The following is a 57671-nucleotide window of genomic DNA, read 5'->3' as shown; positions in this document are numbered from 1 at the left end:
ATCGACCATGGTGCCCTCGTCAACGTAAGCACCAATGTTGACGTAAGAAGGCATAAGCACCACGTTTTTACCAACAAAGCTGCCTTTGCGCGCCACAGCGTTAGGGACTACGCGCATGCCGCCTTGTTGGAATTGCTCTGGCGTATAGTCGCTAAATTTTAGTGGTACTTTATCGTAGAATTGATTAACACCATCGTTCATTGGTTGGTTATCACGAATACGGAATGACAGCAGTACTGCTTTTTTCAACCATTGATGAACAACCCACTCACCACTGATTTTTTCAGCAACACGAGCCGCGCCGCTATCAAGCAGTTCAAGCGCATCAATAATGGCCTGTTTTACTTCGCTTGATACTGTGCTTGGGCTGATACTATCGCGGTTTTCCCAGGCGTTTTCGATCATGGTTTTTAAATCTGACATAAGATCCTCTTATTCGGTTTCTGCGTTGAGTTTTTTACGCAATGCTTGATGAATTTTTGCTTGTTCTTCGTCTGTTAATGCTTGGTATTCATTATTCGATACCACGAAGAAATCTTCTGCGCGTTCGCCCACTGTGGTGATCCGTGCAGCATGAATATGCAGTAAATATGCTTGGAATACTTCGGCTATTTTGGTGAGTAAGCCCGGAATATCCACTGCTTGAATTTCAATTAGACTGCGGTCTTTTCGTGCATGCGGTCTAAGCACAATTTTTGGTTTAATATTAAAGTCTTTAAAGCGCTGCGAACGATTCTTTTTAAAGCGAATTTTCTTTTTAGGATCATTAATCGCGAGATCCAATGCACGCTTAATCGACTGTGCACGACCACTGGCGATAGGATCGCCATTCACTTCTAAAATAACAAAGCTAAACAGCACATAACCGTCTTTGGTCGTTAATACTTGCGCATGTTGGATCTGTGCTTTTTTAGAGCCTATAACACTCACAAGGCGTGCAAATAAGCCACCAGAATAGGGGCTGTAAGCAAATACCTGTGTGCCACCATGCATTGCTGTGTCAGACACCATGACACTGGGTTGGCTTAAGTCTGCACTGTTTAACAGATGCTCTGTGTGCCATGAAATCTGCTGCTCGCTAAAAGCGGTAAAATAATTAGCTTTAAAGCGACTCCAAATTAAATCAATCTGATCCTCGTTACAGCCAAGATTAAGCAAGCGCTGTTTTGCTTGGCGTTTTTTGTCTCGAATTTGATCTCGTTGGTCCATTGGATTTTCAAGCCCTAAGCGCAGTGCGCGCTGGGTGTGTAAATACAGCTCTCGCAGTAGGGTGTTTTTCCAATCATTCCACAAGTTATCATTTGTAGCACGGATATCAGCCAGTGTTAAACAATATAAATAATCGAGCTGGCGTTCATTTTTCACCTTGCTGGCAAAGTCTTTAATTACATCAGGGTCGTTAATGTCTTTGCGTTGCGCGGTGACCGACATAAGTAAGTGATTGCCAACCAACCACGCAATAAGTTTACCATCTGATGCAGGAAAACGGTGCAGTTTGGCAAACGCTAAGGCATCGACCGAGCCAAGCTCTGAGTGATCGCCACCTCGTCCTTTGGCAATATCGTGAAAAATACCGGCTAAATATAACAGTTCAGGTTTATCCATGCGGGTGACGATTTCACTGCACAGAGGAAACTCACTGACTCGAGACTTATCAAAATATTTGTAAATATTATTAATAAGCTTATGCGTGTGCTCATCCACAGTGTAGGCGTGGAATAAGTCAAATTGCATTTGTCCGAATATATTTCGCCACTGCGGTAAGTAAGCCGCAATAATGCCGTGTTTGTGCATGAGCGTGAATGCTCGGCCCATGCCATTAGGGTGTTTAATTAACCGTAAGAATGCTTCACGACACGCCGCGTAATCTTGTAAATCACCTAATAAACGGCGACGTACTTGGCGCATTGTACGAATCGTGCTTGGGTAAATATGCGTAATTTCAGGGTTGTCGGCAATGTGCTCAAACAACACAAAGAGTTGGTCGCGACGGAAAAATACAGAAGGGTTTTTAACCCGAATCTGATGACCAATACGCTCAAAGTTACGGTCAAGCTCTACAACGGGTAACTCGCCTGCACCTGGCAAAATGCTTTGCTCAAAGTAAGACAGCAACATTTGGTTAAGCTCTCGTACACGGCTCATAATGCGAAATAAACGTTTCATCATGCGCTCGACCGACGCTTTACCGTCGCTACCAAAACCTAAAATTTCGGCAGCATGAGGCTGGTGATCAAACAATAAGCGGTTTTCAGAACGTCCCGCAGCGATGTGCAAGGCAAAGCGAATATTCCACAGGTTTTCTAAACACTCTGAGAGTTCTTGGTATTCTTCATGAGTGAGGTAACCATGATTAATGAGTTCTTGTAATGTTTCAGCCCTAAAGTGCTTTTTTGCTACCCAAATAATGGTTTGTAAATCGCGCAAGCCACCTGGGTTTTCTTTAATGTTAGGCTCAAGATTATAGGCGGTTCCATGACATTTTTTATGGCGAAATTGTTGTTCTTGTACTTTTGCCAAAAAGAATTCATCAGAGCGCCAAATTGGCGTGTCGATTAAGTGCATTTTGAGTTTTTCAAACTCAATGTGATTGCCAAATATTAAACGGCTTTCGAGTAAGCTGGTGGCAAAAGTAACGTCTTCACGTTTTTGCTCCAGTGCTTGTTCAATAGTGCGAACACTGTGACCAATTTCGAGATTGAGGTCCCATAGCATCGTCACGAACTGGCCAATTTTTTCGCATACAGCGTCACTTGGTTGTTCACTAACCAGCAGCATAAAGTCAATATCGGAGTAGGGGTGTAGCTCGCCACGGCCATAACCACCGACAGCAATAAGTGCTAAATCACTTTCATGGGCAAGGTCAAAGTCGTGAAACAGTTTAATCAATAAGCGGTCAATAAACTCAGCGCGGGCATTGATTAAGTTGCTGACGGGTTGTTTAGAAAATTCGTTCTGTAGCCACTTATAAAAATAACCAGAACAGTCGCGATAATCGCTAAGTTGCTCAGCTTGGCTGAGCAACTTTTTTACTTTGTTGGGTAATGCCACAGGGGCTGGCTCCTAGTGTTCGATGATCCTGTCGATAGTATCATCTGATCGGAGCGTTAAAATTTCAACACCATTTTCAGTCACTAACAGTGTGTGTTCCCACTGAGCAGACAATGAACGGTCTTTTGTAACGACAGTCCAGTTATCTTTTAATAACTTACATTGGCGTTTTCCTGCGTTCACCATTGGCTCAATTGTTAAACACATTCCTGCTTTTAACACCTCGCCTGTACCTGGTTTGCCGTAGTGCATTACTTGAGGTTCTTCGTGGAACTCAGCGCCGATACCATGACCACAATATTCACGTACAATCGAATAATTAAAGCTTTCTGCGTACTTTTGAATCGCGGCACCAATGTCACCTAAGCGAACACCTGGTTTTACCATTTTTATGGCAAGGTAAAGGCTTTCTTGGGTTATATCAGCAAGGCGTTTGCCTTGAATATTGGGTGTGCCTACATGGAACATCTTTGAGGTATCACCATGAAAGCCATCTTTAATTACGGTTACATCGATATTAACGCTGTCACCTTCTTTGAGAGGTTTGTCGTTAGGAATACCGTGACAAATAACATGATTCACTGAGGTGCAGATTGATTTAGGGAAACCGTGATAGTTTAGCGGCGCTGGAATCGCGTCTTGCACATTAACGATGTAATCGTGGCAAATTGTATTCAATTCATCTGTAGTTACACCAGGCACCACATGCGGTTCTATCATTTCGAGTACCTCAGCGGCTAAGCGCCCGGCAACACGCATTTTTTCGATTTCTTCAGGGGTCTTGATCACAGCACTCATTGAGGCTCCAAAGTTGTTTTTCAGGTCATTTTTCAGTGCACAATTTTTGCACTGAATGTTGAGTTTTCAATTTTAATATGGTATAAAGCGCGCCGTCTTTTTACAAATAAATTCTTTACTGATTTTTTGTATTTAAGACAAACACAATTTTATTTTAACACACACACGTATCGTCACATACACTTGGGTGCACATAAGTTACAAATTAACTTAGGTGTTGGTGCTATGGGATATGTGGAGGCCTAACCCTAAACTATTAGAGGAATTTACAAATGGCAAACGTTTCAATGCGCGATATGCTTCAAGCTGGTGTTCACTTTGGTCACCAAGCACGTTACTGGAATCCTAAGATGAAGCCTTTCATCTTCGGCGCTCGTAACCGTGTACATATCATCAACCTAGAGCAAACTGTACCAATGTTCAACGAAGCACTTAAGTTCTTATCGAACGCAGCTTCTAACAAAGGTAAAGTACTTTTCGTTGGTACTAAGCGCGCAGCAAGCGAAGCAGTTAAAGAAGCAGCTCTTCAAAGCGATCAGTTCTACGTAAACCACCGTTGGTTAGGTGGTATGTTGACTAACTGGAAAACAGTTCGCCAATCAATCAAGCGTCTTAAAGACCTTGAAGCACAAAGCCAAGACGGTACTTTCGAGAAATTAACTAAGAAAGAAGCGTTAATGCTTACTCGTGAAATGGAAAAGCTTGAAAAGAGCCTTGGTGGTATCAAAGATATGGGCGGTCTTCCTGACGCACTTTTCGTTATCGATGCAGACCACGAGCACATCGCTATCCGTGAAGCTAACAACCTAGGTATTCCAGTTGTTGCTATCGTTGATACTAACTCTAACCCAGACGGTGTTGATTACATCGTACCTGGTAACGACGATGCGATCCGTGCTATCAACCTTTACACAAGTGCTGTTGCAGCTGCGATCACTGAAGGTCGTGAGAACAACATCGTTGCTCAAGCTGAGAAAGACGACTTCGTAGAAGCTGAATAATTAGCTGTCATCAAGTCTTCATCTTACTTAAGGTGAAGACTTGTTATTCTTGTAAAGCGGCCTATACCGCTTCCCTAATAACAGAATTCAATTGAGGATATTCTAATGGCTGTAACTGCTGCCCTAGTTAAAGAATTACGCGAGCGTACTGGCGCTGGCATGATGGATTGTAAAAAAGCGTTAACTGAAACTAACGGTGACATTGAGTTAGCGATCGAAAACATGCGTAAGAGCGGTGCTGCAAAGGCTGCTAAAAAAGCGGGTAACATCGCTGCTGAAGGTACAATCCTTATCAAAGAAGGCAACGGTTTCGCTGCACTTCTTGAAGTTAACTGTCAAACTGACTTCGTTGCTAAAGACTCAAACTTCCTTGGTTTTGCTAACGAAGTTTTAGATGCTGCTGTTGAATCAAAAGCAGACATCGATGCACTTAAAGCACAGTTCGAAGAAACACGTGTTGCACTTGTTGCTAAAATCGGTGAAAACATCAACGTTCGTCGCGTTGAGTACATCGACGGTGAAAAACTATCTGCATACCGCCACGGCGACCGTATCGGTGTTGTTGTAGTAGGTGATGCTGACGAAGAAACACTTAAGCACGTTGCAATGCACGTTGCTGCGTCTAAGCCTGAGTTCGTAAACCCAGAAGACGTTCCAGCTGACGTTGTTGAAAAAGAAAAAGCAGTTCAAATCGACATCGCGATGAACGAAGGCAAGCCTGCTGAAATCGCTGAGAAAATGGTTGTTGGTCGTATGAAGAAATTCACTGGTGAGATCTCTCTTACTGGTCAAGCTTTCATCATGGAACCTAAGAAAACTGTTGGTGAAATTCTTAAAGAGAAAGGCGCAACTGTTACTAACTTCATCCGTTTAGAAGTGGGTGAAGGTATCGAGCGTAAAGAAGAAGATTTCGCTGCTGAAGTTGCTGCACAAATCGCTGCTGCAAAAGGCGAGTAATTTTCAACGTAAGTGACGCAACGATAATTAGATGAAATTAATCTGCTATTAGCTTTTGCGTCACTGACGAAAATTCTTTAAAATAACCGCGTTTTATGTGTAACCATAAGCGCGGTTATTTTTTATCTCATTATTAAGGCTGGCCCAAATACTATGACTATCAATCGTAAACCTATTTTTAGACGTGTTCTTCTTAAACTTAGCGGTGAAGCATTAATGGGAGACGAAGGCTTCGGCATCGACCCGAAAGTACTTGACCGTATGGCGCAAGAAATTAAAGAACTTGTAGAGCTCGACGTAGAAGTAGGTTTAGTTATCGGTGGCGGTAACTTCTTGCGTGGTGGTTCATTAGCCGAAGCGGGTATGAACCGCGTTGTAGGTGACCACATGGGTATGTTAGCGACTGTAATGAATGGTTTAGCGATGCGTGATGCGCTTCACCGTGCATTTGTAAATTGTCGTCTAATGTCTGCTATTCCACTTAATGGTGTGTGTGATGCATACAACTGGGCTGAAGCGATTAGCTTATTAAAATCTGGCCGTGTTGTTATTTTTGCTGCGGGCACAGGTAATCCATTCTTTACAACAGATTCTGCTGCGTGTTTACGTGGTATTGAAATTGAAGCTGACACCGTGATCAAAGCAACGAAAGTAGATGGTGTTTATTCTGATGACCCAGTTAAAAACCCAGAAGCTACACTATATCGCCACTTAAGCTACAATGAGATCATCGAAAAAGAGTTAAAGGTGATGGATTTGGCGGCATTCACACTTGCACGTGACCACAAAATGCCTTTAAGCGTTTTTAATATGAATAAATCAGGCGCGCTTAAGCGTGTTATTATGGGCGAAGATGAAGGAACGCTTATCTCTTCACAAGCCTCAGATGAAATTGTTAAATAGATTAGGATTGAACCGTGATTAACGATATCAAAAAAGATGCGTCAGAGCGCATGCAAAAAAGTGTTGCGGCACTAGGCAGTCAATTATCTAAAATTCGTACAGGTCGTGCTCACCCAGCATTACTAGACGGCATTCAAGTGTCTTACTACGGTGCAGACACGCCATTAAACCAAGTTGCAAATGTGACGATTGAAGATTCTCGTACCCTTGCAATTAGTGTGTTTGATAAGTCGCTTGCACAAGCGGTAGAAAAAGCAATTATGGCATCTGACCTAGGTTTAAACCCTATGTCAGCAGGTACTGTAATCCGTGTACCACTTCCTCCACTCACAGAAGAGCGTCGTAAAGACCTTATCAAAATTGTACGTGGTGAAGTTGAAGGTGGCCGTGTTGCCATTCGTAATATTCGTCGTGATGCCAATGGCGATATTAAGAGCTTATTGAAAGATAAAGATATTTCTGAAGATGAAGCACGCCAAGCTGAAGATGAAATTCAAAAGCTAACGGACAAATTCATCAAAGAGATGGATACACAGCTGGCTGCGAAAGAAGCAGAGTTGATGGAAATCTAAGCAACTAAATTTATTAGTTTTGAAACGCCGTCTGGGGTATACTAGACGGCGTTTTTTTATGGAATACTCGATATTTATGGTTCTTAACGCTGATAAAATTTCCCAGCAAAGTTTGCCTAAGCATGTCGCTATAATCATGGATGGCAACGGTCGTTGGGCGCAAGCGAAAAATCGCCCACGTGTATATGGGCATAAAAAGGGCGTTGATGCGGTTCGTCAATCAGTGCAATTTTGTACTCGCTTAGGTATACAGTCGTTAACACTATTCGCATTTAGTAGTGAAAATTGGCGACGTCCAGAAGACGAAGTAAATACACTCATGGAACTGTTTTTATTCGTACTGGGCAAAGAAGTTAAAAAACTTCATAAGAATAATGTAAAGCTCACTATTATTGGTGATTTATCGCGCTTTTCAGAAAGTTTGCGAAACAAAGTTGATGCAGCCCATGAATTAACTCGTAATAATACGGGTCTACAATTAAATGTTGCAGCTAACTATGGCGGTCGTTGGGATATAACCAACGCAGCAACCGCACTTGCAAAAAAAGTCGCTGCGGGCGAATTAGCAGCTGAAGAGATTACAGAAGACCTCATGAATGAACACATGAGTATGGCAGGTCAAGGTGAGCTTGATTTAATGATCCGCACTGGTGGTGATTTACGCATTAGTAATTTTCTTTTATGGCAAGCTGCCTATGCTGAGCTTTACTTTACCGATACGCTTTGGCCAGACTTCAATGAAGCTGCTTTTGCTGATGCTGTCGCATGTTACGTTGCCAGAGAGCGACGATTTGGTTGTACCGGCGAACAAATAAAACAATTACTCGCCGAGACCTAATTACTAGTTGAAGGTACACACATTGCTTAAACAACGAATTTTAACCTCGCTGGTGCTGGCACCGCTTGCACTTGTACTGGTTTTTTATACCCCACTAACATTATTTAGTTATATCGCCGCTGGTATTGTTTTACTTGGTGCGTGGGAATGGTCAGCTTTTATGGGCCTGTGCGATAAAATTAAACGTTTTTCATTTGTGGCAGCCACGGCGGTCATTCTTGCTCTTTTCAATTGGCATTGGCCTATTGAAACGTTGTGGCAAAATGGTCAGCTTGTTGGTGACGCGAACTATTTATTTACCCTTTCATTTGCATGGTGGATTGTTGCGACGTACTTAGTATGGCGCTACCCAGCCATGGCAAAAGCATGGAATGAAGGCATTCTCATGCGCGCGATTGCAGGATTCCTTACTTTAGTACCGTTGTGGCTTGCGCTCAATACCTTAAGAAGTGCAGGGTATACCGAGTCGACGCATTTTGGATCAGTGCTTATTTTAGTCGTGCTAGGTATTGTATGGAGCGCAGACATCGGCGCTTATTTCACCGGAAAAAACCTAGGTAAACGCAAGCTCATGCCGAAAGTCAGCCCAAATAAGACGATTGAAGGTCTATTGGGGGGCATTGTTGCCGCGGTTATTTTTGTTTTGGCGTTTTGTCACTTTACCAATGTAGACATGGCAGTATGGCCAATCTACGCCGTAATGACCGCGTTTATCGCCTTGTTTTCAGCAGTCGGTGATTTATTAGAAAGTATGTTTAAACGTGAAGTCGGCTTAAAAGACAGTGGCTCATGCCTACCCGGTCATGGCGGCATTTTGGACCGTATTGACAGTTTAACAGCTGCGGCGCCTATTTTTGTGCTTTGTTATGCATGGACGTTAAGTTTATGAGCAAAATAGAACAGCTTGTCGTACTTGGCGCAACTGGCTCAATCGGTTTAAGCACCTTAGACGTTGTTTCTAGAAATACAGATCGTTTTGCTGTTTTTGCATTAACCGCGGGGCAAAATGCAGAAAAAATGGCAGAGTTGTGTATTACGCATCAGCCTAAATTTGCAGTGATGGCGGATGAGAACGCTGCAAATAAATTAAAATCGTTGTTAGCTAATACCGCTTGTACAACTGATGTGCTCGCGGGTGTCACTGCTATGAGTGAGCTGTCGGCGCATGGTGATGTTGATACGGTTATGTCGGCCATTGTCGGCGCGGCAGGTCTATTACCCACGTTAAGTGCGGTTGAAGCAGGTAAAAAAGTACTGCTTGCCAATAAAGAATCGTTAGTTATGTCGGGTCAGTTGTTTATTGATAAAGTAAAACAACACGGTGCAACCTTGTTGCCGATTGACAGCGAACATAATGCTATTTTTCAATGTATGCCAGCAAAACTGCAAGCCTCTGCGGGGTTACTGTCCGACAACGGCGTGAGTAAAATATTACTGACAGGTTCTGGTGGGCCATTTTTGACGCGTGACTTAAAGAGTTTGTCATCGGTCACTGTGGCAGAAGCTGTTGCGCACCCAAATTGGTCTATGGGACAAAAAATCTCAGTCGACTCAGCAACCATGATGAATAAAGGGCTTGAGTTTATCGAGGCTAAATGGCTGTTTAATTGCCATGCTAGCGATATTGAAGTGGTGATCCACCCGCAAAGTATCATTCATTCTATGGTGCAATATCAAGATGGTTCGGTGCTTGCGCAAATGGGAAATCCTGATATGCGTACTCCGATAGCGCATGCACTGGCGTTTCCTGAACGTGTTGATGCAGGGGTTAAGCCGCTTGATTTTTCTCAGATTGCTGATTTTACATTTACCAAACCTGATTATGCACGTTACCCTAACCTTAAACTGGCCATTGATGCGTGTGAAATGGGACAGGGTGCAACAACAACAGTCAATGCTGCGAATGAGATTGCCGTCGCTGCATTTTTAAATGGGCAAATCGGTTTCACTGATATTTACCGTATAAACTCACAGACACTCAACGCGACTGAGGATGTGAACGTACACACGCTGGAAGAGATTTTAGCGTGTGATGAAGCTGCACGTATCAAAGCGAGTGAGTTTATAAAAAGGGGTCTGAACTAACATGTTTGATTTTTTCTGGAACCTTGGTTCGTTTATCTTGGCACTGGGTATTTTAGTGACTGTCCATGAGTATGGGCATTTTTGGGTAGCCCGTAAAGCGGGTGTAAAAGTGCTACGTTTCTCAATAGGTTTCGGTAAACCACTGATTAAGTGGTACGACAAACACAAAACAGAATATGTTATTGCTGCTATTCCCCTTGGTGGCTACGTTAAAATGCTGGATGAGCGTGTCGATGAAGTGCCTGCTGAAGAGCGTCATTTATCATTTAATGCTAAGTCAGTGAAAGCGCGAATTGCGATTGTAGCAGCAGGTCCTATGGCCAATTTTTTGTTCGCTATTTTTGCACTTGCTGTAATGTACATGGTCGGTGTGCAATCATTAAAGCCTGTGGTGGGTTCTGTAACCGAGGGCAGTCGTGCAGCAGCGGCTAAGATCGAACCTAATCAGCAAATTATCAAAATTGGTGAAGATGATATCAGCACTTGGCAAGATGCCACATTCTCATTAATGAGCCGCTTAGGTGAGCAAAGTGTGGTCGTCACATTACGTGATCAGAATTACCAAAAACATGTCCGCACTTTAAATCTAGATGGTTGGAAACTTGATCAGCAAGATGTCCCACCATTGACCTCAATCGGTATTGTGCCCTTTAGACCTGAAGCAACATTAACCGTTGCGCAAATCACTAAAGACTCAGCCGCTGAGCTGGCTGGTTTACAGGTTAATGACACAATTGTGGCTGTAAATGGCGAAAATATCAGCAGTTGGACCCAGTTAGTTTCAGTTATTCAGCAATCACCTAACAAATCCTTACAATTTAGTGTACAAAGGCAAGATAGTATAAGAAAGTTGACTGTGACACCTCAGAGCAGAACCAATGCAGATGGTGTAGCGCAGGGCTTTTTAGGTGTGGCTCCTGTAGTTGAAGCATGGCCAGAAAATTATATTGAAACTAGACATTATGGCCCTGTCGATAGTATTGTGCTGGGCATACAAGAAACATGGCGTTTAATCACCCTAAGTTTTGACATGATTGGTAATTTAATTACAGGTCAAGTCTCGGTTAAAAATTTAAGTGGCCCTGTAGGCATTGCAGTTGGAGCGGGAACTAGCGTAAGCTATGGCTTGGTTGCATTTTTAAGCTTTTTAGCTTTGATCAGTGTAAACCTTGGCGTATTTAACTTATTACCGTTGCCAGTGCTTGATGGTGGGCACTTAATGTATTACATAATTGAACTTTTTCGCAAAAAGCCGGTCTCTGAAAAGACGCAAGAATTTGGTTTTAAAGTGGGTGCCTTACTACTCATATTTTTAACATGTTTCGCTTTGTTCAATGATGTATCGCGTTTATAACAAATAAGTGAAAAATTCCAATTTGAACACGATTGTAAAACACCGCAAAAGTTTAATTTATAAGGTGTTGAGCGGTAATACAGTTGTAAAGGATAAAGATAACAAAATGGCTATAAAAAAACATTTGGCAGTTTCAAGTTTATTAGGTGCAAGCTTTGCAGCCCTAGGCCAAAACTCCTTTATTGTAGAAGATTTAAAAGTTGAAGGTTTACAACGTGTTGCTCTAGGTGCAGCGCTAACCCATATTCCGATCAACGTGGGCGATAATATTGATGAGTACACAATTTCAAGAACCATAAAGGCTCTCTATCGCTCTGGTCACTTTGACAATATTAAAGCGTTACGTGACGGTAATAACGTCATTTTTCGAGTAACTGAGCGCCCTACGATTAGCCTCATTGAGTTTGATGGTAACAAAGACATCAAAGATGAGCAGTTAAACGAGTCGCTAGACCAGCAAGATATTCGTACTGGTGAGCCGCTTGATAAAACGGTACTTGATAACATTGAAAAAGGCTTAGTTGAGTTTTTCCACAGTATTGGTAAATACAATGCAAAAGTGGAAGTTAGCATCACAAAGCTGCCACGTAACCGTGTAAAATTATTATTTAAGTTTGATGAAGGTGACGCCGCGTCAATTCGTCAAATAAACCTCGTGGGTAACGAGTTATTCTCTGACGAAGAATTGCTAAAACTTGCTGAGTCACAACAAGACTTGCCATGGTGGAAGTTTATGTCGAGTGACCGTTATCAAAAGCAAACTATCGAAGGCGATTTAGAGAAAATTCGTAGTTACTACTTAGACCGTGGTTACCTGCGTTTTAATATCGATTCAACACAAGTATCGGTTAGCCCTGAGCGCGATTCTGTTTATGTAACCGCTAATATTACCGAAGGTGTAAAATACACCGTAAAGGGTTTTGACTTCATCGGTGATTTATTAGGTCGAGAAGAGCTAATTAAGAGTGTTATACCGCTAAAAACTGGTGAGCTTTATAATGGTTCAGTGGTTACGTCATCTGAAGAATTTATCAAAAGCTACTTAGCACGTTTTGGCTATGCAAACGCAGAAGTGCGCACCATTCCTGAGATTGATGATGAAAAGAAAGAAGTGCAACTGACACTGTCTGTTAATCCAGGTAAGCGTGTGTATGTTCGCCGAATCATTGTTGGTGGTAACCAAAATACTGCGGATGAAGTTGTTCGTCGTGAGATGACACAGCTTGAAGGTGCATGGCTTTCAAATCAAAATCTTGAGCGTTCAAAATTACAAATTCAACGTCTTCCATACATGGAAAGTGTTGATTTTAATGTGGTGCCAGTTCCCGGTGTTGACGACCAAGTTGATGTAGACTTTACGGTTAAAGAACAATCTGCTGGTAGCTTTAATGCGGGCCTTGCGTATGGTTCATACTTGGGTCTGCAATTTAATATTGGTGTGAGTGAATCAAACTTCTTAGGCACCGGTAACCAAATTGGCTTTAACATTAATACCTCACGTGGTTCTGAGCGTATCAGCTTGTCGTATACCGACCCTTACTTTACGCCGGATGGTGTATCGCAAGGAAGTAGTATCTTCTATAGCAACTATGATGCGAGCAAATTTAGTCTTATCGACTATAAATCGAAGAGTTATGGTATTGGTACCAATATTGGTTTCCCAATTGATGCGGTGAACCGTATTAACTTTGGTTTCCGTTGGATTCAAGAAGAACTGTCTGATATTGCAGAATATGAGCAAACACGTGTAATGCGTGAAACCTTCTTAGACCCAGAAAATCCAGATGCAGGTTTCGACTTTACCAAGTTTGAGCTGAGTGCAGGGTGGTCGCGTGTTACTGTAAACCGTGGTTTATTCCCAACAGCGGGTTCGCGTCAGTCACTTAACTTAACTGGTACAACGCCGAATTCAGATTTAACCTACTTTAAGTTAAATTATGATTCACGTTTTTACTGGCCAATCAGTAATGACCATCGTTGGGTATTCTCAACGCGTGCAGCCCTTGCTTATGGTAATGGTTATGGCACGACAAATGGCTATGACCAAACGCTGCCTTTCCAAGAGTTCTTCCGTATCACAGAGATGGAACTGCGTGGCTTTGACCGTAATACAATTCTACCGCGCGCGGTGTCTCGTTCACCGCAAAGTATTCCGGGCACACCGCTGCCAGATGGTACAACGACAGGCAGTATTGGTGGCGCATCAGAATTTGATGTATTAATACCACAAGGCCGTATTGGTGGTAACGCCAAAGCAGTTGCAGGTATGGAGCTTATTGTTCCTACGCCTTTCTTAGATGAAGAAAACACCAGCTCTGTACGTACAAGCTTCTTCGTGGATGCTGCGAACGTATGGGATACAGAGTTTAACATTGACCGTTATCAAAACTTGTTACCTGATCAACGCGCTAAACTAGAGGATTATTCAGATCCTATGCGCTTTAGGGTGTCAACCGGTCTATCACTACAATGGATCTCTCCAATGGGTCCAATGCTGATCAGTTTTGCGTATCCATTGCAAAAAGAAGAAGATGACGATACGAAGACCATCAGCTTTAATATTAGTAATACATTCTAAAGGAGTTTTTTGTGAAAAAATCATTTAAATCAACAGCGTTTGCACTTCTTGCTACATTGTCTATGGGCCTATCTACTAATGCTTTTGCGCACAAGGTAGGGATTGTAGACATGCAAGAAATTTATAAACAAATCCCTCAAATGGCGAAAGTTGAACAAACACTTGAAGCTGAATTCTCAGAGCGTCGTCAGGAGCTTGAAAAGCTGCAAGGTGATATCCGTTTTGAAGCTGAAAAGTTCAAGCGTGAAGCAACGACAATGAGCGACAAGCAAAAAGAAGAATTACGTACTAAGATTCAAGGTATGCAACAACAACTTGCAGAAAAAGGCCGTCCTTTAGAGCAAGAAATCAAAATGCGTCAAAACCAAGAATTAGCGAAAGTACAAAAGCTAATCTTAGATGCAATTGAAGAAGTTGCTAAAGCTGGCAAGTTTGACGAAGTAAAAGTGAAAGAAACCACAATTTACGTTAACTCTAAAACAGTATCTGATTTATCAGATAAAGTAGTTGAAAAAGTAAGTAAGCAATAGAAACCATATATGCAAAACTACACGCTTTCGCAGATTGCGGATCTTTTGGGCGCCGAACTTCAGGGTGATGGCGCTACAGAGATTAAAAAAATATCAACACTTGCAAATGCCCGTACTGGGCATATTGCATTTTTAGCGAACAAGAAATATCGCTCGCAATTAGATGATACACAAGCCAGTGCGGTGATCTTATCACCTGCCGACGCTGAGTATTTTGCGGGTAACAAGATTATTGTTGCTAACCCGTACGTGTGCTACGCCAAGCTAGCTCAATTAATGGACACGACGCCACGCTCTGCTACGACAGGTGTTCATCCGAGTGCAGTCATTCACGATTCAGCCTCAATTGGTGATAATGTCGCGATTGCTGCTAACGTCGTGATTGAAGCCGGTGCCGTGATTGCAAATGATGTGCAAATTGGCCCAGGTTGTTTCATTGGCGAAAATGCAAAAATAGGTCAAGGCACTAAACTTTGGGCTAATGTCACTATTTACCACGACGTTGAAATTGGCAGTGACTGCTTATTTCAGGCGAATACCGTGGTCGGCAGTGACGGGTTTGGCTATGCAAATGAGCGTGGCGAGTGGGTGAAAATTCCGCAGCTGGGTCGCGTTATTATAGGTGATAAAGTAGAAGTTGGGGCATCGACCACCATTGACCGTGGTGCACTTGACGACACACTCATCCATAGTAATGTAATTATCGATAATCAATGTCAAATAGCGCATAATGTCGAGATCGGTTCAGGTACAGCCGTTGCTGGTTGCACTGTTTTTGCTGGCAGTACCGTGATTGGTAAGAATTGTCAGATTGGTGGCATGGTCGCAATTAATGGTCACATTAGCGTATGCGATGGTGCTATAATCACAGGCATGAGTATGGTGACAAAGGCAATCACTGAACCTGGGATCTACTCATCTGGTTTACCGCATCTAACCAATAAAGAATGGCGACGCAGTATCGCCCATATCCGTAATTTAGGTGATATGAAAGACCGCATTAAAGCACTTGAGTCACTGACAAAGTCACTCAATATTGAAGACAAATAAGGAAGCTATTTTGGCAAATGAATTAAATAGTCTTGATATCCAAGATATCTTGAGTTTACTTCCGCATCGTTATCCGATGTTGCTTGTTGACCGTGTACTAGATTACACGCCAGGCGAGTCGTTACATGCTATTAAAAATGTAACAGTGAATGAACCTATTTTTACGGGACATTTTCCTAATCAACCAATCTTCCCAGGTGTGTTGATTTTAGAAGCAATGGCTCAAGCGACTGGTTTACTCGGTTTTAAAACAGTTGAAAACCGTAGCGAAAATGAACTTTATTTATTTGCTGCGATTGATAATGCGCGATTCAAGCAACCCGTTTTACCTGGCGATACGATGCATTTGCATGTAGAGTTTGTAAAAGAGCGCCGCAATATATGGAAATTTGCAGCAGAAGCAAAAGTTGACGGCAAAGTAGTGTGTACTGCCGAAATCATGTGTGCGAGAAGAGAGTTTTAACAGTGATCCATCCTACGGCGATAATCGAACCAGGTGCGAAGCTTGGAAATAATGTTTCAGTTGGCCCATACAGCTACATTGGTAATGATGTAGAAATTGGTGATAACTGTATCATTGAGTCTCATGTGGTTGTTAAAGGCCCATCGACAATAGGTTCTGGTAACCATATTTTTCAATTTGCATCGGTTGGTGAAGCTTGCCAAGACAAAAAATATGCTAATGAGCCAACTACGTTAATTATCGGTGATAACAACGTAATTCGTGAATGTGCAACAATCCACCGTGGTACTATCCAAGACCAAGGCGTTACTAAAATTGGTAGCAATAACTTGTTTATGGCGTACACCCATGTTGCGCATGATGCCGTTATTGGCGATAACGTTATTTTTGCTAATAATGCATCTGTTGCAGGCCATGTACACATTGGTGATTGGGTTATTCTTGCTGGTAACTCGGGTATTCATCAATTTTGTAAAGTGGGTGCACATGCATTTGTTGGCATGTATTCAGGCGTTAACAAAGATGTTCCTCCGTTTGTTACAACGATTGGTACCCCAGCAGGACCCGTTGCTATCAATACAGAAGGCATGAAACGTCGTGGTTTTGAAAGTGATGAAATAATGGCAACACGCCGTGCGTATAAAACACTTTACCGTAAGAGCCTAGGTGTAGAAGAGGCAATCGCTGAACTCAGCGAAGATGCAGCAAAATACCCAGCCGTTCAGCTTATGATCGACTTTGTGAAAAGTTCTGAGCGCGGAATCATTCGCTAATCAATAGCGATAGACGAAAAGCCACCGACAGGTGGCTTTTTTGTATCTGTAGTTCAGGTTTTACTAAGCAATGATTTGCTAAATTTATTGATTAAAAAGGACAATCAATATGAACAAACTCTTTATTTTAGTGTTAGCGACCTTGCTAATGAGTGGCTGTAGTAGCGCACCTTCCGTACCAAAAGGCGCGATAGAAAAAGGTAAAGCGAGTTATTACGCTGACAAGTACCATGGTCGAACGACAGCAAGCGGGGAGGCTTTTAATCAACAAGCCCTGAGTGCTGCTCATAAAACACTTAGGTTTGGCCAACGGGTCAAAGTGACGAACCTTGCCAACAACAAAAGTGTGATTGTTACCATTAACGACCGCGGCCCATTTATTCGCGGTCGCATTATTGATTTATCTAAGCAGGCGTTTTCAGAAATAGCCTCCTTAAAGCACGGTGTGATTGACGTTACGGTTGAGCAGCTCGATTAAAAGCGCGTGATCAGCTCAACATAATCAGCTTCGTTTGCAAGCAACTCTGCATGAGTGGCCACTGCTCTTATTTTCCCTTGCTCTAACCAAATGACCTTATCAACCCGGCTAAGCATGGCTGGGTCATGGGTAATAGTGAGCATCGTTTTATCTGCCCAAACTGTCTCAAGTGTATTAAGCAAATGGTATTTAGTGTGGTTATCTAAACTTTCTGTCGGTTCGTCAAGAATGACTAAATTACCGTGCCTTAATATGGCTTGAGCAATTGCAATACGGCGTGATTGACCGTGCGACAGCTTTCTACCTGCTATGCCTAAACGGGTATTGAGCCCGGCCTTTAAATTGTTAAGCCAAGAGCTGAGTTGTGCTTGTTCGCAGGCTTGAATAAGCATTTCATCTGTTGCATCAGGCGCTGCATAGAGTAGGTTTTCACGCAGAGTGCCATCAAAAATATGATGCTGCTGCGCAACAATTGTCAGTTGTTTAAAGCGTGCTGAAGGTGTCATGCTCTCAAGTTCAAAACTGTGCTCGTCTGTGGTCAGCTTTAAAGAGCCTGATTGCAGTGGCCAAAGACCGGTGAGTAAATTAACAAGCGTGGTTTTACCACTGCCACTGGCACCAACCAGCGCAACCTTGCTTGCAGCACTGACAGACACGTTGATGTTATTAAGTGCCTTATGTGTGCTTCCAGCGTATTGATAACTGACATTACTTAACGTAAGACCGAGCGCTGATTGATTGTCTATTTCATTTTGCTGTGTATTGGCTTTGCTGTGATTGTCTTCAAGAACGAACAGGCGCTCTGCGGCGCTTAAGGTCAGAGGTAATTCTATAAACGCTGTAGGCAGGGTGAGTACAGTTTCAAAGCTTGCTAAAACAAATAACGCCAGCATAGCCAGTTCAACGTTTTTCATGGTGCCCAGAGAAACCAATGGAATAATCATAAACACACTTGCCAGCATAGTCAGTTGAATAACCAAGGTGCTTAAACCATTGCTGTTTGCAACCGCTTTATGGCGGCTATAGAGCTGAGCATTGTATTGTTGGCTTAAAGAATCACAATGCGTGAGTTGAGCGTTTTGTGCTTGATATACAGCAAGCTCTCTTGCCCCTTTTAATGTATCGGCAAGTTCAGCTCTTAATTCTGCACTAAGTTGTGTTTCGACATGCGCTTCTTTATGAAGTTTACGGCTTAGTAAAGCGGGGAGTAGCACCCCTATAACCATTAATGAAATAAAGCATAGCAATGCAACGTCGGCGTTATACGCTGCCATAAACGCCATCACAATTGGGATAGTAAAAAGCGCAACGATGATTGGTAGCAGCACATTTAAGTAAAACTTATCGAGCGCGTCGACATCGTTTTGTAATCGATTGACTAAATCGGCACTGCGGCTCATTGCTAAATCGACATTATTGAGCCGACTCAGTGTTGCGAACATTTTTACGCGAATCTCGCTCAATAATAAAAATGTCGCGTTATGTGTAATCATACGCTCGCCATAACGCGATGCGGTTCGCACAATCGCTAAAAAGCGGATTACGCCTGCTGGAGTAAAATAGTTCATCTGCACACCGGCAATGCCAGCGGCAGCCATCGCGGCCAAAAACCAGCCTGAAATAGCCAGTAAACCCACATTAGCCAGCACGGTTAAGCTTGCTAAAAAAGCCCCGAGTAACAGCATGCCAGCATGCGGTTTGCATAGTTTAAGTAAGCGTACAAAATTATGCATGGGCTTCACCTCGACTTACCAGTTTTGCAAATAGCCCCGCGTCGTTGACCAGTTGTTTATATCGGCCCGACTCTACAATGCTGCCTTGCTGCATTACGTAAAGGGTATCAGCGTGCTTTACCGTATTAAGTCTGTGAGCAATGACCAAGACTAAATGATTTTTCGCATATTCACAGATTGCTTGGTTGATAAGCTGCTCTGTTTGGCTGTCTAAATGTGCTGTAGGTTCATCGAGTAGTAGAACTGGGGCATCTTTTAAAAATGCACGGGCAAGCGCTATGCGCTGTTTTTGCCCACCGGAGAGGCCTTCACCTTGCTCACCCAGTAAGGTATCAAAGCCATGTGGTAAAGCGTTAATAAATTCAAGTGCGCCCGCTTTACTGGCGGCTTCAATGAGCTCGTCTTGGCATGCATCAGGTTTAGCTAGACGCAGATTGTCGGCAACACTTCGGTAAAATAAAGTGGCGTGTTGAGGGATCCATGCAAGCTGTGCATGCCAATCACTTAAAGCTGTGTCACTTAAGGGTTGTCCGTTGATGTTAATGGCGTGGTTAGCGTGATGATGAAAACCTAATAGGCAGTCAAATAAAGTACTTTTCCCTGAGCCACTTTCGCCAACAAATGCAATTAAACCCGTGTTAGGTAGTGTTAAATTGATATCTGTCACCCCTTCGTTTGTTTCGGGGTAGTGATAGTTAAGTGCGGTTAGTTTTATGTCTTCAAGTGGTAATGGGAGAGGGGAAGTACCCGTGTGTTCATCTGCTTCACTGTGATTAATAATCTCGACCATATCAGCAGCAGCGCTGATACCTTCAAGTTTTGCATGGTAGTGGGTGCCCATTTGCCTAAGCGGTAAATAAAACTCAGGAGCCAGTAATAACACCACAAAACCAGTGGCAAAGTCGAGGGTGCCAAAAAACAGCCTAAAGCCAATGATAACGGCAACAAGGGCAACACTAATGGTGGCTAAAAATTCAAGGGCGAAAGATGATAAAAAGGCGACTTTCAACACCCCCATGGTCGCACCACGGTAATCATCAGAAATCTGACTAATGCTATTTAGCTCACGCTTGGTTGCATTAAAGAGCTTGAGTTGAGTCAGTCCTTGTAATCGGTCAAAAAAGTAATTTCCTAGTACCGCTAGCTGTTGCCAACGCTCTTGATTTAACTGTTCAGCCTTATGGCCCACTAAAATCATAAAAAATGGGATAAGCGGGGCTGTTAATAGGAAAATCAGGCCTGCTTTGTAATCGGTTGGAAAAATCACCACTAATATCGCAAATGGAATAAGTGCGCTGTAAGCCACACTTGGAATATAGTTGGCGTAATATTGATGCAGTGCTTCAACACCATTGTGTAAGGTATTAAGTGTAGCGCCGTGACCTTTTTGTTCACTGTAGGCTGGCCCAAGTTTGGTGAGCTTTTCTAGCAATGTATTTCGCATCACGTTTTTTATTTTTAACGCGGCAAGGTTACTCACGCGTTCACTTAGCGCAACCAACAAAGCACGAACTAAAATTAGCCCAGCAAGAGGCCATAATAAAGGACTTACGGCTTGCAAGTTTGCTTGCTCGAACATAACTTGATGCGCGGCATTTGCAAGTAAGTAACAAGAGGCAATCATTAACAGGGCATTGAAAGTGCCCAGACTAATGCTTAATTTAAGAAGCCCAGAAGCGGACTGACTATACTGCTTTAAAAAAGCGCGCAGCGTTTGCTGCTGCGCGCGATTTGGTCGGGGTTTAGTTGTCATCGTTGTTTTTGAGTCTCGCGTACAGCTCTAGCTCATCATCAGCGATAGAATCTTTATGTTGATGAAATTCGTACCACATCACGTTAATTACCCCAAGTGTACAGGCTAATAGAACACCTAATATCCAGGCAAAATACCACATAATTAAATCTCCTTAATAGCTACCGTGAGTGTTGTTTTCGATTTCACCGATAGTGACTTTTCGCCACATCTTCACATAACACCATGTTGTGTAAGTTAAAATTAAAGGAACAAAAATAACCGCAGCAATAAACATCACGTTGAGTGTCATATGGCTCGAAACCGCATCCCACATAGTAAGACTAATATTTGGGTTGTTGCTTGAAGGCATAACAAACGGGAACATTGACATACCCGCAGTTAATATCACGCCAGCAAGCATTAAGCTTGAAGAGAACAGTGCCATCGCTGGTTTTTGTAATTTCGATAACACAATAGCCAGTGCCGCCATTGCAAATGCAAGAGCAGGGAACAGCATCGTTAGTGGCATTTTTGTATAGTTATCAAGCCATGCACCTGGTGCCTGCGTTACTGTTTTAGCCAGTGGGTTCGCATAGCCTTGAGTGTCGCCCATGCTGACGATTGTATAACCGTCAATTTGCGATACCCAAACACCGGCTAAAGCAAACAATACAATAAACGCCATAAGTGCATATCGGCCATATTGTGCTGAGCGTTTGGCTACATCTGCATCGGTACGAAGTTGCAGCCACATACCCGCATGACCAACCAACATAAGCACACTTATTAAGCCAGCAACAATGGCAAATGGATTAAGTAAAGCAAAGAATGAGCCTTGATAGCTTACACGCAATAAATCGTCAATATGATAAGGCACACCTTGTAGCAAGTTACCAAAAGCAACCCCAAATACGAGTGCAGGAATAAAACTGCCTGCAAACAAGCCCCAATCCCAGTTATTTCGCCAACGAGCTGACTCAATTTTTGAGCGATAATCAAACCCAAGTGGTCTGAAAAACAGCGCAAATAAGACCAGCATCATTGCAAAATAAAAGCCTGAGAATGCAGCAGCATACACCATAGGCCATGCAGCGAATAATGCACCCCCAGCGGTAATAAACCACACTTGGTTACCATCCCAGTGAGCCCCGATGGTATTTATAACGGTTCGGCGCTCGACATCTGTTTTGCCAACAAGGCGGAGCAAAATAGCCACTCCCATATCCATGCCATCGGTAACAGCAAAGCCAATCAAGAGCACACCGATTAATACCCACCAGATTAATTTTAGTGTTTCGTAATCAAAGATCATGACTGTACTCCTTGGCCTGCTAGCGAGTCTTCTTTAATGAGTTCGTGATGATATTTACCTGTGTGCAAAGAGCTAGGCCCTTGTTTAACAAAGCGCAGCATCAACCAACCTTCAACGCTTGCTAGACCGGTGTAAAATACAATAAAGCCCGTAATGCTGATCAGCAAATCATTTACAGTTAACGAGGAGGTTGCTAAAAATGTGGGTAATATTTCTGAAATAGCCCATGGTTGACGTCCATATTCAGCAACAATCCAACCGAACTCAATAGCAATCCAAGGTAATGGAATACTCCACACGGCGGCCCAGAGTAACCAGCGCTTATGCTCTATAACGCGTTTAGCGTTATAGTAAAAGGCCAGTACAAAGACCCCTAACATAATCACACCGCAGCCAACCATTATCCTAAATGACCAAAACATGGGTCCCACTTTCGGAAATGAGTCTTTCACCGCTTTCTGAATTTGCGCTTCTGTGGCATCAACCACATTAGGGGTGTAGCGTTTAAGCAACAGACCATAACCGAGGTCAGCTTTCAGTGTATCGAACTTGGCAATGTTCTCGGCGGAGTCATCACCACCACGCAATTTTTCGAGATACTCGTATGCTTGCATACCGTTACGAATACGTGTTTCGTGTTGTTTTTCTAAATCTTTGATACCCGTGACTTGTTCATCAATCGAACGTGTCGCAATAATGCCCAACGCATAAGGTATTTTAACCGCAGCATGGGTGACTTGTTGTTCAGAGTTAGGAATACCTACCAGTGTAAATGCTGCGGGCGCTTCTTCTGTGTGCCATTCAGCCTCGATTGCAGCCAGTTTAACTTTTTGCACTTCGCCTACTTCGTAGCCAGATTCATCTCCTAGTAAAATAACGCATAAAATAGAGGCAAGGCCAAAACCTGATGCAACAGAGAATGAACGTTTCGCAAAGGCCAAATCACGACCTTTGAGTATGTACCAACTACTGATGCCGAGTACGAACATTGAAGCCGCGACATAACCGGCAGACACCGTATGAATAAATTTAACCTGTGCGACGGGGTTGAATACTAGCTCCGCAAAGCTGGTCATTTCCATGCGCATGGTTTGATAGTTAAACTCTGCGCCCACAGGGTTCTGCATCCAACCATTGGCAATCAAAATCCATAATGCCGAAAGGTTGGTGCCTAAAGCCATTAAAAAGGTCGCTGCAAGGTGTTGACGTTTTGTGAGTCGCTCCCAACCAAGGAAAAACATGCCGACAAAGGTCGATTCTAAAAAGAACGCCATCAACCCTTCAATAGCCAGAGGAGCGCCAAAAATATCACCCACATAGTGAGAGTAATAAGACCAGTTAGTACCAAACTCAAACTCCATAGTGAGACCAGTGGCCACACCAATCGCAAAGTTTATACCAAACAACTTACCCCAAAACTTAGTCATATCACGGTAAATTTCACGACCTGTCATCACATAAACGGATTCCATGATCACCAAAATCCACGTCATACCTATAGTGAGTGGTACAAATAGAAAGTGAAAGAGGGCAGTAATTGCAAATTGCAATCGCGATAGATCCACAAATGTTTCATCTATCATTGTTTAGCTCCTTATTAAAGGGTGCGGTAGACACGACAAAAAACAGCTTTCAAAGTTTCAGTAATTACTGAAACTTCGTGAATATTAACCTTGTATCTATTTTAGTCAATAGAAAATAGGAAATTAATATGATAGCGATTGTTCGTTAATTCTACAGATTAGAGATAAAAACTAAATATTTCAAATGATTAATCTATAATTTAAGAACGTGATTAATTACTAATTCAACCCCTTTGACTTACTCAAAAGTGAGTAGTCCCCTGTGCTGGCATTGTTTTTATCTATTTTATAAACGGCTTTTAGAGCAACTTTTAATCGCAATTTTAATTTCTAGTATTTATTAACTCTGTGACATTTATCCGATTGCTAAAACACGGTAAACTCATTTTTATTAGTGCAGAAAGTTGCGAATTATCAACGAATGAAAGAACAAACAAAGCCGTTACGTATTGCCTTGGTGGCAGGTGAGTTATCAGGTGATATTTTAGGTGAAGGGCTCATTAAAGCACTTAAAGTACGTTTCCCAGATGCTATTTTTGAAGGAATTGCAGGGCCGCGTATGCAAGCTGCGGGTTGTACAACGTTATTCGATATGGATGAGTTGTCGGTAATGGGGCTGGTTGAAGTGTTGGGGCGCTTACCGCGCTTATTAAAAATTCGCAAACAGCTCGTGCAACATTTTATAGATAATCCGCCTGATGTCTTTATTGGTATTGATGCGCCAGACTTTAACTTACGTGTTGAAAAGCCGCTAAAAGAAGCGGGTATCAAAACAATTCAATATGTGAGCCCCTCTGTTTGGGCGTGGCGTGAAAAGCGTATTCATAAAATCAGCGCAGCAACTAATTTAGTGTTGGCTTTATTACCATTCGAAAAAGCATTTTATGACAAGCACAACGTGCCTTGCACATTTGTTGGTCATACGCTGGCTGATGATATTGCGCTGGAGCATGATCAGAGCAAAGCGCGTAATGCACTCGGTTTATCAGATTCAGACAAAGTATTGGCGCTTTTACCGGGCAGCCGAGGCTCAGAAGTGGGTCTTTTGAGTGACACTTACATTCAAACAGCCGCTAAACTACAGGCAGAAAACCCAGCACTGAAAATAGTGGTACCACTCGTTAACGAAAAGCGAAAAACTCAGTTTTGTGACATTCTAGAAAAAACAGCCCCTCATTTAAAATTACAGTTACTCGATGGCCAGTCAAATCTTGCTATGCAAGCTGCTGATGCGATTTTACTTGCCTCAGGGACCGCGACATTAGAAGGCATGCTCTATAAAAAGCCAATGGTAGTAGGGTATAAAATAAAGCCAATGAGCTATTGGATATTTAAAACGCTGTTTACCTTTAACATCAAGTACTTTTCGCTACCGAATTTACTGGCCGATGAAGAGCTTGTCCCCGAGTACCTACAAACAGAATGTAATGTTGATAATTTAACAAATGCACTCACACCTATGTTAAATTCAGATAATAGTGAACTAAAAGCACGCTTTTTAGCGATTCATAAAGAAATTAGGTTAAATGCCAACGAACAAGCTGCAACAGCAGTCGCGGAGTTACTAAATGCAGATTGATCGACCACATGTAAATTATATTGCCGGTGTTGATGAAGTAGGACGTGGCCCGCTCGTTGGTGACGTAGTAACCGCCGCGGTGATCCTCGACCCTACAAAACCGATTGTGGGACTAGCCGACTCAAAAAAATTGTCGGATAAAAAACGCCAACTTTTAGCCGCAGAAATCAAAGAAAAAGCCCTGTGTTATGCCATTGGTCGTTGTAGCCCAAGCGAGATTGACGAGCTTAATATTTTACATGCCACTATGCTGGCAATGAGCCGTGCGGTTGAAGGACTCAGTGTAAAACCTGAGTTTGTATTTATTGACGGTAATCGCGTTCCTAGCCAATTAACCATACCTGCGCAAGCGGTAGTTAAAGGCGACAGCTTAGTGGAAGAGATTTCGGCTGCATCAATTCTTGCGAAAGTGGCCCGAGACGACGAAATGATTGAACTCGATAAACGCTATCCAGAATACGGCTTCGCAGGACATAAAGGTTACCCAACCAAAGCGCATTTTGCTGCACTAGAACAGTATGGTGCTATTAATGAGCATCGCAAAAGCTTTAAACCTGTGCAGCGCATTTTGGCGTTAAAAGGAGAGCAACGCTAATGCCTGCGCCGCAATTTGTTCATTTACGTGTTCATTCTGATTTCTCAATGGTGGATGGCCTCGCAAAAACAAAACCAATCGTTGCCAAAGCAGAAGAGCTACAAATGCCAGCGCTGGCCATAACAGACCAGATGAACTTATGTGGTTTGGTGCGTTTTTATGGGGCTGCACATGGCGCTGGAATTAAGCCAATTGTGGGAGCTGATTTTTGGTTACGAAGCCCCGAATTCGAAGATGAACCATGCCGAATAACTATTTTAGCCAAAGATAACGAAGGCTATAAAAACCTCACGTTATTAATCTCTAAAGCGTATCAACGCGGGCATGTTTTTCATCGTCCCGTGATTGACCGTGAATGGCTGGTGGGGCTCAAAAATGGCCTCATAATTTTATCAGGCGCAAAAGATGGCGATTTAGGCAAAGCATTACTTAAAGGCAATGCTGGCCTGATTGAGTCGGTGGTGAGTTTTTATAAGCAACACTTTAGTGACCATTATTATATTGAGCTTATTCGGACTGAGCGCCCATTTGAAGAAGATTACCTTCATTTAGCGGTAGAATTAGCAAGCCAAGAACAACTGCCCGTGGTGGCCACTAACGAGGTGGTGTTTTTAAAACCTGAAAACTTCGAAGCCCACGAAATTCGTGTTGCAATTCATGATGGTTACACCCTTGAAGATAAGCGCCGACCAAAACGTTTTTCTGATCAGCAATACCTAAAAACAGCTGAGCAAATGGCTGAGCTCTTTAGTGATATTCCTGAAGCGCTCGAAAACACCGTTGAAATTGCAAAACGCTGTAACGTAACCGTACAGTTGGGCACCTATTTCTTACCCGATTACCCAACGGGCTCGCTCAAAATCGATGAATTCTTAGTTAAAGTATCGAAAGATGGTCTTGAAGAGCGACTGCAGTTTTTATTCCCCGATGAAGAAGAGCGAAAAGAAAAGCGCGTAGAATACGATGAGCGCTTACAAATAGAGCTCGATGTAATTAACCAAATGGGGTTCCCAGGTTACTTCTTAATCGTAATGGAGTTCATCCAGTGGAGTAAGGATAACAATATTCCAGTGGGACCGGGACGTGGCTCGGGTGCAGGCTCGTTGGTTGCATATGCACTTAAAATTACCGACTTAGATCCGCTTGAATTTGACTTACTATTCGAACGTTTCTTGAACCCTGAACGTGTATCCATGCCCGACTTTGACGTTGACTTCTGCATGGACAGACGTGATGAAGTGATTGATCACGTATCGGCATTGTATGGCCGCGACGCGGTATCGCAAATTATCACCTTTGGGACTATGGCTGCAAAAGCGGTTATTCGTGATGTGGGGCGTGTACTTGGCCACCCTTATGGGTTTGTCGATCGCATATCAAAACTAGTCCCTGGCGACCCCGGTATGACGCTTGCGAAAGCGTTTGATGTAGAGCCGCGTTTACAAGAAGCCTATGACGGTGACGAAGAAGTAAAAGAGCTTATCGACATGTGTCGCATTCTTGAAGGGTGTACACGTAATGCCGGTAAACACGCAGGGGGGGTGGTAATTTCACCCACCACGATCACCGATTTTGCTGCACTTTATTGCGACGATGAAGGCAAGTTCCCGGTAACTCAATTTGACAAAAATGACGTTGAAACCGCAGGTTTGGTTAAGTTCGACTTCTTAGGTTTAAGAACATTAACCATCTTGCAATGGGCGCTCGACATGACCAACGAGCGTTTAGCGCGCGAAGGTAAAGACCCCGTTGATATCAATGCTATCCCGCTTGATGATAAACCCAGCATTGACTTATTGCTCCGCGCTGAGACGACCGCGGTTTTCCAGCTAGAATCGCGCGGCATGAAAGACCTTATTCGTCGTCTAAAACCAGACTGCTTTGAGGATATGATTGCACTCGTGGCATTATTCCGACCGGGTCCACTGCAATCAGGCATGGTAGATAACTTTATCGACCGTAAGCATGGGCGTGAAGAAATATCGTACCCCGATGTACAGTGGCAACATGAAAGCTTACAGCCAATATTAGAGCCGACCTACGGCATCATCCTGTATCAAGAGCAGGTAATGCAGATTGCGCAGGTACTGGCAGGCTATACCCTTGGTGGCGCAGACATGCTTCGCCGTGCAATGGGTAAGAAAAAACCTGAAGAAATGGCCAAGCAGCGTTCAACCTTCGAAGAAGGTGCAGAAAAGAACGGTATTGACGGCGAACTAGCGATAAAAATCTTCGACTTGGTCGAAAAGTTCGCAGGTTACGGCTTTAACAAATCTCACTCCGCTGCTTATGCATTGGTGTCGTATCAAACTCTGTGGATGAAAACGCATTATCCGGCCGAGTTTATGGCGGCCGTAATGTCGGCTGATATGGATAACACCGATAAAATTGTTACCTTGGTCGACGAATGTGAAAACATGAAGTTAACCTTGCTACCGCCTGATGTAAATGCGGGTGAGTACAAGTTTACGGTTAACTTAAAAGGCCAAATCGTTTACGGTATTGGTGCGATTAAAGGGGTGGGTGAAGCCCCAGTAGAAGCCATTTTAGAAGCGCGTAAAGAAGGCGGCCCGTTTAAAGACTTATTTGATTTTTGTGCTCGCGTTGATTTAAAACGTTTAAATAAACGCGTAGTAGAAAAACTTATTTATGCGGGGGCGCTGGATCAGTTAGGCCCTGATAAAACCCAGCCTGGTCGTGCAACATTGTTAGCTAGTTTAAAAGATGCCATGCGAGCGGCAGACCAGCACCATAAAGCAGAGTCGCTTGGTCAGGCTGATTTATTTGGTTTATTAGCCACAGAGCCAGACGAAGTTGAACAAGCCTTTATTAAAGCCCCAGACCTTACGGATAACGAATGGTTAGACGGTGAAAAAGAAACGTTAGGGCTGTATTTAACGGGCCACCCGATTAATCAGTACCGAAAAGAGCTTAAATATTATACTTCGGGGCGTTTGGTTGATTTGCAGCCAACGAATCGCGACGTGCAGTCAACCGCTGCAGGCTTAGTCATTGCGGCGCGCACGCTCATAAATAAAAAGGGAAATCGTTGGGGTCTTGTAACTTTAGATGACAAGAGTGCCCGTATTGATGTACGCTTATTCCCAGAACAGTTTGAAATGTACCAAGATATGCTGCAAGTTAACAATATCTTGGTAATATCTGGACAGGTCAGCTTTGATAACTTCTCCGGTGGCATTACAATGACCGCCAGAGACATATGCACCATTGCTCAAGCGCGAGAAAAGCGTATAAAAGCGATTAAAATGACGCTGAATATGGTGCAGATCGAGGCGAACTTCTTCGATAATTTACAAAAAGTGCTTGAACCTTATAAGTTTGGCACGTGTCCTATTAAAGTATTCTATCAACGTCCTGATGCGTTGGCTGAGATTACGTTAGGAACCGAATGGTGTGTTACGCCTAGTGATGACTTAATTCACAAGTTATCACTGATGGCGGCGCAAGATGTAGAACTAGAATTTAATTAATTAGGTAGTTTAGAGCATGAGCCTCAATTATCTTGATTTTGAGCTTCCAATCGCAGAATTAGAAGCAAAAATTGAAGAGTTACAAAATGTAAGCCGCGCTGGCGAATTAGACCTTGGATTAGAAGAGGAAGTCAGTCGATTAAAAGAAAAAAGCGCTGAAATGAAAGAGAAAATTTTCTCTGAGTTAGGTGCTTGGCAGGTTTCACAGTTAGCCCGTCATCCGTTGCGTCCTTATACTCGTGATTACATCGAGCGCATTTTCACGGAATTTGACGAACTAGCAGGTGACCGTACTTTTGCTAACGATCCCGCTATTTTAGGCGGTGTTGCGCGTTTTGAAGGCCAACCAGTCATGGTTATTGGTCAGCAAAAAGGGCGTGATACAGCTGAAAAAATCAAACGTAACTTTGGTATGCCAAAACCAGAAGGCTACCGTAAAGCATTACGTTTAATGGAAATGGCTGAGCGTTTCAAAATGCCTATCATGACATTTATCGACACGCCGGGAGCATACCCAGGTGTTGGTGCAGAAGAACGTGGTCAATCAGAAGCGATTGCACGTAATCTTAAAGTGATGGCTGCATTAAAAGTACCGACGATCTGTACTGTTATTGGTGAAGGTGGTTCGGGTGGTGCATTGGCAATAGGCGTGGGTGACCGCGTAAACATGTTGCAGTACAGCACTTACTCAGTAATTTCACCAGAGGGTTGTGCATCAATCCTTTGGAAGAGTGCAGATAAAGCGCCTATCGCTGCAGAAGCAATGGGTGTAACAGCTGCACGTGTTAAAGAACTAGATTTAATCAACAACGTGATTGAAGAGCCACTGGGTGGCGCACATCGTAACTACGATGCAATGGCGCGTAACCTTAAAAATCAACTAAAGCGCGATTTAGCTGATTTACAAGGCTTGTCACTTGATGAAATGCTTGATCAGCGTTACAAACGTTTAATGTCGTTTGGTTATTGCTAATTAGCACAATGATGAAAAAGCCGCTTTTGCGGCTTTTTTTGTTTTATAATACAACGCAATTTATTTTAAGCGTGCCAGTCGATGTTAACTTTGCCACTTTATACCGATTTTCGTAAAGAACTTGAGCCTTTAATTACAAAGGGGCACAAGGCGTATACTGTTGCCTTGTCTGGTGGTGTCGACTCTGTGGTGCTTTTGCATTTAATGGCTGAATTACACCGTGAAAATACGGCACTGAGTGTAGATGCTGTGTATGTAAATCATGGCTTGAGTGAATATGCAGGGCAGTGGCAATCATTTTGTGAAACGTTATGCCGCTCTCTTGCAGTGCCATTTAAAGCAATAAAAGTGAACATTGAAACACAAGCACGAACCAGCCTCGAGGCGCAAGCCCGAGACGCACGTTATGATGCGCTCGATACGCATAGTCCAAAAGGCAGCGTGTTGTTACTAGGTCAGCATTTAAATGATCAGCTTGAAACGTTCTTTTTGCGCCTAAAGCGTGGCTCAGGCTTGCAAGGGTTAAGTGCAATGCAGCAGCAAAGAGTGTTGTCATCTGGGCGTGTATGCTTTAGACCCTTGCTTAATGTGACACGCCAGCAAATAGAGCTATTTGCTGAACAGCGTGGAATTCAACATATTACAGATGACTCAAACAGCGACGAGCGCTTTGACCGTAATTTTTTACGTCATCAGGTGATCCCCGTTTTAAACGACCGCTTTCAGGGCTTTGAGAAAAGTGCTGCGCGCAGTATTCGCTTATTACAGCAGCAACAATCACTGTTAGATGAATACACAGAAACAGACCTTGCGCACTGTCAAAATAAACACGGCGGTTTAAGCTGTTGTGCGGTTAAAGGTTTTTCTGATACGCGTAAAGCAAACCTTGTGCGCGCGTGGCTCAAGCAATTTACACATCAAATGCCCTCTGAAAATCAGCTTAAGCAAATTATTGAACAGGGCTTAAACGCACAGGCCGACGCCCAATTAAAAATCTGTTTAGCGAGCGGACAAGTTCGTCGCCATCAACATTACTGGTATTTCGTTACAGAACAGCCAATACCCAAATCATGTGATATAAATCTTGAAACCGTAACCTTATCGGATGGCCGAACTTTAAGACTTAAAACCGGTAAAGGAATTCGATTGCCAACGGCTGATGAGCAGGTGAAAGTGGTGTTTAATTGCCCCCAAGCGCGCATAAAGCCACTTAAAAAGCCGGGGTCAAATACGCTCAAACATTGGTTTAAAGATGCGAAGGTCGCTCCTTGGGTTCGTGCACAAGTGCCGCTTATTTTTTATAATGATCAGCTTGTTCAAGTGGTTGGCTATTTTATCAGTGCTACGCACAGTTCAGATGAAGGCATTTTTTGGGAGAGTGAAAATGAGTGAACAGGCTCATGTTGGTTTATCGCTAGTTAATAAAGCACCGCTGGGTTTTATTGTGTCGATTATAGTTGCGGTTATTGCCGGTTTTTCGTTTGCTGAGCTTGAAATGAGTACCTTGTTTTATGCGCTAGCGGGGGGCGTTGCGTGCTCGTTATTGCTGTTAGGGTATTGGTCAGGCAAAGGCGGCGTGTTTTTTATTTTAGGGGTGTTAACACCCCTCGCTCTCGTGGTTGTGTCGCCATTAACGACCATGGCAGCTTTACTTTATTTACTGAGCGGTTTTTTTGCAGGTTTTTGGTTGGTATTACTCGGTTATAAATTGGCTACAAAAAAGCCGAGCGGGGGAAGCTAGGCTTTTCGTAACGATATTTGCGTATTGTTTTGCGCTTTAAAAATGTGACTTTTAGTACGCTTTTGCGCAGTTTCTACCCGCGGCTTTAGCACGGTATAGGCCTTTATCTGCGCGTGCAAACACTTCATTTTCGCAGTCTTGGTTATTCGCAAGCGTAAACCCTATGCTCGATGTTACAGCGTATTGGGCCATTAAGCTTGATTGCGAGACTAAACGCATAACGCGATCTGCGATGACTTTGTTAGTGGTAAATTCAGGGTCGTCAATTAACAGCGCAAATTCATCGCCACCAAAGCGAAAAATTGAATCTGTGCCTCGTACACAGTTACGTAAAACGTTAGCAAATTCTTGTAGTACGTCGTCGCCAATTTTATGACCGAAATTGTCGTTCACTTGTTTAAAGTTGTCTAAATCGAGCAACATTAAGCTAAATGGACGATGCTGACGGCGACAACGCTCTAGTCTTTGTGCCAAGCTGTCATTAAATTGACTACGGTTATTTAACCCCGTTAGTGCATCTTTTGTTGCCAAGCGTAATACACGTGTGTACATAATTGCATTACGAAGCGGGTAAACAAGCGCAGCATGTAATTGCTGCAGTTTGGTTTCGATAGCTTGCCCCATAGGAAATTGGCTAAAATAAATTAGCTGACCTAAACGCTCACTTTCTAAATCTAAATCAAACGAGTAGGGAGTGTGCGTGGTATCGCTGTCGACACTTTCAGACACACCCAAAGCCGATTGAAACTGCAACCCAGACAAATTGATGAGCTGTTTTGCATGCTCGGCAAAAATAGTCAAAATCCCCTCAATCGACAGGGTTGTTTGTAATTTTGTCACTAAGTCATGTGTATTGTGCTGTTCACTTATTCGGTAACGTTCTGCCGAAAACGGCATAAAGTCGCCTCTTGCAGACACTCGCTGCGTCAAAATATGGACATTTTCCATGATTGTTCTCCCCCCGGAGTGTTAGATACTCCTTAATAAAGCGAAATTTGTGCCACTTTTTTAAACTGGCTGAAAAACATATGGTTGCTATATTTAAACGAGGGTTCGGCTTTATCATTAAGTAGAAGGAGGTAATTGCTTGCAAAATGTGCTGATTCAAGCCTTTGGGTTACTCGTAGCTGCGGTCATTTTTGTTTGGTTTTTCAAGCGAATTGGCTTACCTCCTATTCTGGCGTACCTCGCAACGGGTTTATTAGCGGGGAGTCATGGTATTGGCTGGATGGCACAAAGCCACGAAATGCACTTTGTAGCTGAGCTAGGCATTGTTTTTTTACTGTTTAGTTTAGGGCTTGAGTTTTCAGTGCCGCGCTTAATGGCGATGCGCAATATTGTATTTGGCTTAGGGTCACTGCAAGTGGTGATCACAAGCCTAGTGTTCATGTTGATTTTACTGTTACTTGAGTACAGCTTACTTAATAGCTTTACGATTGCGAGCTTAATGGCTTTATCATCAACGGCAGTGGTCGTGAAGTTACTTAAAGAATCAGGTGAGTTAAATCAGCGGCGTGGTCAGTTAGCAATTGGCGTGTTGTTGTTTCAAGATATCGCTGTCGTGCCCTTACTAATTATTTACCCCTTACTTGCTCAAAGTGGCTCTGATGAAATTGTTGGCGCACTTGCCTTTGCATTAACTAAAGGTGCTTTTGTGTGTATTTTGTTATGGGCAATAGGCAAGTGGGTACTGCCTAAAGTCTTTAGAGAAATAGCGCTTGTTAGAACCGACGAGCTCTTTGTGCTCACCACATTGTTAGTGGCATTGTTTGCAGCCGGTTTAACGTATTTGTTTGGTCTTTCTATGGCGCTGGGAGCGTTTTTGGCCGGTATGATGCTCGGTGAAAGCCAGTACCGTCACCAATTAGAAGCCGATATTAGACCGTTTCGCGATATTTTAATGGGGCTGTTTTTTGTTACCGTAGGAATGCAATTAGATATTTTGTATGTGCTGCAAAGTTGGTATTGGATCATTACGGTATTAGTCGGTTTATTATTTTTTAAAATTGCGGTTCTGGCTATTTCTGCACAGCTTATAGGCGAGCGAAAGCAAGATGCCGTTGCAGCAGGTATCATGCTGTGGCAAATGGGCGAATTTGGCTTTGTGTTGATTGCACTCGCTTCACAGCATTTATTGATAAGCTCAGAGCAAGCCTCATTTTTAATTGCGGTAGGCGTGTTGTCTATGGCACTGACCCCTTACCTTATTGAAAAAACACCTGTTTTACTAAAGCGTTTGGGTTTGCTTTCTCAGCCAGGGCAGTATTGGCAACAGCCTGCTAATAGCAGCCCCTTGTATCATAACCATGTTGTTATATGTGGGTTTTCGCGGGTAGGGCAAACAATCGCTCGCTTTTTAAAGCCCGAAGCCATTGATTACGTTGCAATAGAAAGCAACCCCATTTTATTGCAAGAAGCAAAAGCCGCAGGTGAGCCAATTATATTTGGTCATGTAAAACAAAAAGATATTTTAAAATCCGCAGGGGTTGAACGCGCTCGTTTAGTGATCATAACGTTTACAGACTTTGAGCAGACGCAAGTCGTGGTAGATGCGATAAAACAAATTGCACCCACCGTTAAGATACTCGTACGTATGCGTGACGACTCACAGCTCGAAACCCTAAAAGAGTTAGGTGTCACAGAAGTGGTACCAGAAACCCTTGAAGCAAGTTTAATGCTCGTATCACACGTACTGTATATGTCGGGTGTACCAATGACCCGTATTATTCGCAGAGTGAGCAAAGAGCGCCGCAATCGTTATCAGTTTTTAAATGGATTTTTTACCGGTGATAAGCTCGACAGCGAAGAAAGCAGCTCAGACCGATTAGAGTACTTACATGTTATCGCTTTACCTGAACACGCATTCGCAGTGAATCACATGATAAGCGAACTTAAGCTTGAGCAGCGCCGAGTATCAGTTCGCGCATTACGTCGTCAAGACCGTGAAATAGAATCGCCCTCTGAGCAAACGGTTTTGCTCGCCGGTGATATTTTGGTATTGCAGGGGAAACCACGCAGGGTAGAGCGCGTTGAACGCTTTTTACTTGATGGATTAGAGTAACGGGTCAGTTACTCTAATTCTAAAAATTTCCGTATTTCGGGCAGTTTTTTAAGCCCATCTTGATAACCAATCTCGATCAATTTTTGGGTGTAACGTTTTTCGAATAACAAGTAACTCGTTAAACTGGATTGAGAACGTTTTTTCACCCCGATCATGCGCAACAACACTTTAATTGCTAATGGCATATCATCGTAATACTGCGCAGCAATCATATTAAAGTTTTGTGATGGATTGATAATACAGGTTTCAATTTGTTTCAGTTCTTGGTGCTTGTCACGCGCTGGTAATAACCCAAGCGTACGATTAATACGCTGTAAACGTTCTAAATCAGACTGCAATGTGTCGGTAAAAACACTATCTAACAGGTGACCTGCAATATTAGACAGCCCCGGATAGTGGGGTTGATAACCAGGTGGGTGCAACTCTTTGGGTGCATCGACACCAATAATAAATATTTTTTCAGCCCCTAAATGCACAGAAGGACTTAACGGCGACAATTGGTGAATAGAACCATCGCCAAAGTAATGGTTGTACACATTAACACTTGGAAACACCATTGGAATGGCACTGGATGCCATTAAGTGTTCAACATTAATGCGGGTCGCTTGTCCCTCGCGTTTGGCTCGCTGCCAAGGCTGTTGGGTTAACGACTGAAAAAACGCCACAGAGTCACCCGTTGTATAACTAGAGGCTGTGATTGATACCGCATCAAGGTAGTTTTTGTGAAGGTTACGCTCAATGCGTGCTAAATCGAGTATCTCGTTAAGCAGCTTTCTTAACGGTTGATTATTTAACAAGCTTGCGGGTGGGTGGTTAATATGTTCAGACTGAAAGCTCGTTAAAATATTGCGAGTGAGGTGTGAAAATACACTTAAAAAATCACTTTTATAAACTTGCGAGGTGGAAAAGTTGCGCCATACCCATTCAAGCTTTTTACTTGCTAAGTGAGCACAAGAAGCATAACAGGCAAGCGCAGCGGAATTAATTGCGCCGGCTGATGTCCCATTAATAATGGTAAAAGGTAAAGGCGCAGTACGAGGCATACTTTGTGTGATGGCTTTAAGCACACCCACTTGATAAGCCGCTCGGGCACCACCACCTGTTAATAATAAAGCGATTTTTGAGTGTTGTGTTTTTTTTAACTTACTGCTCATGGTTGCATTTAAATCGTTGTGCGTCTTTACTTTATTTATCAACTGTAAGTCTTTAAGCTAGAAGAAGCAAAGTTTACCTTACTGGTAATATTAATTTTGTCGTGTTTTTTTGTCTGTTTTTTATATTAAGGGAGTGTGTATGTCAGAGCATTCGTCAGATACCGAATTAGAAAAGCGTCCTGGGAATAACAATCTCATTTTTGCAGTTGTTATTGTTATTATTGTAGCCTGTGTTGCGGCGTTTATTTTTTTACAGCCAGACGACAAACCGACGCAAGTAGTCGAAGACGTTGTTATCGAAGAAACGCCAATGGCTGAATATAACGAGCCAGCGCCAGAACCCGAAGTAACAGAGCCAACCCCAGACCCTGTTGCGGTTGAACGCCCAGAGCAACGAGCTGTTGAACCTGAGCCAGAGGTTAAGCCTCTGCCTACATTAAACGACAGTGATGAGGTCGTTGTGGCCCGTATGGACGAATTATTAACAGATCAAGTCATGAGTTTAATGGTGACCGATGATCTTATTCGCCGTGGTGTGGTTTATGTTGATAACCTAGCCAAAGGCAAAGTTGCATTGAGCCATGCGCCCGTTGAGCGCCCTAAAGAATCATTCATGGTTATCGAAGGGGATATTTTAACGATTGACCCAAATAGTTATGAGCGTTACACCCCGTATGTAAAATTATTTACCAGCTTAAGTGCTGCACAAGCGATTCGTATTTATGACGAATACAAACCGCTTATTAATGAAGCATACGCAGAAATTGGTTATCAAGGTGATGCCTTTACGCAAACACTTGAAGAAGCGATTGATGTACTACTCGATACCCCAGAACCCAAAGGTGATATGCCGTTAGTGCGTAACTCAGTGACTTATCAATATGCTTATTCAGAATGGGAAAACTTACCCGATGCGCAAAAACAATTATTGCGTATGGGCCCAGAAAATATGAAAAAAGTAAAAGCAGCATTGCGTAACATAAAAGCTGAACTTGAAAAGTAAGCATAAAAGCCCCTAAATACAGTGCGATTGTATACCAAGTATGCAATCGCACTTTCTTTTTCGAATACCCCTTGAATAACGAGCCAAAAGTAGAGATAATCCCTCCCGCGCCAAACAAGGCCCTCAATGGTAGTCTTATTGGTCCTCTCGCAACACTAGCAGGTGAACCTGGTCAGGCCCGGAAGGGAGCAGCCACAGCGTGTGACGTGTGTGCCGAGATGTGGCTGGTAAGACTGCCACCCAAATTCTTCTTGGGTGTCGTTTGAAGTAAAAAATGACATAAATTGAAAGTATAAAGTGACATGGCTTTGTACCTAAATAAGTAGTACTTAACTCATTCACATGTACAGAAAAAAATAAAACACCGCCTGTTAAATCCTCAAGTAATTTATAAACAAAAAATAAATCTAGCTGTTTAGTTGAATCTGCTTTCGATGAGTATAAAAATCCCTCCTAATTCACCTTATGTGGAGTGGTTTATTAACTCTTTGATGCGGCATAAATAAGAAACAAGCTATCTTGGGTGATCAAAACCACTATACCGCTATAATTGAAAACGGTACTTTTGCGAAGCGTATCATAGAGCTAATGTTGATTAAGTTATCGGCTATGTGCAAAATGAAAGACCTGATCCTCCTTGATTATTACCCTCCAAAAGAGGAATGACTCTATTTTACCAACCGTAACAATCATAGAGGGAAGAACTCAAATAATGTTATCTGTTTATAATATGGATAGTTTGTTTTAACTTCTGCTCTTGCTAAAGGATAAGCATTGCTCTAACTCACAATTGCCCCAAAATAAGTTAGGTTAAATGCTCTAACTGCTGCTTTGAGCAATCAAGAAACGGTCCAAGCCCTACACATTGAATGATAAGTTAACGCATCTTTAATAATAGCTAGAAAATTTTGCTTAATGGGCTTACAACACCGTTTGCTCCTTGTTGTAAAACATGGGTGTAAATCTGTGTGGTTTTGACATCAGAATGGCCCAATTGTGCTTGAACGGTGCGAATATCGGCGCCACTTTGCAATAGGTGCGTTGCAAATGAATGGCGCAAGGTATGAGGCGTAATAACCTTTGTAATATTGGTTTGCTTTAATGCTTTTTTAATCGCTTTTCTAACACATGTAGGGTGGAAATGGTGGCGACGTATCTCGCTAGTTTCTGGGTCATCACTTAATTTGTAGGAAGGAAATAAGTATTGCCACGCTAGTGATTTATTAGCTGAGGGATATTTACGAGTTAAAGCGTTAGGCATCCACACACCTGCGTATCGCTCGTTTTGTAAATCTAATCTTAAATATTCTTCAACTTGCAAAATTTGATTTCTAAGTAGTGGGATCAACTCCGTTGCAAGAGTAACTATACGATGCTTGTTGCCTTTTCCGTTCCAAATTTGAATGCATTTGTAATCAAAATCAATGTCCTTTACTCGCAATTGCACCGCTTCCATCACACGCAAACCACTTCCATACATTAACCCCGTGATTAAGTAATATCGCTTGGAAAGATGACTCATCAATTGCTTTACTTCATCAGGCGTCATCACTACAGGCAGCTTGGGTTGTCGATTACTTCGTGAAAAAATTCAAGTTTAAAGAAAGCTCATTTTTGACAATATGTTTATATAAAAAAGCGAGCGCATTTAAAGCTGCACTTTGTGTTCTAGGTGACATATTACGTTTTAATACAATATGGTCTAAAAACGCTTTGACTTCTGCATCTCCCATTGAGCTTGGGTGACGTTTGTTGTGAAAGTGAATAAATTTTGCGATCCAACCTAAATAAGCATTAATTGTTCTTAATGAATACTGACGAGTGAGCATATAGTCTGCAATGTAGTTTAAATAAGGAGAGCGAGTTTTCATTTTCATTCCTTTGAAATGAGTCTGTATATATATACAGTTTTAGCTCAGTCGCTCGTATAGTCAAGAAAACGACCCAATCGCTCGTTTTTATCCTGAGGTAAAAACGAGAACTCCTAAATTTTAATAACACTGGTAATTAGTTAACAAGTTTGTTAGAAATAATCTAATAAGAAAAACGAGCTACGCTGTGGTAGAAAAACGCGCGATTAGCTCGCTATAAACATGTTAGCCGCACTACAGATTTTGCAGTCAAGTTGTAATAAAGGACTAAAGTAATGACAAGAAAAAGAACCGTTTCCTATACTGCTTTTAATATAAGAACACATCCACACTCTCCTCAAACGTATGTTGATTTATTTGACCGACTTTTTGATTTAAAAAGACAAATCAATTTAAGAGGTGACACTTATTGCATCTTAACTGAAATAGAACCACTTAAAGATGATCCTTTAGAAGGTATTTCAGGTGAAATAGCTAAATTCACAAAGATTGAAGTTGGAAAATGGTTTAATATCGAAAAGTTACGCGCAGCCGAAGAGGACGAAACTAAAAAAATACAAATACCAGAAGACTTGAGGCCAAACTTTACAAGCTTTAATTTTGTTTTTTATCCGAAAAACCACTATCTAGTTATCGAGTGTAAGGACAAATTTGGGCAAATAAGCCCCAAAATGCTAGAAATATACTTTCGTAACTTATTTGATTCAGAAGCTATTGTTGAAGAATTTAATACTATTGAGTTAACTCTCGTTCCAAGAACGGATCAGCTTGAATCTGTTCTTTCTCTAAAGCAAATCAGTACATTAGAAATGGTACTTCGCCGTCCGAATACTGACGGTTTAGAAGACTTAGAGGATGAAGTCCTTGAAAGACTAAATCAACAAAATGTTGAAGAAGAAATAATCATTTTAAAAGCGCAAAAAGGATTGTCTGTTGAAGCTGATGATAGAACTGTTGCCTTAGGTCACATCGCCCAATTGAATGGTGAAGTGAAAACTATTGGACATGACGAAAATGGTAAGCGTGTAGAGAAATCCACTAGACAACACCCCTTTGTTGAAACTGGCGCGTATGTTCCTGGTGAGATCACAGCGAAAGACTTTTTAACCATTATGGCAAACACTATAGTTAAAAAAGTTAAACGTATGGCTAGAGCAGGAGCCTAAAATGGCAAAAAAAGGGCAATACACAGGTGTAAGGAAGTTATTTGCTCGCTATTGGGTTGCTTATGGTGGGTTTAAGTCTATTGTTGGCTCACCTTATATGCATGCATCTCTATTTATTACGCTAATATCCTCTGGTATTTGGTTAGAGTATGACTGGGTGGAAATACCAATTTCTGTGTTACCTAATATTATTGGCTTTTCGCTCGGTGGATATGCTATTTGGTTAGCATTAGGTGATGATAAGTTTCGAGCTAGTATATCTGGGAAAACTAAAGACGGTAGAGAGTCGCCATTTATCGTTGTTAACGCAACATTTGTGCATTTTATTGTGTTGCAAATATTGGCTTTAGTAGCAGCGTTAATTGGTAAATCACAACCAATTTACAATAGTCCGCTTTTTATACAGAGATTTTTACTTGATTTGGCTCCTTGGCTATTTGAGGTTTCACAGATAATTTCAATTGCTTGCAGTTTTATTGGTTATTTTCTCTTTATTTACGCTATTTTTTCAGCACTTGCGGCAACAATGGCAATATTTAGAATTGCGGGTTGGTTAGAGGTTTATCACGTAAAGCAAGCAAAGAGTAATAGTGTGCAAAGTACGGCTAACAAGCAAATTAACAAGGACTAAAAACAGTCGGCTTTAGCTCCTTCGTCGCCATTATAGCCAACTATTTTTAGCCTGTTATTTGGGCGTTACTGATTAAATACTCTAACGTGTTTTTGTCCAAATGTTAGTTGCAATGAGTATGATAAAGGCCCTAGTTTCAGCTGAATTTGGACTTGATACCTTAATTAATGGAATCGTTATTTTTAGTCTCGTTTAAACTTAAACCTGTCACTTTATGCCATTTTATTCTTCAATTTTATGTCAGCAAATACTTCACTTGCAGGGTTGTAGATCAATAAACTTGAGTTTGTTTATGCCAACTTACACTTCAAACAACATGGGTGAATATTTCTTTTTCTAATTCAAAAAATTCAATCTATTCAAACAGTTTTGTATTATTTTTTTTATTAGCTTGTTTTAGTTACATTTTTACCTTTTACGCATTGCTTGATTAAGTAACATATTCAAAGTGAATTACACAGTGTCGTTCTCATAGGGTGTAACTTGACCAGCACTGATTTGAAGTATGCAGATGCGGTTCAATTATTAGTGAAACGAATGGCTCAGGTTCAATAATTGCTGACAATAAGTATGGCCCATTTGGTGAGCCGATTAATACATGCTCTGAATCGTCCCCTTTGTTTGCTTCAACCTCAGTTGTTTATAGCTCTTAAACGCACGTTATTTTTTTAAAACGGTCACTTAAGGTTATCGTTTTTATCCTCGATATTTAATTTTAATAACATACATAAGTTTATTTTAAGTTTAATAAATTACAGTTAAGTGCAAGCAAAGTAGTAAGCAAGAAAGTAGTAAACAAAAAAGTTAAAAGTAACTCATTTTATGTTTTAGAACATGAAAACAAGGATGAGTATACGCTAGGCTAATTCTGCACATTTATTACGCATAAAAAGAGCACTTATCTGAATGCGTTTTTTACAAAAGAGGCATTATGAATTTTAAAAATACAACAACTCATTACAATACACTCTCTATTGCCTTGCACTGGCTAATGTTTATATTAATTGTCACTGTTTTTGGCAGTATTGAGCTACGTGAGTTATTTGAAAAAGGCACAGAAACCCGTGATGCCTTTAAAATGTGGCATTTTATGTTGGGTTTATCTGTTTTAGTTTTAGTGTGTGTGAGGGTAATTGTGCGTTTGGCGAGTGGCTCGTTACCTGCTATTCAGCCTGAACCTGCAAAGTGGCAAAGCACACTCGCTAAATGTGTACACGTTTTGCTGTATGTCTTTATGTTTACTATGCCGATAGCGGGTTGGTTAATATTGAGTATGGCAGGTAAACCTGTGCCATTTTTTGGGGTAGAGCTCCCCCCATTGGCAAGTGAAAACAAAGAGCTTGGTAAAACCATAAAAGAAATACACGAAACAGCAGGTGAGGTTGGGTATTACTTAATAGGCTTACATGCTGCGGCTGCATTATTTCACCATTACGTTTTGGCAGATAACACTTTTAAACGTATGTTGTTTTCTAAAAAATAAACACATTACAAAAGCCAAAATGGTGGAGCTTTAAGGTCTGGTATCACAATTATCAAGGTCTGCTCATGCGTGTGAGCTTAATTTAACGACGCAATAAGTCGTTTAAGTCGGCCGTTGGCTCGCTCTACATTGCCAACGTTTACAAATTATAGTTGGCCTTTTTAGTCACTTTATCGTTGATTTTATTGCGAAACCGCTGTGCTTTAATTTGTTTTTAGCACGGCTAAATCAGCGATGCATAACAGCCAAGCCATAACAGCCAAGCCATAACAGCCAAGCCATAACAGCTAAGCTATAACAACCAAGCTTTAAAGAGCGAAACTTATTTTATCAACACCTTGTTTTTGAACCTTAAAACAGCCCTCTTAATTAAGAGAGCTGTTATGTACCTAAGGTCTTATTTTTCGAACACCTTAAACCCCAAAGCGGGCAAACTTAACGTTGTGTCGTTGGTAAAGTTAACCGTTTTCCCCGATAGCGCCTCTTTATATTCACCGATAAATAATGGTTCTTTAAAGTTCACTGTTTGCGGTTCTTTGGATAGGTTAAATACTGCAAAGACTTTATCATCGCCTTTTGCGCGTACAAAGCTAAGAACGTGTTTTGGAGCCGTGTTTGGTACGTGTACCATACGCCCACCAAATTGGCCATTCCACAGCGCTTCGTTACGATGTTTGAGTGCAAATAGTGATTTATATAAATCACCGATTGGGTGGGGTTGCCACTTAATCGGATCGCGTTCAAAAAAGGCGAGTCGTCTATCGTTTCCTGCTTCTTGTCCGTTATAAATCATTGGGAAACCTTCACCTACGACCGATAACGTAATGACCGCTTCAAGTGCGTCACCGTAGGTTTCAAACATAGTTCCTTCCCATGCATTCGAGTCGTGATTGGCAACCCCTACAAGCCGATAAGCCTCTACAGGGAATGCGCTTTCGTTCCAAGAATAGTAAACAAATAGAGCGCTGACATCGGCATGGCCATTAACTATTTTGTGCATGTGTTCTGACCACGACCATGCATAGGTCATATCAAAGGCTTCAGCGTGTAAATCACGAGACTCCCATTCTGCTAGCATTAATACAGGTTTTATTTCATCGAGTTCGCGACGTACATTATTCCAAAAATCAACGGGAACAAAACCGGCTACGTCACAACGATAGCCATCTACACCGACTTCTTTTACCCAGAACTTCATAGACTCTGTCATGTATTCACGCAGCGCAGGTTTTGAGTAATCGAAGTCGATTATGTCAGACCAATCCCACCAAGGCGTTGGTCTAAATTGTCCTTGGTAGTCACGCTCGTACCAATCAGGGTGCTCATAGCGCAGCCAGTTATCCCATGCACTGTGATTCGCCACCCAATCTAAAATAACGTACATGCCCATGTTATGCGCTTCACTTACAAAGGTTTTTAAGTCATCAAGGGTGCCCAGTTCAGGGTTTACTTTTCTGTAGTCTTTGACTGAATATGGGCTGCCGAGAGTGCCTTTACGGTTTTCTTCGCCAATTGGGTGTACGGGCATTAACCAGATTATGTCGACACCTAACTCTTTTAAACGAGGTAACTGCTTTTTAGCTGCGTTAAAGGTGCCTTCGGGCGTAAATTGACGGGTGTTTAGTTGATACATTACCGCATTTTTTGACCAGTCGGGGTGAGTGATCTTTACATAGGGCTTTGGCTCGTAAACATGGGATGTTGACGTGGTTTGCGTACAGGCAGTGAGCACACACAGTATGAGTATTAGTAAACTTTTTTGCAGAAATGAATTCATGTGATTCCTTAAACACAGTTGAATAACAGCATGTGATTAAAATATATACTTCAAATCGCGATGCAACAATAAAGTGCATACGTATTCACTTTTAATTTACATAATCGATTAAGTGATATATTTGCTGTGTATTCGTAGTTATTTTTTGATGTTTTCTGGAATGGTTAAGTTTATTTAGGAGTGCTTTTATCAATAAACAATACGGCTAGTATCAATAAATAAAACGGCTAGCTAACATTAAGCACTGCTAGCCGTTATGTGATCTTGGGAAATTAAGCAGAGATGAAAAATGCAGATTTATTGGGATCCCAGCTGACGAGCTGTTTGATTTCAAGCTCTTTCATAATGGTTAATAATTCAAACTCGCTCAGGCAGCAATCTTGTTTTAGTTTTTCCAGTGAAATTTCTTTGTTACGGCTACGAAGTTTAGAGGCCAACATAATACGGTAAATTAATTTTGATTTACGGTTCATAACATTCTCCCTCCTTATTTTTTTATGCAATGACACTGCTTATTGAGAGTGTTTTACTGTTTTGGATTAAAGCATGGGTTGAATGACTATGGCTCATCATTTTTATCTCGTCAATTTATGTCTAAATGTTAATGCGTCAGTGGTAAAAAACATTCAAAAACCTGTTTTATATTCGCAAAATAATGCATTGAAAAATAAGCTGTTATTTATCTAAAAACAGTAATAGGTAGGCTGCATATTTAATTGAATTAACTAATGACCTTAGTATCTCATTGTTTTAGTTTGATTTTTTACTAAAAGATTTGTTCAATGCGTTTTGTGTATTTAATGGCTATGTGTTTAGTGAATGGCATACAGAGTAAGCTAGCAAGCGTTTTAAAAGAGGCGGTTGCAACTATGTTATCGGGCACTTTTTAAGGCTGATAAAACGCTTTTTGTAATCGAACAAAAAGTTAAAGTTTATGTTTAGGTATTTATACATTACGGCGAGCACAAAGAGCGAAAGCCGATAAGTGCCGAAGTAAAGGGGCGGTACTATGGTGACAACGGCCCTTGCAATCAGTTTTCTGGGCACTGTATTTACCTAGTTATGAGTTAAGCATACTCTTTTTAGGAGGGGTGTATACCCACTGTCTCATCAGCACTTTTTGGTTACCCAATAACAGCAACCCGAGCGCGAATTTTTCTGTTATAGGCGTTATAAATGCGCATTCATCAGGGTGCGTTAAGCAATATAGCCTTTTCTCGTTTTCTATAACGTTGATTAATGGATAAAAAATAATGTGGCAAAAATTCAGCTAAACACTTTTAGTCCCTTTTATAGAATTTTATATTTTTAAAAAATTAAATATAAAGAATAAAATATCTTGATTTTAAAGTTTATTACGAATATTGTAGCCGCAATGTAACAATAAAGTTGTTACCGTTTGTTGTTCTAAAGAGCATTTATGTAGTTTGTAGTCACAAAATCTCTCACTTTATAAAAAACGATAGGGTTACAGTTTCATGAATAAAAAATTCTCTGCGTTAGCTATTTGTATTAAAAAAGCGCTCGTTCCATCACTTGTTTTAGGGGCTTCAGCATCGGTTTTCGCAGCCGATGAACAAGCTGATAAAAAGAAAGTCACCAAAGAAGACATTGAACAAATAGAAGTTCGTGGCTATGCGGCTTCCGTTGAAAAAAGTATCAATATGAAGCGCTTTTCAAATAGCGTAGTTGATGCTGTGTCTGCAGAAGACATCGGTAAGTTTCCAGATCAAACGGTCGCAGACGCACTTCAGCGTATTCCAGGTGTTCAGGTTGAAAAAGACTTGGGTGGCGAAAGCGACAGAGTAAGTATCCGTGGTACTGCACCTCATTTAAATATTACGTTGTTGAACGGGCAAAACGTGGCATCAGCGACAGCATCGGCCTCAATCACGCGCCCATCACGAGGTTTTAACTATTCGTTATTACCTGCAGAGCTTGTTGATACGCTTGAAGTATATAAATCGGCTGAAGCTGACATTGACGAAGGCTCAATTGGTGGAACCGTTGTTGTAAAAACACGTAAACCGTTGGACAGCGAAGCAAATTATGCCGCGTTATCAGTAAAGGCTTTCCATTTTGAAAATGCTGATGAAACAAAACCGTATTTATCGGGTTTATACTCGTGGAAAAATGAAGCACAAGACTTTGGCTTCAATGTGGGTTTTATTCACAAAGAAACAGCGACGCAACGTGACAGTAAAGAAGTACGTTTTGGCTACCGTAGTACTGATGCAAACCAAGACGGCAATGCTGAGTTTTATCCGGGTGCTGTGGGTTACAACCGTTATGCAAGTGACAGTGATTTAGACACCGCAACCGTGACGCTGCAATATGCTGCAAATGATAATCTGGATTTTGTATTTAACAATTTATATTCATCGTCGGAGCACAAGTCGTTTGGCACTTACTCCAGTGGTTTTATTTTACAAAACATCAGTAATGTAGAAAATCCTGTTATTGTTGATGGTACGTTAGTGGCGGGTGATTTACCGGCTCATAATAATTTAGGTTATTACGGTAATGCAGGTTACGAGGGCGAATTTAAGACTCAAGCGCATGATTTAAAAGTAACTTACAAAGCTGATAATTACACCGTAACGGGGCAATTAGGTTACAGCAAAGCGGATGGTGAGGTCAGCGATGTGTATTCAGAATATTATGCTAATACAGATGCCTCATTTACACTTGAAAATGGTACACCCGATGTCACTTTATCAGCGGACTTAAGTCCACAAGATTACCGCCTAGACTATAACCATAAAAACGATATTTTTAATGACTCAAAAGAAATTTATGGTCAACTAGACGTTGAATATTTACTTGATGGTGGTTTTTTTACCGCTATCAAAGCGGGTGTTAAGTACAGAGAGCACTCAAAAGCAGCCAGTTTAATGAAAGCTAATTACCCTAAAGTGTCAGCAGATGGTGAAACTTATCATTTGGGTATGTTTGCAAGCGACTCGGCCTCTGACTTTATGGGCGAGGGGGCAAATGCAATTTTATGGCAGTTTGATAACGCTAAGTACGCCGATTGGATTTCATCAACCACGCCGACTAGTGGCCCATACGAGCACTTAGATTACACCTTTGATTTAGAAGAGACCGTGACCGCTGGGTATGTAAAGGCTGTGTTCGATTACAATAAATGGCGCGGTAACATGGGTGTTCGAGCGGTGAAAACTGAGCTTGATTCGCGTTCAGTTGAGTACACAGGTCGCAGCTTTGCACCTGAAAATATCCAAGATGTCGAAAGCACAAATAGTTACGATGACTTTTTACCGAGTGTAAATATTAATTATGATTTAGCCGATGATGTTGTTGTGCGTTTTGCTGCAGCAAAAGTGATGTCTCGCCCTGATTATGACTTTTTATCTGCACGCAAAAGTGGTTACTGTGCAGCTGCCACAGGGTGTAAAGGCACCGAAGGGAATCCTTATTTAAAACCATATCGTGCGACTCAATATGACCTTTCGGCAGAGTGGTACTTTAATGAATCGTCAATTCTATCATTTGCTTACTTCTACAAAGATATCGACTCGTATATTACCAATGCGACTGTTGAAAAACAGTGGACATGGACGGACCCAGATACCGGTATTGAAGAAGTGCGTGATTTCTTAGTGACGCAGCCACAAAATGGTTTAGGTGGCGAAAATGCGGGCTTCGAAGTGAACTATACTCAAAAACTACCGTATGGTTTTGGTATTCAAACAAACTATACCTATTCTGATGCTGAGCTTGAGCAAACCGCTGAGCAAAAAGAAGCAGGTGAAGAAGCCGTATTACCAAATAACTCTGAAGATACGTTTAATGCCACGGTTTATTACGAAAACAGCGCATTCTCTGCCCGTGTTTCATACACTTATCGCTCTGAGTACTTCTACACAAACTACTTAGGTTTAAACCAGTATAAAGATGGCTTTGGTCAATATGATTTGAACATGAGTTACAACGTGACAGAAAATCTTAATCTTATTTTCCAAGCGATTAACCTCACAAACGAAGAGCAAAAAGCGACGTCGGGTAACAGCACAGGTATGCCCGATAACAATCGTCCGTTGGCTATTCATGACTACGGTCGCCGTTTCTTACTGGGCGCACAAATGAAATTCTAATCAGATTGATTCGACGTTTACTCATTTAATTAAGGCACAGCATATTTATGCTGTGCCTTTTTAATAATAGGTTAGCTATGCATTTTAAAAATTTACTTATCTTGTTGATGTTTTCTGGTTTGATTGGATGTAGCTTTTTGCCCAGTTCTGAGCCGAGTAGTGCTGAAAAGCAGATGCTTGGCAAAATTCACCAACAGGTCGTCGCGCGAGAATTTCGCGCAGCGTGGGTTGCGACAGTGGCCAATATAAATTGGCCCCTGGAGCCGGGGTTACCTGTTGCAGAGCAAAAAGAGCACGCAATTAGAATACTGGATACGCTGCAACAACATAATTTTAATACGGTGATTTTTCAGGTGAGGCCCCAAGCTGATGCCCTTTATCAAAGTAGTTATGAGCCGTGGTCTTACTATTTAACGAAAGAGCAGGGAAAAGCTCCAGAGCCTTATTATGATCCCTTACAATTTTGGATAGAAAACGCGCATAAACGTGGCTTAAAGCTTCACGCATGGATCAATCCATATCGAGCACATCATCATGTAGGCGGGCCGTTATCGTCGCAGTCGGTCGTGAATACCCAGCCTGATAAGGTGGTTAAATTAAAAAATGGTACTTTTTGGTTTTTGCCGACAGATAAAGATGTGGTCACTCATACATTAAATACATTAACAGAGCTGGTAACGCGCTATGATTTAGATGGCATTCATTATGATGATTACTTTTACCCGTATCCATCGTATAACGAAGGAGACGATTTTCCAGATGCTGAGCAATATCAGGCATATATTCAAGCAGGTGGGACGCTTAGTGTGCCAGACTGGCGACGCAATGCGGTGAACACATTTGTGCAGCGTCTTTACAGTACGGTGAAAGAAATTAAACCACATGTGTTAGTCGGGATCAGCCCATTCGGTGTATACAGACCAACACAGCCTAGTACCATTCGTGGCATGGATCAGTACGAAACGCTTTTTGCAGATGCCAAGTTATGGCTAAACGAAGGGTGGTTAGATTACTTTTCACCTCAGCTTTATTGGCCAATAAACCAATACGCACAAAGCTACCCGCTCTTATTAAGCTGGTGGCAGTCACAAAACACGCAAGGTCGTCATTTATGGCCTGGTATTAATGCGCTGCGATCATTCGACGAAGCAGGTGTTGATGAAGTGGTTAATCAAATAATGATCAACCGTGGATTTTTGACTGCATCGCCAGGGACCGTTTTTTGGAATGTTGCCGCACTAGATGGTAGCCAATTAATGCGTGACGTCATTGCAGATGGCGTATTTCAGCATCAAGCTTTAATTCCTGAAACGCCTTGGATAGACATGCCCGCTCTATCACCGTTTAAACTTGAGTATCAACAACAGGCTGAATCTATAGTGTTACGCTGGCAACATACAACCCCTGAACACGTCGCGCACAGCTTAGTGTACACGCAATATGGTGATGATTGGCACTATCAAATTTACACGCCTGATGTTAATTGGCTTAAGGTCAATGAAACAAAAGAGGGGCAGTCGCTCAATGCTGTAAAAGTGATTGCGGTCGATAGGCTAGGAAATCAAAGCCCTGCCACAGAAATCGCCTTTAAGTAGAGCCTGTACGCAGTATCCCTTTATCTGTTACGCTTATGAAAATCAATAAAATAGGCATCAGAGTGAACGCAATTAAGGTATTTGCAGTATTGCTGCTGGGATGTATTTTTTCGACAAAAAATATGGCCGCAACTCAACATATAAATCTTGTTAAGCCAGTGGTTGCGGCATTTAAAGCGGGTGATAAAGACACCATCGCAGAGCGTGTTCATTATCCGCTAAAGCGTAAAGCCCCCTTAGAAGCTATTAAAAACAAGCGCATGCTGATAGCGCGCTTTGATGAGGTTTTTGATAAAGCGTTCGTTGAAAAAATCACGACCTCCAATATTCGCCACGATTGGCAAATGATGGGCTGGCGAGGCATTATGTTTGACTCGGGTAAATTGTGGCTTGATTTTGATGGTTCAATTTGGGCTGTTCCCTATGAATCAGAAGCAGAAAAAACACGGCGTGAAGCGCTTATTGCAAAGCAAAAACAACGCCTGCATGAAAGTCTTCGCGAATTTACACAGCCGATACTAACTTGGAAGACAAAAAAGCATTTAATTCGTATTGATGAATTGGCAGAAAATCAATACCGCTATGCAGCATGGGACATCACGCAAACAATGGCGGATGAACCACGCATTGTGATAACAGGGGGCACGTTAAGCTTTGATGGCAGTGGCGGTAACCATTTTTATACGTTTATGAATAACGGCTACCGCTATGTGTGTCATGTTATTGTGCTAGGTACTGAGCAATCACCAGCGGGGCAATTAGAAGTATTTAAAAATGGTGTACAGGTTTTGTCTGAGCCTGCTTTGGATTTTTAGGTGTTTTTGCTTATTTTGCACTACGCTTACTCTTTTAAAGGAGTAAGTTATGAGCACAAAATTTTGGATTTTAAGAGCCATTAGAATTTTCACGCTGGTGGCTATTTTATTATTTATGGTAGAAATCCTTAAAGGTCACGACACACAAAGTGCATTAAGTTTTGCGTTACTTTGGTCATTTATTGCAACGGCAGTTTTTATCGCAACCCGTCTATATCACTCATCAAAAGGGCGACATTGTGCATTGTGTAATGACACCCCAGATGATAAAAAAGCGAATTAACCTAGGTTGCTAACAAATACACCGCCCCATACCAGCGCACAAATCGTAAGAGCAATAAGTACAGCTGCTGACCCCGAGTCTTTAGCTAGGCCTGATAACGGATGAATTTCAAGGCCTATGCGGTCTATTGCAGCTTCAATTGCCGTATTGACCACTTCAGCAAACATCACAAATAGCACAGAGACAAGCAGCATGATTTTCTTATACAGGGTAATTTGCCAGACAAAAACCACGGCTATGGCAAGGACTAACAGTATCAGCTCTTGTTTAAAAGCAGACTCATGCTTTGCTAACCACGTGAATGCACGTTGGGAATTTTTAAATGCTAGGCGAATACGTTTAATGCCTATAGGTTTGTTAGTGCTATCAAATTGCATCGTATGAAATCTCTATTTCGTTAGCTTTGTTTTGAGCAAGCATAGAAAATGTCTTGCTCAGGGTTATATTTAATACTTCCGACATGAGTTAAGCCAAGTAGGGTGTCAAATATGTTATCGTGCGAAAAAACATGGTTACGCTGTTGCTCAATACATTGGTTAAAGCGGCTATCGGCTAGTTTATTACTCCAAAACAGCATAGGCACTTGGGTTTGCTCTTTAGGCGCTAATGCATAGGGAAAACCGTGCAAATACAAACCTTTTTCACCTAACGACTCACCATGATCAGAGACATATAACAGTGATTTATCATCCGCCTTACTGTCTCTAAGCAAGTTGATTAGTTTACTCAGCACTAAGTCGGTATAAGCAATGGTATTGTCATAGGTGTTTGTGAGTTGCTCGCTGCTACAATTTTGGATATCGCTACGTGGGCAGTCAGGCAAAAATTTAGTCTCTTTTTCTGGATAGCGGCGATAGTAGGTTGGCCCATGTGAACCAATCATGTGTAGCACGACTAGTTGGTGCGTCGCATGACTCTTGGCAAGTGTTGCAGCTAACTCTTCAACGAGTACTTCATCAAAACAGTAATGGCCATCACACTGTGTATTTATTTTATTTGGTTCGATAGTCTTAGACTTAACGCGAATACATACGCCTTTACAGCTGCTGTTATTGTCAATCCAAGTGACTTCAACACCACTTCGCTGGATAAGATCAAGCACATTTTCTTGGCTCTGTGCAAGCCGGGAATCGTATTCATTTCTATCTAAACGCGAGAACATACAAGGCACAGAAATGGCTGTTGCGGTGCCACATGAGCTGACATCGCTGAAGTATTTCACACCGAGTTTTGGTGTATATGGATTCGTTTGCTTGCCATAACCTTGCAGTGAGAAATTGGCTGCTCTGGCTGTTTCGCCAACCACCATAATGGTGAGCGAGCTTTGCTGCTTAGCCAATAAATGCGGTGTTTTATCTAATACTTTAAATGGTAAAGGCGGGTAAAAATAATTATCGCGCAAGTACTTATAACTTGCGGTGTAAAATGCAAAGGGAGTTATGTAACTTGTTAGCTGGCGGTTATTACGACCAACAGAGGCATAATCTTTGTAAAATGGCACAGCAATAATGACTATGGCGATAATGGTTGCAACGTTTAGTAATGCAAAACTTTTTAGGCGTACGCGAAAGTTACCGACAATTTTAAAGCGAGAAAATAAATAAGCAGGCAGTGCTCCAAATACAAAAATAAATACCATAACTTGTATGTTAAGGTACGAAAACGCCTCACCTGAATTCGTTTCTAAAATATTTTGCAGCATGCTTTTATCAAAAATCACACCGTAGTTTAAGGTTGTATAAAACAACAATGACGACACCACTATACTGCTCAAAAGCACAGGCTTAACAAAGGTGATAAAGGATAACCAACTTAGCACCATGGCTGTCAGGGCTAACAAGAAAAAGGGCACGGTTATTATAAATAACCAATCTACATGTTCAGGCTTAGTTGCCGCTTCATATAGGTTGTATAAAAATAAACCGTTAAACGCGATAACTAAATACACAGACACCAGCCATACAAATTGGTTGTAGCTAACGTGCCATTTTTTAGTAATAAGGTGTTTAATGCGTATGCTCATATTTATTCCTTATCGCTACGACTTGTTGCTAAGCGATACAACTGTTCGGTATAAGCGAGGTTGCTAAATAAGACATGAGCCAGTGCTTTTTTGGCAAGCTCTGTATCGAGAGTTGGTTCTTTAATGGCGACTTGGGTTTTATTTTTGGGGTCGTAACGCCAAAAACTCACTTTTTGGTTTGGCATTAAAATAACGGCTTCACCATTTTCTACGTAAGCAAAGTTGTCGTAGTACTGCATCATGGCGCGCTCTACGGGGTATTGTTTTGTTAAGTCGTAGCCGATCATTGGAGTCGCTTGTTCAACACCTAATAACGATAACAAGGTTACCGGTAAATCCATTTGGCTTACTAAGCGAGCATCACGCTTTGCTTTCATATCACTGTTTAAAATGACAGCAGGAATATGGAAAGATTTAAGCGGCACGGGCTCTGAGCCGAACACGCGCACATCATGATCAGCAACCACTAAAAATACCGTGTCTTGCCAGTAATCTTGTGTTTTGGCTTTTGCGATGAATTTACCTAGCGCGTAGTCAGCGTATTTAATTGCGAGATCGCGTTTGTAATTTTGAGAGTCGTGGCCTTCAGGCAGCGTTACCTTACCTTCTGGAATATCAAAGGGGTCGTGATTACTTGAAGTAAACACAAGGCTGAAAAAAGGTTTGCCCGTTTTATTTAGCTCGTTTAGCTCTTTATCAGCTTGATTGAACAAGTCTTCGTCGCTTACTCCCCAAGATGAGATAAAAGCGGGGCTTTGTATGTCATTAATATCTACAATATCGCTAAAGCCATTGCCTAAGAAAAAGCTTTTCATGTTATCGAAGTGGCTTTCACCGCCATAAATAAATTGGGTGGTGTAACCTGCGCGTGCCAGTACATCGGCAAGTGAAAAGAAGTTATGTTGTGACTTTGATAGCTTTACTACTGAGCGAGAAGGTGAGGGGATAAAACCGGTTGTTACAGCTTCAATTCCTCGGACAGAACGTGTACCTGTTGCATATAAATTGTTAAATCCCCAACCTTCTTTATACAGCTTATCAAGGTGTGGTGTAACACCAATGCCACCCAATTCCCCGACAAAACGAGCACCTAAGCTCTCTTCTAAAATGATCACTAAGTTCTTTTTACTTTTATGGTTAAACGCTGTGTTAGCAGCAAGCGTTGGAATTGCCTCAATGGTGAACTGTGAGCGATATGATGCTTTTTTAACTGTGTCGATAATGTCACTGCGTGACATGGTGCCATATAGACTACTGGCATTCTTTTCGTTACCCATATTTTTTAACGCAAACGCTACACTGTAGGGTGAGTTGAGCACCAGTGAATTAACCAGCGAGTCACCCGAAAAATACACTAATGCCGGATTAAGCGGGCGATGACTAATGGTTCCTCGCGCGGCAATTAAGCAAATAAACAGTGCACTAACAAGTAATGTGACAGACGCAGGAGTTTGGTCTTTAGCTGCGCGTTTGTTGAATGAAGCACGCACAAAACGATAACTAAAAATGCTCGTTAATGTTGCAATAACCAATGTGCTAATAAGGGCAAGTAAGTGGCCGTGTAGCAGCATTGAAAACACTTCTTGCGGATAATCAATATATTCAATAAATAAACGGTTTGGGCGTACATCGTACTGATTAATGAACGCGGGTGTCGACGCCTCAACAAGCACCACTAAGGTGACAACAGCGCTTGCGTATAAGGTGAAAGCTTGCTTAAAAATGGCTGTTTTATTACGTAATAAAATATCAGCTAGCAAAATAAACACCCCAATGACTGATAAGTAGCCCACGCTACTTAGGTCAACTCTGAGCCCCCCCATAAAGACTGCTAAGTAATCGTTATCACCGAGTCTTTGTTGTTGCCATATAAGTAAGCCAATTCGTGAAATCATAAAAATTGACATTAATAGCAAGGAAAAGCGAAACAAGGGTTTTAAAACAAAAAATTGTGCTGTCATAGTCGTACTTACTTAATCAAAACTGCAGCAATATTAGGAAGCAAAACTTAAGAAACCCTTAGGTGAATCTTCTTTTTATAATGGTGCGTGAGTAACTCATCGGTAATCGTGCTAACAAAGCTCAACTTTAGTGCGTAATTAGAAATTTAATTGCAACTAACGACTGGGTTGGAATACGCAAATTATTACCTTTAGTTTGAAATTAAAGTGAAATTTTGCAGCGTGTGTATTTATGTGCAACACTGAAAGTGAACAACAATAAGGAATAATAACTATGGGTAAAATTATTGGTATCGCACTTATCGTGATTGGTGTTGCACTTGCTGTATGGGGTTATAACGTTTATGACTCGGCCAGTGCTCAAGTAAGTCGTACGTTTAGTGGCGACACACCTATCGAAGCATGGCTTGGTATGGTGGGTGGGGCAATCTGCGCCATTGTGGGAATTTATAAAGTAAAATAAGCAACCACATGTTGAAATAAGCAAGCTAATACCTGATACTGTATTTATATACAGTTTTGGTGTTAGCTATGCAAAAACAATTACCGCTAAAATATTATTTAAATCACTTTTTTGAATTAGCTGAGTTTATTCAGGCGCAATGCAAAACGTTGCTAACTCCTGAACAACAGCAATTTATCGTTAAGTTAACCCAGCTCGACGAACAAAGCTTGTGCACTTTGTTACGTATCTATTCGCGAAAACCAAGACTTGTCGCGCTTTCATCGCTTAATTACGAAGAAATCCCAAACCTACACGGCGCTATTTTTAAACTTAAGCAGTTTGCGCTGGTGGCTCACCCTACGGTTGATGATCTTGATTTGGTACTTGCTCATTTAACGAAACCAGAGCTTGTTGCGTTGCTTGCTGATGACGCACTTTTTAAAACCCCTATTACGTTTAAAAAGTCGGCCAGTAAAGGGGTGTTACTGGCACTGTGTAAACAACATATTGACCGAGAGGCGAATGCGCTTGAACAGTTATGTGGAGAGTTTGTTGTTAATAGCCGAGCAGAATATTACGAGTACTTTGAATTTTTATACAGCGGTCGCTTAAGTGCAGGTGATATAAACCATCAAAACCGCTTTGTTATGCGTGATTTAGGGATAGCGAAGGTGCGTAATGATGTTGGTGAAACGCGGTCACGTTTTAATACTCTTGAAGAAGCACAGACTCATTACCAATTAAATCAATGCCGCATGCAGTTTAAGGCATGCGAGATGCCTGAACAATATCGTCATTTAGCCAATGAACTGTTACAGATAAACTGTACTGACGATTTAGCGCACAGTATTAAAAATAAACTGCTTATTCGCTTATTTAAGCAATTTAAAGAGGCCGATTTGGCTTATGCATGCACACTTTTAGATAATTGCACTGGTAGCAGTGAGGCACAAGAGCTGGCTATTCGTGTACATTATAAACAAGGTGATACTGAATGGGTACAGCAAACGTTAGAAGCAATTATTAACGACCCCATCGACGACGGCATTTTGTATTTTGCTGAAGATTTCTTACAACGAAAATACAATAAGCAGCAGCGCTCTCGGTTAACGCAAATGCTCAGTGATACTGAGTGTCAGTTAGAGATTGACGATATTTATCGTGGCGATGTTGAGCAAGGAGTCTGTGAGTATTATCAACAGCAGGGATATACGGTATTTTTTACTGAAAATAATCTGTGGTTGAGTTTATTCGCGCTGACGTTTTGGCAAGAACTGTTTGTGGATACACCGTACCCACCGTGCAATGAATTTGATATTTACCCGCATGTTTTATTAGCCGATTGTTTTTACGCTTCGCAGCAGGCAGATATTGAGCAAAAACTGGCAACGTTCACCCATAATGATTGTATTTATAAGCAGGTTTGCAAAAGTGCAGCGCAGTTTTACGATACGCCAACGGGGTTGTTTCAATGGCACAGTGATATTCTTGAGCCTTTAAAAGTGCTTATTCAGCACAGCGAACTTGAGAGTTTAAAAGCGCATTTATTGCAAATGACAAAAACTTTTAAACAACTCAAAGATGGCTACCCAGATTTAATGGTACTGAAAGACACTGGCTTGTGCTTTGAAGAAGTGAAAGCGCCTGGTGATAAACTCAGACGCAATCAGCTGGTGAGTATTGATATATTAAAACAGCATGGCTTTACCGTGAACATTGTTGCGGTAAATTGGTTTAATGATCCTAACCGTATATACAGTGTGGTTGACATTGAAACCACGGGTGGGGTGCAAGGTAATAATAAAATAACCGAAATTGCCGTGGTGCAGCTACAAGCCGGCGAAGTGATTAAGCAGTGGGCAAGTTTAATTAATCCAGAGCGAAGTATACCGCCATTTATCACCAAGTTGACCGGCATTAATGCCGCCATGGTGCGCGATGCCCCTTGTTTTGCTGATATAGCCGATACGCTCAGAGAGCTCTTAAAAGGGTCGGTATTTGTGGCTCATAATGTGAATTTTGATTACAGTTTTATTCGTAAAGAATACGCCGCAATCGCCCAGACCTTTAAAATGCCTAAATTGTGCACGGTGGTTGAGTCGCGAAAAGCAT

45 protein-coding genes, 1 other RNA gene and 2 pseudogenes (2 of these 48 cut by a window edge) are annotated in these 57671 nt (G+C 41.8%); 32 read left to right on the top strand and 16 right to left on the bottom strand.

Annotated elements, in window-relative coordinates:
* The 3 genes in view from dapD to map are tightly spaced (at most 12 nt apart) and all read right to left on the bottom strand, a layout consistent with a single transcriptional unit that may run on beyond the window.
* Positions 1–423, bottom strand: partial view of a 2,3,4,5-tetrahydropyridine-2,6-dicarboxylate N-succinyltransferase gene (gene dapD / locus ACSSVW_RS07195; protein ID WP_036969760.1) — the 5' portion only. Its footprint begins 405 nt before the window's first position; only the first 423 of its 828 coding nucleotides appear in the window; its start codon is at positions 421–423; the stop codon falls past the left edge of the window.
* 9 nt (positions 424–432) lie between these two features.
* The gene (gene glnD / locus ACSSVW_RS07190) at positions 433–3051 is read right to left on the bottom strand and encodes a [protein-PII] uridylyltransferase (RefSeq protein ID WP_454179076.1); all 2619 of its coding nucleotides are present in this window, start codon (positions 3049–3051) and stop codon (positions 433–435) included.
* A gap of 12 nt (positions 3052–3063) precedes the next feature.
* Positions 3064–3873, bottom strand: coding sequence for a type I methionyl aminopeptidase (map, locus tag ACSSVW_RS07185; protein WP_227006846.1), 810 nt, complete (start codon positions 3871–3873; stop codon positions 3064–3066).
* A gap of 248 nt (positions 3874–4121) precedes the next feature.
* Between map and rpsB the strand changes: the two genes are divergently transcribed.
* The 14 genes from rpsB (at position 4122) to ACSSVW_RS07115 (ending at position 17431) form a co-directional block, all read left to right on the top strand.
* Entirely contained in the window at positions 4122–4850 is a 729-nt protein-coding gene (gene rpsB, locus ACSSVW_RS07180; RefSeq protein WP_036969753.1) for a 30S ribosomal protein S2, read from the top strand.
* A 105-nt stretch (positions 4851–4955) separates the two neighbouring features.
* The gene (tsf, locus tag ACSSVW_RS07175; protein WP_036969749.1) at positions 4956–5807 is read left to right on the top strand and encodes a translation elongation factor Ts; all 852 of its coding nucleotides are present in this window, start codon (positions 4956–4958) and stop codon (positions 5805–5807) included.
* A 153-nt stretch (positions 5808–5960) separates the two neighbouring features.
* The gene (pyrH, locus tag ACSSVW_RS07170) at positions 5961–6710 is read left to right on the top strand and encodes a UMP kinase (RefSeq protein ID WP_036969747.1); all 750 of its coding nucleotides are present in this window, start codon (positions 5961–5963) and stop codon (positions 6708–6710) included.
* Between the two features lie 14 nt (positions 6711–6724).
* Positions 6725–7282, top strand: coding sequence for a ribosome recycling factor (gene frr, locus ACSSVW_RS07165; RefSeq protein ID WP_036969745.1), 558 nt, complete (start codon positions 6725–6727; stop codon positions 7280–7282).
* A gap of 58 nt (positions 7283–7340) precedes the next feature.
* Positions 7341–8120, top strand: coding sequence for an isoprenyl transferase (locus ACSSVW_RS07160; protein ID WP_036969734.1), 780 nt, complete (start codon positions 7341–7343; stop codon positions 8118–8120).
* 22 nt (positions 8121–8142) lie between these two features.
* Positions 8143–9009: a phosphatidate cytidylyltransferase gene (locus tag ACSSVW_RS07155; protein ID WP_417699672.1), complete on the top strand. Its 867-nt coding sequence runs from the start codon at positions 8143–8145 to the stop codon at positions 9007–9009.
* Positions 9006–10205 carry a 1-deoxy-D-xylulose-5-phosphate reductoisomerase gene (ispC, locus tag ACSSVW_RS07150; protein WP_118844130.1) on the top strand — a complete coding sequence of 400 codons (1200 nt, stop codon included), beginning with the start codon at positions 9006–9008 and terminating at the stop codon, positions 10203–10205. Before ACSSVW_RS07155 ends, ispC begins: the two co-directional genes overlap by 4 nt.
* A gap of 1 nt (position 10206) precedes the next feature.
* Positions 10207–11559 carry a sigma E protease regulator RseP gene (gene rseP, locus ACSSVW_RS07145; protein ID WP_036969731.1) on the top strand — a complete coding sequence of 451 codons (1353 nt, stop codon included), beginning with the start codon at positions 10207–10209 and terminating at the stop codon, positions 11557–11559.
* A gap of 106 nt (positions 11560–11665) precedes the next feature.
* Positions 11666–14137, top strand: coding sequence for an outer membrane protein assembly factor BamA (gene bamA, locus ACSSVW_RS07140; RefSeq protein WP_454179075.1), 2472 nt, complete (start codon positions 11666–11668; stop codon positions 14135–14137).
* Positions 14138–14148: 11 nt separating this feature from the next.
* Complete coding sequence (locus tag ACSSVW_RS07135) at positions 14149–14667, top strand: OmpH family outer membrane protein (RefSeq protein ID WP_036969722.1); 519 nt, start codon at positions 14149–14151, stop codon at positions 14665–14667.
* A gap of 9 nt (positions 14668–14676) precedes the next feature.
* The gene (gene lpxD / locus ACSSVW_RS07130; protein WP_075594262.1) at positions 14677–15717 is read left to right on the top strand and encodes a UDP-3-O-(3-hydroxymyristoyl)glucosamine N-acyltransferase; all 1041 of its coding nucleotides are present in this window, start codon (positions 14677–14679) and stop codon (positions 15715–15717) included.
* 10 nt (positions 15718–15727) lie between these two features.
* Complete coding sequence (gene fabZ, locus ACSSVW_RS07125; RefSeq protein ID WP_036969715.1) at positions 15728–16180, top strand: 3-hydroxyacyl-ACP dehydratase FabZ; 453 nt, start codon at positions 15728–15730, stop codon at positions 16178–16180.
* Between the two features lie 2 nt (positions 16181–16182).
* Complete coding sequence (gene lpxA / locus ACSSVW_RS07120; RefSeq protein WP_036969713.1) at positions 16183–16953, top strand: acyl-ACP--UDP-N-acetylglucosamine O-acyltransferase; 771 nt, start codon at positions 16183–16185, stop codon at positions 16951–16953.
* 103 nt (positions 16954–17056) lie between these two features.
* Positions 17057–17431, top strand: a complete 375-nt coding sequence (locus ACSSVW_RS07115) for a septal ring lytic transglycosylase RlpA family protein (RefSeq protein ID WP_141687274.1) — start codon at positions 17057–17059, stop codon at positions 17429–17431.
* On the opposite strand, the gene cydC is transcribed toward ACSSVW_RS07115, so the two are convergent.
* From cydC to ACSSVW_RS07090, 5 genes are read right to left on the bottom strand one after another with little or no spacing between them, the layout of a single operon-like run.
* Positions 17428–19164, bottom strand: a complete 1737-nt coding sequence (cydC, locus tag ACSSVW_RS07110; protein WP_454179074.1) for a thiol reductant ABC exporter subunit CydC — start codon at positions 19162–19164, stop codon at positions 17428–17430. The two genes, ACSSVW_RS07115 and cydC, sit on opposite strands and share 4 nt — an antisense overlap.
* A complete protein-coding gene (gene cydD / locus ACSSVW_RS07105) occupies positions 19157–20917 on the bottom strand; it encodes a thiol reductant ABC exporter subunit CydD (protein WP_454179073.1) in 1761 nt (586 codons plus the stop codon). Before cydD ends, cydC begins: the two co-directional genes overlap by 8 nt.
* Complete coding sequence (cydX, locus tag ACSSVW_RS07100) at positions 20907–21059, bottom strand: cytochrome bd-I oxidase subunit CydX (protein ID WP_036969707.1); 153 nt, start codon at positions 21057–21059, stop codon at positions 20907–20909. The genes cydD and cydX overlap by 11 nt, the downstream gene beginning before the upstream one ends.
* 12 nt (positions 21060–21071) lie before the next feature.
* Positions 21072–22211, bottom strand: coding sequence for a cytochrome d ubiquinol oxidase subunit II (cydB, locus tag ACSSVW_RS07095; RefSeq protein WP_454179072.1), 1140 nt, complete (start codon positions 22209–22211; stop codon positions 21072–21074).
* Entirely contained in the window at positions 22208–23794 is a 1587-nt protein-coding gene (locus ACSSVW_RS07090; RefSeq protein ID WP_454179071.1) for a cytochrome ubiquinol oxidase subunit I, read from the bottom strand. The genes cydB and ACSSVW_RS07090 overlap by 4 nt, the downstream gene beginning before the upstream one ends.
* Before the next feature lie 421 nt (positions 23795–24215).
* Here ACSSVW_RS07090 and lpxB point away from each other — a divergent pair, with 421 nt between their 5' ends.
* The 6 genes from lpxB to ACSSVW_RS07060 all read left to right on the top strand — a co-directional run bounded on the left by lpxB (position 24216) and on the right by ACSSVW_RS07060 (position 32173).
* The gene (lpxB, locus tag ACSSVW_RS07085) at positions 24216–25373 is read left to right on the top strand and encodes a lipid-A-disaccharide synthase (RefSeq protein ID WP_036969702.1); all 1158 of its coding nucleotides are present in this window, start codon (positions 24216–24218) and stop codon (positions 25371–25373) included.
* Positions 25363–25968 carry a ribonuclease HII gene (gene rnhB / locus ACSSVW_RS07080; protein WP_075594266.1) on the top strand — a complete coding sequence of 202 codons (606 nt, stop codon included), beginning with the start codon at positions 25363–25365 and terminating at the stop codon, positions 25966–25968. Before lpxB ends, rnhB begins: the two co-directional genes overlap by 11 nt.
* Complete coding sequence (dnaE, locus tag ACSSVW_RS07075; protein WP_074988618.1) at positions 25968–29459, top strand: DNA polymerase III subunit alpha; 3492 nt, start codon at positions 25968–25970, stop codon at positions 29457–29459. The genes rnhB and dnaE overlap by 1 nt, the downstream gene beginning before the upstream one ends.
* A 16-nt stretch (positions 29460–29475) precedes the next feature.
* Positions 29476–30432 carry an acetyl-CoA carboxylase carboxyl transferase subunit alpha gene (accA, locus tag ACSSVW_RS07070; protein ID WP_036969697.1) on the top strand — a complete coding sequence of 319 codons (957 nt, stop codon included), beginning with the start codon at positions 29476–29478 and terminating at the stop codon, positions 30430–30432.
* 81 nt (positions 30433–30513) lie between these two features.
* The gene (tilS, locus tag ACSSVW_RS07065; protein ID WP_454179070.1) at positions 30514–31824 is read left to right on the top strand and encodes a tRNA lysidine(34) synthetase TilS; all 1311 of its coding nucleotides are present in this window, start codon (positions 30514–30516) and stop codon (positions 31822–31824) included.
* Positions 31817–32173 carry a hypothetical protein gene (locus tag ACSSVW_RS07060; protein ID WP_036969693.1) on the top strand — a complete coding sequence of 119 codons (357 nt, stop codon included), beginning with the start codon at positions 31817–31819 and terminating at the stop codon, positions 32171–32173. The genes tilS and ACSSVW_RS07060 overlap by 8 nt, the downstream gene beginning before the upstream one ends.
* 51 nt (positions 32174–32224) lie before the next feature.
* Here ACSSVW_RS07060 and ACSSVW_RS07055 read toward each other — a convergent pair whose 3' ends face one another.
* Positions 32225–33121, bottom strand: coding sequence for a GGDEF domain-containing protein (locus tag ACSSVW_RS07055; RefSeq protein ID WP_454179069.1), 897 nt, complete (start codon positions 33119–33121; stop codon positions 32225–32227).
* A 139-nt stretch (positions 33122–33260) separates the two neighbouring features.
* Here ACSSVW_RS07055 and ACSSVW_RS07050 point away from each other — a divergent pair, with 139 nt between their 5' ends.
* The gene (locus tag ACSSVW_RS07050; protein ID WP_454179068.1) at positions 33261–35234 is read left to right on the top strand and encodes a monovalent cation:proton antiporter-2 (CPA2) family protein; all 1974 of its coding nucleotides are present in this window, start codon (positions 33261–33263) and stop codon (positions 35232–35234) included.
* 8 nt (positions 35235–35242) lie between these two features.
* Here the strand turns inward: ACSSVW_RS07050 and ACSSVW_RS07045 are convergent, their stop codons facing one another.
* Positions 35243–36388: a patatin-like phospholipase family protein gene (locus ACSSVW_RS07045; protein ID WP_036971648.1), complete on the bottom strand. Its 1146-nt coding sequence runs from the start codon at positions 36386–36388 to the stop codon at positions 35243–35245.
* A gap of 139 nt (positions 36389–36527) precedes the next feature.
* On the opposite strand from ACSSVW_RS07045, the gene ACSSVW_RS07040 reads away from it, so the two are divergent.
* Together ACSSVW_RS07040 and ffs are read left to right on the top strand one after the other, a co-directional pair.
* Complete coding sequence (locus ACSSVW_RS07040; RefSeq protein ID WP_036969689.1) at positions 36528–37391, top strand: DUF3014 domain-containing protein; 864 nt, start codon at positions 36528–36530, stop codon at positions 37389–37391.
* Positions 37392–37527: 136 nt separating this feature from the next.
* An RNA gene (ffs, locus tag ACSSVW_RS07035) (signal recognition particle sRNA small type) lies at positions 37528–37624 on the top strand.
* Positions 37625–38289: 665 nt separating this feature from the next.
* Here the strand turns inward: ffs and ACSSVW_RS07030 are convergent.
* A pseudogene (locus tag ACSSVW_RS07030) lies at positions 38290–39262 on the bottom strand (integron integrase).
* 275 nt (positions 39263–39537) lie between these two features.
* Between ACSSVW_RS07030 and ACSSVW_RS07025 the strand changes: the two are divergent.
* The 3 genes and pseudogenes from ACSSVW_RS07025 to ACSSVW_RS07015 form a co-directional block, all read left to right on the top strand.
* Entirely contained in the window at positions 39538–40428 is an 891-nt protein-coding gene (locus ACSSVW_RS07025) for a DUF4747 family protein (protein ID WP_454179067.1), read from the top strand.
* A 1-nt stretch (position 40429) separates the two neighbouring features.
* Entirely contained in the window at positions 40430–41059 is a 630-nt protein-coding gene (locus ACSSVW_RS07020) for a hypothetical protein (RefSeq protein WP_454179066.1), read from the top strand.
* 919 nt (positions 41060–41978) lie between these two features.
* Positions 41979–42542, top strand: a pseudogene (locus ACSSVW_RS07015) (cytochrome b); the annotation flags it as partial.
* A gap of 397 nt (positions 42543–42939) precedes the next feature.
* On the opposite strand, the gene ACSSVW_RS07010 reads toward ACSSVW_RS07015, so the two are convergent.
* Together ACSSVW_RS07010 and ACSSVW_RS07005 are read right to left on the bottom strand one after the other, a co-directional pair.
* Positions 42940–44319: an alpha-amylase family glycosyl hydrolase gene (locus tag ACSSVW_RS07010; protein ID WP_454179065.1), complete on the bottom strand. Its 1380-nt coding sequence runs from the start codon at positions 44317–44319 to the stop codon at positions 42940–42942.
* 272 nt (positions 44320–44591) lie between these two features.
* Positions 44592–44792 carry a hypothetical protein gene (locus ACSSVW_RS07005; protein ID WP_454179064.1) on the bottom strand — a complete coding sequence of 67 codons (201 nt, stop codon included), beginning with the start codon at positions 44790–44792 and terminating at the stop codon, positions 44592–44594.
* 1005 nt (positions 44793–45797) lie between these two features.
* Between ACSSVW_RS07005 and ACSSVW_RS07000 the strand changes: the two genes are divergently transcribed.
* The 4 genes from ACSSVW_RS07000 (at position 45798) to ACSSVW_RS06985 (ending at position 51130) form a co-directional block, all read left to right on the top strand.
* Positions 45798–48437 carry a TonB-dependent receptor gene (locus ACSSVW_RS07000; RefSeq protein ID WP_036969673.1) on the top strand — a complete coding sequence of 880 codons (2640 nt, stop codon included), beginning with the start codon at positions 45798–45800 and terminating at the stop codon, positions 48435–48437.
* Between the two features lie 77 nt (positions 48438–48514).
* Positions 48515–50032, top strand: coding sequence for a glycoside hydrolase family 10 protein (locus ACSSVW_RS06995; protein WP_421419478.1), 1518 nt, complete (start codon positions 48515–48517; stop codon positions 50030–50032).
* Positions 50033–50094: 62 nt separating this feature from the next.
* Complete coding sequence (locus tag ACSSVW_RS06990; protein WP_454179063.1) at positions 50095–50847, top strand: hypothetical protein; 753 nt, start codon at positions 50095–50097, stop codon at positions 50845–50847.
* Between the two features lie 49 nt (positions 50848–50896).
* Positions 50897–51130 carry a hypothetical protein gene (locus ACSSVW_RS06985; protein ID WP_454179062.1) on the top strand — a complete coding sequence of 78 codons (234 nt, stop codon included), beginning with the start codon at positions 50897–50899 and terminating at the stop codon, positions 51128–51130.
* Here the strand turns inward: ACSSVW_RS06985 and ACSSVW_RS06980 are convergent.
* The 3 genes from ACSSVW_RS06980 to ACSSVW_RS06970 are packed head-to-tail and all read right to left on the bottom strand — an operon-like array spanning position 51127 to position 55048.
* Positions 51127–51507, bottom strand: a complete 381-nt coding sequence (locus ACSSVW_RS06980) for a diacylglycerol kinase (protein ID WP_454179061.1) — start codon at positions 51505–51507, stop codon at positions 51127–51129. The genes ACSSVW_RS06985 and ACSSVW_RS06980 overlap by 4 nt on opposite strands.
* Before the next feature lie 20 nt (positions 51508–51527).
* Positions 51528–53153: a phosphoethanolamine transferase gene (locus ACSSVW_RS06975; protein ID WP_454179060.1), complete on the bottom strand. Its 1626-nt coding sequence runs from the start codon at positions 53151–53153 to the stop codon at positions 51528–51530.
* A 2-nt stretch (positions 53154–53155) separates the two neighbouring features.
* A complete protein-coding gene (locus tag ACSSVW_RS06970) occupies positions 53156–55048 on the bottom strand; it encodes an LTA synthase family protein (RefSeq protein WP_454179059.1) in 1893 nt (630 codons plus the stop codon).
* A gap of 340 nt (positions 55049–55388) precedes the next feature.
* Here ACSSVW_RS06970 and ACSSVW_RS06965 point away from each other — a divergent pair, with 340 nt between their 5' ends.
* Positions 55389–55577 carry a DUF3185 family protein gene (locus tag ACSSVW_RS06965; RefSeq protein ID WP_065979772.1) on the top strand — a complete coding sequence of 63 codons (189 nt, stop codon included), beginning with the start codon at positions 55389–55391 and terminating at the stop codon, positions 55575–55577.
* A gap of 68 nt (positions 55578–55645) precedes the next feature.
* On the top strand, positions 55646–57671 hold the 5' portion of the coding sequence (locus tag ACSSVW_RS06960) for an exonuclease domain-containing protein (protein WP_454179058.1). Its footprint extends 149 nt past the window's final position; only the first 2026 of its 2175 coding nucleotides appear in the window; its start codon is at positions 55646–55648; its stop codon lies off the right edge, out of view.

The sequence above is a fragment of the Pseudoalteromonas sp. MBR-15 genome (assembly GCF_053628915.1).
The sequence above is the reverse complement of the archived record's forward strand: the minus strand, read 5'-3'. Positions and strand labels throughout refer to the sequence as shown.

What these genes read in the sequence shown, in the direction of transcription:
- rpsB (WP_036969753.1), top strand. Translation starts at nt 4,122, where the DNA reads ATGGCAAACGTTTCAATGCGCGATATGCTTCAAGCTGGTGTTCACTTT.
- tsf (WP_036969749.1), top strand. Translation starts at nt 4,956, where the DNA reads ATGGCTGTAACTGCTGCCCTAGTTAAAGAATTACGCGAGCGTACTGGC.
- pyrH (WP_036969747.1), top strand. Translation starts at nt 5,961, where the DNA reads ATGACTATCAATCGTAAACCTATTTTTAGACGTGTTCTTCTTAAACTT.
- ACSSVW_RS07160 (WP_036969734.1), top strand. Translation starts at nt 7,341, where the DNA reads ATGGAATACTCGATATTTATGGTTCTTAACGCTGATAAAATTTCCCAG.
- ispC (WP_118844130.1), top strand. Translation starts at nt 9,006, where the DNA reads ATGAGCAAAATAGAACAGCTTGTCGTACTTGGCGCAACTGGCTCAATC.
- rseP (WP_036969731.1), top strand. Translation starts at nt 10,207, where the DNA reads ATGTTTGATTTTTTCTGGAACCTTGGTTCGTTTATCTTGGCACTGGGT.
- bamA (WP_454179075.1), top strand. Translation starts at nt 11,666, where the DNA reads ATGGCTATAAAAAAACATTTGGCAGTTTCAAGTTTATTAGGTGCAAGC.
- lpxD (WP_075594262.1), top strand. Translation starts at nt 14,677, where the DNA reads ATGCAAAACTACACGCTTTCGCAGATTGCGGATCTTTTGGGCGCCGAA.
- cydC (WP_454179074.1), bottom strand. Translation starts at nt 19,164, where the DNA reads ATGCATAATTTTGTACGCTTACTTAAACTATGCAAACCGCATGCTGGC.
- cydD (WP_454179073.1), bottom strand. Translation starts at nt 20,917, where the DNA reads ATGACAACTAAACCCCGACCAAATCGCGCGCAGCAGCAAACGCTGCGC.
- cydX (WP_036969707.1), bottom strand. Translation starts at nt 21,059, where the DNA reads ATGTGGTATTTTGCCTGGATATTAGGTGTTCTATTAGCCTGTACACTT.
- cydB (WP_454179072.1), bottom strand. Translation starts at nt 22,211, where the DNA reads ATGATCTTTGATTACGAAACACTAAAATTAATCTGGTGGGTATTAATC.
- ACSSVW_RS07090 (WP_454179071.1), bottom strand. Translation starts at nt 23,794, where the DNA reads ATGATAGATGAAACATTTGTGGATCTATCGCGATTGCAATTTGCAATT.
- lpxB (WP_036969702.1), top strand. Translation starts at nt 24,216, where the DNA reads ATGAAAGAACAAACAAAGCCGTTACGTATTGCCTTGGTGGCAGGTGAG.
- rnhB (WP_075594266.1), top strand. Translation starts at nt 25,363, where the DNA reads ATGCAGATTGATCGACCACATGTAAATTATATTGCCGGTGTTGATGAA.
- dnaE (WP_074988618.1), top strand. Translation starts at nt 25,968, where the DNA reads ATGCCTGCGCCGCAATTTGTTCATTTACGTGTTCATTCTGATTTCTCA.
- accA (WP_036969697.1), top strand. Translation starts at nt 29,476, where the DNA reads ATGAGCCTCAATTATCTTGATTTTGAGCTTCCAATCGCAGAATTAGAA.
- tilS (WP_454179070.1), top strand. Translation starts at nt 30,514, where the DNA reads ATGTTAACTTTGCCACTTTATACCGATTTTCGTAAAGAACTTGAGCCT.
- ACSSVW_RS07060 (WP_036969693.1), top strand. Translation starts at nt 31,817, where the DNA reads ATGAGTGAACAGGCTCATGTTGGTTTATCGCTAGTTAATAAAGCACCG.
- ACSSVW_RS07055 (WP_454179069.1), bottom strand. Translation starts at nt 33,121, where the DNA reads ATGGAAAATGTCCATATTTTGACGCAGCGAGTGTCTGCAAGAGGCGAC.
- ACSSVW_RS07045 (WP_036971648.1), bottom strand. Translation starts at nt 36,388, where the DNA reads ATGAGCAGTAAGTTAAAAAAAACACAACACTCAAAAATCGCTTTATTA.
- ACSSVW_RS07040 (WP_036969689.1), top strand. Translation starts at nt 36,528, where the DNA reads ATGTCAGAGCATTCGTCAGATACCGAATTAGAAAAGCGTCCTGGGAAT.
- ACSSVW_RS07025 (WP_454179067.1), top strand. Translation starts at nt 39,538, where the DNA reads ATGACAAGAAAAAGAACCGTTTCCTATACTGCTTTTAATATAAGAACA.
- ACSSVW_RS07020 (WP_454179066.1), top strand. Translation starts at nt 40,430, where the DNA reads ATGGCAAAAAAAGGGCAATACACAGGTGTAAGGAAGTTATTTGCTCGC.
- ACSSVW_RS07010 (WP_454179065.1), bottom strand. Translation starts at nt 44,319, where the DNA reads ATGAATTCATTTCTGCAAAAAAGTTTACTAATACTCATACTGTGTGTG.
- ACSSVW_RS07005 (WP_454179064.1), bottom strand. Translation starts at nt 44,792, where the DNA reads ATGAACCGTAAATCAAAATTAATTTACCGTATTATGTTGGCCTCTAAA.
- ACSSVW_RS07000 (WP_036969673.1), top strand. Translation starts at nt 45,798, where the DNA reads ATGAATAAAAAATTCTCTGCGTTAGCTATTTGTATTAAAAAAGCGCTC.
- ACSSVW_RS06995 (WP_421419478.1), top strand. Translation starts at nt 48,515, where the DNA reads ATGCATTTTAAAAATTTACTTATCTTGTTGATGTTTTCTGGTTTGATT.
- ACSSVW_RS06985 (WP_454179062.1), top strand. Translation starts at nt 50,897, where the DNA reads ATGAGCACAAAATTTTGGATTTTAAGAGCCATTAGAATTTTCACGCTG.
- ACSSVW_RS06980 (WP_454179061.1), bottom strand. Translation starts at nt 51,507, where the DNA reads ATGCAATTTGATAGCACTAACAAACCTATAGGCATTAAACGTATTCGC.
- ACSSVW_RS06975 (WP_454179060.1), bottom strand. Translation starts at nt 53,153, where the DNA reads ATGAGCATACGCATTAAACACCTTATTACTAAAAAATGGCACGTTAGC.
- ACSSVW_RS06970 (WP_454179059.1), bottom strand. Translation starts at nt 55,048, where the DNA reads ATGATTTCACGAATTGGCTTACTTATATGGCAACAACAAAGACTCGGT.
- ACSSVW_RS06965 (WP_065979772.1), top strand. Translation starts at nt 55,389, where the DNA reads ATGGGTAAAATTATTGGTATCGCACTTATCGTGATTGGTGTTGCACTT.